Origin of the sequence: Peptoniphilus rachelemmaiella (genome assembly GCF_943169845.1) — a bacterium.
Taxonomy (GTDB): Bacteria; Bacillota; Clostridia; order Tissierellales; family Peptoniphilaceae; genus Aedoeadaptatus; species Aedoeadaptatus rachelemmaiella.
The window spans coordinates 1-57,671 of sequence record NZ_CALPBW010000007.1; the positions used below are offsets into that span (position 1 = coordinate 1).

41 protein-coding genes and 3 pseudogenes (1 of these 44 running past the window's edge) are annotated in these 57,671 nt (G+C 48.5%); 1 reads left to right on the forward strand and 43 read right to left on the reverse strand.

Annotated elements, in window-relative coordinates:
• Positions 1-226: 226 nt before the first annotated feature.
• From cydC to purF, 27 genes are all read right to left on the reverse strand, one after another.
• Positions 227-1,873, reverse strand: coding sequence for a thiol reductant ABC exporter subunit CydC (gene cydC / locus KO087_RS04090; protein ID WP_215508007.1), 1,647 nt, complete (start codon positions 1,871-1,873; stop codon positions 227-229).
• On the reverse strand, positions 1,866-3,602 hold the full coding sequence (locus KO087_RS04095) for an ABC transporter ATP-binding protein/permease (protein WP_215508010.1): 1,737 nt from the start codon (positions 3,600-3,602) through the stop codon (positions 1,866-1,868). Before KO087_RS04095 ends, cydC begins: the two co-directional genes overlap by 8 nt.
• 56 nt (positions 3,603-3,658) lie before the next feature.
• Positions 3,659-4,516, reverse strand: a complete 858-nt coding sequence (locus KO087_RS04100) for a stalk domain-containing protein (protein WP_215508011.1) — start codon at positions 4,514-4,516, stop codon at positions 3,659-3,661.
• An 11-nt stretch (positions 4,517-4,527) separates the two neighbouring features.
• Positions 4,528-6,840, reverse strand: coding sequence for an S-layer homology domain-containing protein (locus KO087_RS04105; RefSeq protein WP_215508012.1), 2,313 nt, complete (start codon positions 6,838-6,840; stop codon positions 4,528-4,530).
• The gene (locus tag KO087_RS04110) at positions 6,837-7,352 is read right to left on the reverse strand and encodes a flavodoxin family protein (protein WP_215508013.1); all 516 of its coding nucleotides are present in this window, start codon (positions 7,350-7,352) and stop codon (positions 6,837-6,839) included. The genes KO087_RS04105 and KO087_RS04110 overlap by 4 nt, the downstream gene beginning before the upstream one ends.
• A complete protein-coding gene (locus KO087_RS04115; protein WP_215508016.1) occupies positions 7,353-8,120 on the reverse strand; it encodes an ABC transporter ATP-binding protein in 768 nt (255 codons plus the stop codon).
• Entirely contained in the window at positions 8,110-9,126 is a 1,017-nt protein-coding gene (locus KO087_RS04120; RefSeq protein WP_215508019.1) for a FecCD family ABC transporter permease, read from the reverse strand. The genes KO087_RS04115 and KO087_RS04120 overlap by 11 nt, the downstream gene beginning before the upstream one ends.
• Positions 9,110-9,994: a heme ABC transporter substrate-binding protein IsdE gene (isdE, locus tag KO087_RS04125; protein ID WP_215508020.1), complete on the reverse strand. Its 885-nt coding sequence runs from the start codon at positions 9,992-9,994 to the stop codon at positions 9,110-9,112. The genes KO087_RS04120 and isdE overlap by 17 nt, the downstream gene beginning before the upstream one ends.
• A complete protein-coding gene (locus KO087_RS04130) occupies positions 9,966-10,943 on the reverse strand; it encodes a heme-binding Shp domain-containing protein (protein ID WP_215508021.1) in 978 nt (325 codons plus the stop codon). The genes isdE and KO087_RS04130 overlap by 29 nt, the downstream gene beginning before the upstream one ends.
• Positions 10,940-12,775: an NEAT domain-containing protein gene (locus tag KO087_RS04135; RefSeq protein ID WP_215508023.1), complete on the reverse strand. Its 1,836-nt coding sequence runs from the start codon at positions 12,773-12,775 to the stop codon at positions 10,940-10,942. Before KO087_RS04135 ends, KO087_RS04130 begins: the two co-directional genes overlap by 4 nt.
• Positions 12,776-12,794: 19 nt before the next feature.
• Positions 12,795-13,172 (reverse strand): YbaN family protein, encoded by a 378-nt coding sequence (locus KO087_RS04140; RefSeq protein ID WP_215508025.1) that lies wholly within the window; start codon positions 13,170-13,172, stop codon positions 12,795-12,797.
• A 16-nt stretch (positions 13,173-13,188) separates the two neighbouring features.
• The gene (locus KO087_RS04145; protein WP_215508026.1) at positions 13,189-14,022 is read right to left on the reverse strand and encodes a helix-turn-helix domain-containing protein; all 834 of its coding nucleotides are present in this window, start codon (positions 14,020-14,022) and stop codon (positions 13,189-13,191) included.
• Between the two features lie 136 nt (positions 14,023-14,158).
• Positions 14,159-20,449 (reverse strand): S8 family serine peptidase, encoded by a 6,291-nt coding sequence (locus tag KO087_RS04150; RefSeq protein WP_215508027.1) that lies wholly within the window; start codon positions 20,447-20,449, stop codon positions 14,159-14,161.
• Between the two features lie 36 nt (positions 20,450-20,485).
• A complete protein-coding gene (locus KO087_RS04155) occupies positions 20,486-26,989 on the reverse strand; it encodes an S-layer homology domain-containing protein (protein ID WP_215508028.1) in 6,504 nt (2,167 codons plus the stop codon).
• A gap of 286 nt (positions 26,990-27,275) precedes the next feature.
• Positions 27,276-27,992, reverse strand: coding sequence for a hypothetical protein (locus KO087_RS04160; RefSeq protein ID WP_215508030.1), 717 nt, complete (start codon positions 27,990-27,992; stop codon positions 27,276-27,278).
• Positions 27,993-28,129: 137 nt separating this feature from the next.
• Positions 28,130-28,828 (reverse strand): 50S ribosomal protein L1, encoded by a 699-nt coding sequence (gene rplA, locus KO087_RS04165; protein WP_215508032.1) that lies wholly within the window; start codon positions 28,826-28,828, stop codon positions 28,130-28,132.
• Between the two features lie 42 nt (positions 28,829-28,870).
• Entirely contained in the window at positions 28,871-29,296 is a 426-nt protein-coding gene (gene rplK, locus KO087_RS04170) for a 50S ribosomal protein L11 (RefSeq protein ID WP_215508035.1), read from the reverse strand.
• A gap of 58 nt (positions 29,297-29,354) precedes the next feature.
• On the reverse strand, positions 29,355-29,912 hold the full coding sequence (nusG, locus tag KO087_RS04175) for a transcription termination/antitermination protein NusG (protein WP_215508037.1): 558 nt from the start codon (positions 29,910-29,912) through the stop codon (positions 29,355-29,357).
• 19 nt (positions 29,913-29,931) lie between these two features.
• A complete protein-coding gene (secE, locus tag KO087_RS04180; RefSeq protein ID WP_215508039.1) occupies positions 29,932-30,153 on the reverse strand; it encodes a preprotein translocase subunit SecE in 222 nt (73 codons plus the stop codon).
• A gap of 11 nt (positions 30,154-30,164) precedes the next feature.
• Complete coding sequence (gene rpmG, locus KO087_RS04185; protein WP_215508040.1) at positions 30,165-30,314, reverse strand: 50S ribosomal protein L33; 150 nt, start codon at positions 30,312-30,314, stop codon at positions 30,165-30,167.
• Between the two features lie 132 nt (positions 30,315-30,446).
• Positions 30,447-31,010 carry a hemerythrin domain-containing protein gene (locus KO087_RS04190; protein WP_215508042.1) on the reverse strand — a complete coding sequence of 188 codons (564 nt, stop codon included), beginning with the start codon at positions 31,008-31,010 and terminating at the stop codon, positions 30,447-30,449.
• The gene (locus tag KO087_RS04195; protein ID WP_215508043.1) at positions 30,997-32,547 is read right to left on the reverse strand and encodes an NAD(P)/FAD-dependent oxidoreductase; all 1,551 of its coding nucleotides are present in this window, start codon (positions 32,545-32,547) and stop codon (positions 30,997-30,999) included. Before KO087_RS04195 ends, KO087_RS04190 begins: the two co-directional genes overlap by 14 nt.
• Before the next feature lie 114 nt (positions 32,548-32,661).
• A complete protein-coding gene (locus KO087_RS04200; RefSeq protein WP_215508044.1) occupies positions 32,662-37,605 on the reverse strand; it encodes a phosphoribosylformylglycinamidine synthase in 4,944 nt (1,647 codons plus the stop codon).
• Positions 37,606-37,614: 9 nt separating this feature from the next.
• Positions 37,615-39,141 carry a bifunctional phosphoribosylaminoimidazolecarboxamide formyltransferase/IMP cyclohydrolase gene (purH, locus tag KO087_RS04205; protein ID WP_215508046.1) on the reverse strand — a complete coding sequence of 509 codons (1,527 nt, stop codon included), beginning with the start codon at positions 39,139-39,141 and terminating at the stop codon, positions 37,615-37,617.
• Entirely contained in the window at positions 39,138-39,692 is a 555-nt protein-coding gene (gene purN / locus KO087_RS04210; RefSeq protein WP_215508048.1) for a phosphoribosylglycinamide formyltransferase, read from the reverse strand. Before purN ends, purH begins: the two co-directional genes overlap by 4 nt.
• A complete protein-coding gene (gene purM, locus KO087_RS04215) occupies positions 39,689-40,723 on the reverse strand; it encodes a phosphoribosylformylglycinamidine cyclo-ligase (RefSeq protein ID WP_215508049.1) in 1,035 nt (344 codons plus the stop codon). Before purM ends, purN begins: the two co-directional genes overlap by 4 nt.
• A gap of 8 nt (positions 40,724-40,731) precedes the next feature.
• Positions 40,732-42,078, reverse strand: a complete 1,347-nt coding sequence (purF, locus tag KO087_RS04220; protein ID WP_215508050.1) for an amidophosphoribosyltransferase — start codon at positions 42,076-42,078, stop codon at positions 40,732-40,734.
• Positions 42,079-42,504: 426 nt separating this feature from the next.
• Between purF and KO087_RS04225 the strand changes: the two genes are divergently transcribed.
• The gene (locus tag KO087_RS04225) at positions 42,505-43,335 is read left to right on the forward strand and encodes a patatin-like phospholipase family protein (protein WP_215508051.1); all 831 of its coding nucleotides are present in this window, start codon (positions 42,505-42,507) and stop codon (positions 43,333-43,335) included.
• Between the two features lie 177 nt (positions 43,336-43,512).
• Here the strand turns inward: KO087_RS04225 and KO087_RS04230 are convergent, their stop codons facing one another.
• From KO087_RS04230 to KO087_RS04290, 16 genes and pseudogenes are all read right to left on the reverse strand, one after another.
• Positions 43,513-43,674: an IS3 family transposase gene (locus KO087_RS04230; protein WP_148472162.1), complete on the reverse strand. Its 162-nt coding sequence runs from the start codon at positions 43,672-43,674 to the stop codon at positions 43,513-43,515.
• A 167-nt stretch (positions 43,675-43,841) separates the two neighbouring features.
• Positions 43,842-44,099, reverse strand: coding sequence for a hypothetical protein (locus KO087_RS04235; RefSeq protein ID WP_215508052.1), 258 nt, complete (start codon positions 44,097-44,099; stop codon positions 43,842-43,844).
• A gap of 20 nt (positions 44,100-44,119) precedes the next feature.
• A pseudogene (locus KO087_RS04240) lies at positions 44,120-44,338 on the reverse strand (hypothetical protein); the annotation flags it as partial.
• A gap of 6 nt (positions 44,339-44,344) precedes the next feature.
• A pseudogene (locus KO087_RS09625) lies at positions 44,345-44,491 on the reverse strand (sensor histidine kinase); the annotation flags it as partial.
• 16 nt (positions 44,492-44,507) lie between these two features.
• Positions 44,508-46,976, reverse strand: a complete 2,469-nt coding sequence (locus tag KO087_RS04245) for an ABC transporter permease (protein ID WP_215508054.1) — start codon at positions 46,974-46,976, stop codon at positions 44,508-44,510.
• The gene (locus KO087_RS04250; protein WP_215508055.1) at positions 46,969-47,649 is read right to left on the reverse strand and encodes an ABC transporter ATP-binding protein; all 681 of its coding nucleotides are present in this window, start codon (positions 47,647-47,649) and stop codon (positions 46,969-46,971) included. Before KO087_RS04250 ends, KO087_RS04245 begins: the two co-directional genes overlap by 8 nt.
• A gap of 47 nt (positions 47,650-47,696) precedes the next feature.
• Positions 47,697-48,557, reverse strand: a complete 861-nt coding sequence (locus KO087_RS04255; RefSeq protein ID WP_215508112.1) for a sensor histidine kinase — start codon at positions 48,555-48,557, stop codon at positions 47,697-47,699.
• A 3-nt stretch (positions 48,558-48,560) separates the two neighbouring features.
• Entirely contained in the window at positions 48,561-49,211 is a 651-nt protein-coding gene (locus tag KO087_RS04260) for a response regulator transcription factor (RefSeq protein WP_215508056.1), read from the reverse strand.
• A 126-nt stretch (positions 49,212-49,337) separates the two neighbouring features.
• Positions 49,338-49,517, reverse strand: coding sequence for an IS3 family transposase (locus tag KO087_RS09630; RefSeq protein ID WP_215508058.1), 180 nt, complete (start codon positions 49,515-49,517; stop codon positions 49,338-49,340).
• On the reverse strand, positions 49,493-49,681 hold the full coding sequence (locus tag KO087_RS04265; RefSeq protein ID WP_215508113.1) for a DDE-type integrase/transposase/recombinase: 189 nt from the start codon (positions 49,679-49,681) through the stop codon (positions 49,493-49,495). The genes KO087_RS09630 and KO087_RS04265 overlap by 25 nt, the downstream gene beginning before the upstream one ends.
• Positions 49,666-49,914 carry an IS3 family transposase gene (locus KO087_RS04270; RefSeq protein WP_215508059.1) on the reverse strand — a complete coding sequence of 83 codons (249 nt, stop codon included), beginning with the start codon at positions 49,912-49,914 and terminating at the stop codon, positions 49,666-49,668. Before KO087_RS04270 ends, KO087_RS04265 begins: the two co-directional genes overlap by 16 nt.
• A 21-nt stretch (positions 49,915-49,935) precedes the next feature.
• Positions 49,936-50,166 (reverse strand): hypothetical protein, encoded by a 231-nt coding sequence (locus KO087_RS04275; protein ID WP_251374910.1) that lies wholly within the window; start codon positions 50,164-50,166, stop codon positions 49,936-49,938.
• 15 nt (positions 50,167-50,181) lie between these two features.
• A pseudogene (locus KO087_RS09690) lies at positions 50,182-50,253 on the reverse strand (helix-turn-helix domain-containing protein); the annotation flags it as partial.
• A gap of 329 nt (positions 50,254-50,582) precedes the next feature.
• On the reverse strand, positions 50,583-51,212 hold the full coding sequence (locus KO087_RS04280; RefSeq protein ID WP_215508061.1) for a hypothetical protein: 630 nt from the start codon (positions 51,210-51,212) through the stop codon (positions 50,583-50,585).
• Positions 51,213-51,278: 66 nt separating this feature from the next.
• Positions 51,279-52,604, reverse strand: a complete 1,326-nt coding sequence (gene mgtE, locus KO087_RS04285) for a magnesium transporter (protein ID WP_215508062.1) — start codon at positions 52,602-52,604, stop codon at positions 51,279-51,281.
• 158 nt (positions 52,605-52,762) lie between these two features.
• Positions 52,763-57,671: the 3' portion of a S8 family serine peptidase gene (locus KO087_RS04290; RefSeq protein ID WP_215508063.1), read on the reverse strand. Its footprint extends 1,760 nt past the window's final position; the window shows 4,909 of its 6,669 coding nt (coding positions 1,761-6,669); its start codon lies off the right edge, out of view; the stop codon is at positions 52,763-52,765.

Genomic DNA, 57,671 nt, shown 5'->3' on the forward strand with positions numbered 1-57,671 from the left:
TTGCAATCAATGGTAATCAGGCGTCTTTCTTCTGAAACACCGGTGACCTCGACATCTTGGATTCCTAAAAGTAATGTGGTAATATTGTTTTGCACTTGTTTGCCCCCCTTTATTATTTTGTGGTGATATAATTTTAGGTGATAGGGAAAACAAGTGCTATCTTTTTGCATAAAAATATCCATTGAGGAGGTTACTCCCCAACGGATATTATAGAGCCTTTTTTAAATTACGAGACCCTGTCTGTCTCTAAGTGAATGATTCGATCCGCCACGGTTAAAGAGGAGGGGCGATGGCTCACCATGAGCACCGTCTTCTTCCCCGCCGTCTCTTTCAGAGACCGCAAAATCATGGCTTCATTTAAGCTGTCCAGATTTGAGGTCGGTTCATCCAAGAGCAAAAAGGGTGCGTCGTGCAAGAAAGCCCTGGCCAGGCCCAAGCGTTGCCGTTCCCCCGATGAGAGGCGGCTGCCCATTTCACCGATTTTCGTGTCGTAGCCCTTCGGGAGGGAAAGGACAAAATCGTGGACGGCGGCGCGGCGACAGGCCGCTTCCATTTCCTCGTCAGTCGCATCCAATCGGGCCAGACGCAGATTCGTGGCAATGGTGTCGTTAAACAAATAGGTTTCCTGGGTCATAAAACCTTCCTGCGCTCTTAAGGCGGCTGTTTCGATGTGGCGAATGTCTTCGCCGCCAATCTTCACGCAACCTTCATCCACGTCCCAAAAGCGCATGAGCAAGCGAAGAATCGTGGATTTTCCGGAACCGGATTTTCCCTGCAGGGCGAGGATTTCCCCTTTCTTCACATCCAGATTCATGCCACGTAGTATGGGAGCGCGGTCGTAGGAGAAATTCACGTCATCCAGCGCGGCGCCGGTGAAGTCTACGGAACGCCCTTTCTTTACTTCCTTTACTTTCGGTTGCTCGTCTAAAATATCCAAGACGCGATTGCCGGCGGCAAAGGTAGGCTGCAGGGTGTTGCCCAATGCGGCCAGAGCGAGCACGGGGCCGTAAGAGGAAAGAATGTATGCCACCGACGCAAGAAGCATGACGGGATCTTCCGTGCCCCTCAGATAAATCATGCCTGCCACCACCATCAGGCCCAGGTGCAAGAGACTTAATACCAAGCCCGTTGTGGCCATGCCGAAAGCCGTTTCGTCTTTCAATCGACCGTTGGCCTCGATGCTTTCTCGACTTATGGTTTTTAATTTCTTTAAATAGATATCTTCGAAGCGGTACTGCAAAATTTCTCTCAGACTACGCAGGCCGTCTAAGACAAAGCCGCTTAATTGACCGCTGGCATTTCGCGCATCGAGACCAAGGTTTTTATTTCGCTTGGAAAGATACAAAGGCAGTGCCACGCCGACGACGGTGTAGCCAAAGGCGGCATAGAGCGCCAAGAGCGGCTCCGCCTTCGCGAGAAAGACCACGGAGAGAAGGGAGAAAATAAGTGCAATGGCTGCCGGAGAAATGGTGTGGGCGTAAAAGACTTCCAGCAATTCAATATCGGAGGTAATCAATGTAATGAGATTGCCTTTATCTCTCCCCTCCAGTTTCGCCGGCGCCAATTCTCGCAAGGATGCAAACACCTTGCTCCGCAAAATGGCGAGAAGTTTAAAGGCGATGTGATGATTACACAACTGCTCACCATAGCGCAAAGGACCCCGAAGAAAGCCGCAAATCAGAATGGCCGCCACCAAAGACGGGGCAATCCACCCATCGAAATAGGCCGATGCCAAACCGTAGGCCGTTAAGGCGGAAATGGCCGTTGCCGAGAAAAAGCCCAACACGCCCAGGGTAATGGCCAGTGTCATAACCGGGGCCAGGGGCTTGACCATGCCCACGAGCCGCCCCATCACTTCCAATGGTTTACGCATAGACCTCACCTCCTCGGTACTGCTCAAGCTCCGCCTGTGTCTTCCACAGATCGCCATACATGCCGCCCTTTTCCAGCAATTCCTCGTGGCGGCCTTCTTCCACCAAGTGCCCCTGATTCAGAACCAAGAGCCGCCCGGCATCTTTCACATTGGCCAGACGATGGCTGATAAATAAAACCAAGCGGGTTTCGGCCAAGGCGCGAATTTCGCCCACGATTTTTTCTTCGCTTTCCACATCGATATTCGAGGTCACTTCGTCGAAGATATAAATAGGCGTGTCGTGTAAAAGGGCCATGGCGAGGCTAAGCCGCTGGCGTTGACCGCCTGAGAGATTGCTGCCGCCACTTTGAATCATCGTATCCAACCCCGCTTCCCCGGCGAAGTACTCTTTCAGGTTCACCCGATCCAAGCTGTCCCACATGGCTTCTTCCGACGCGCGAGGATTGGCCATGGCCAATAGCTCCCGTACACTTGCGCCCATTATATAGCTTTCGGCACCTAAGTAGGTCACGTTATCCAAAAGGCTTTTTTCTTTCGTTTGGGAAAGCTCCACATGGCTAAAGGCCAGAGATCCGGTGTAGCCCTTTAACTGCTTCGACAACACGGCGGCCAAAGTGGATTTCCCCGAGCCCGATGGCCCGACAATGCCCACAAGCTGCGGTCCCTTGATGTCGAAGGACAATTGATCCAGGGCTTTTTTCTCGCCGTCGTAAGACAGACTCAAGTTCTCCGCCGTCAATTCATCGGCAGCTGCCATGGACAATGTGCCGTCCTCTTCCTCTTCCAGGGCCAGAAGGTCAAACATTCTGTCCGCCGCCGCCATGCCGTTCATGGCGATGTGGAAAAAGGAGCCCAATTGACGCATGGGCAAAAAGTAATCCGCCGATAAGAGCAAGATAAACAGGGCGTCAAAAAAGTCCAACCGCCCGGCCATACAAGCCTTTAAGCAAACGACCAAGGCGATGGCTGCGCCGCCGTAGGCAACCAGGTCCATGACGATAATGGAGTTAAGCTGCATGGTTAAAACCCGCATGGTTTGCACGCGGAAGGATTCGGCGGATTTTTCCATTTGCCTGTGGCGATAAGGATCGGTGCCGTAGATCTTTAAGGTGGTAAGGCCCTGGAGGTTTTCTAAAAACTCGTCCCCGACATCGGTGTATTCCGTCCAGTATTTGGCGAAGGTTTTTTTTGCAAAAGTCTGAATCAAGGCGATAGCCAAGGGAATCAGGGGCACGCCGATTAAAAGCACAATGGCCACGGTCCACGACATGGAACCGATGACAAAAAACAGAAAAATCGGCGCGATCATACTGTAAAAAAACTGGGGCAAATAGGCGGAAAAATAAATTTCCAATTGGTCGATGCCTTCGCCGATAATCTGTACCGCCTCCGCCGAGCGCAATCGCTCTTTGTAGTACACGCCGAAGCCCATGAGCTTTTGAAAGAGACGTGTGCGCATTTTTTCTTTCACCGAAGCAGAGGCGCCATAAGCGAGGCGCACTTCTTTTTTCGCCACGACAAAGCGCAGGAGATAAATAATCAAACTGCCGGCTACGGCAAAGGACAAGGGCTTTTGCCAAGCACTTTCCGTAAAAAACAGGCGCAAGGCGTAGACCATAAGTCCCGTCGCCAAACTATTGAGAACCAAGAGCAGGAATTTCAGCCCAACGACCTTGGCGATGGCTTTTTTCGATTCGCTGAAATAGCGGAGTAATCGCTTATCGATCAATTCTATCCTCCTTTCCTTCGGAAAATAAAAGGGCCGGCGAAGGTGCCGGCTTCCTTCTATTTTTGAATAATGACTTGGCGATTGGCTCCGTTCCAGTCCACTTTGGCACCGGAAAGTTCGCCGATGGCGCGAATGGGCACCATGGTGCGGCCGTTTTGAATCATGGCGGCTACATCGATGGCTGTTTTCTTGCCGTCTGCACGGACAATGGTCTTCGATCCGATGACCAGCTTCATGCTGCTTGCGCCTTCGCCGACGGTAACCGTGCGGGTCTTTTGATCCCAGCCTACTTTCAGGCCCAGGGCTTCGGAGATAAAGCGTACGGGCACCATGGTGCGACCGTCTTTAATAAATGCCGGGCTGTCTGTTTTGACTTCCTTGCCGTTGACCAAAATGGTAATGGCGTTTTTGTTGGCTTTCGGTGCAGCGGGAGCCTTTTTCGATTCGGCGCCTTGAATCATTTTTGCTTGAGACCAATCGAAAACCAGGCGCGCCTTTTGTTCGCCGGCACCGGGGGTGCCACCTTGCATTTGATCCATGACATCCACCCATACAGCGACGTCTACGAGATTATCTTTTCCGCTTCGCACAAAGCTGAAGCTCTTCGTGTATTCCCCTTTGCCTGCGCCTTTGACCGCTTCTTCACGGCCCGGGGCGGTAACAAAGAGATTGGTTAAATTCCCTTCTTGATTCATAAAATTCAGGGGCTTGACATACACTTTATAGGTGAACTTGCCCCCTTCTTCCTTCACTTCCGCAACGGGAGAAAGGGCTTTGTTGGCCATGGATTCTTTTTCGGCTGTGGCGTGTTTTAATGCCACGGGGACTTCATAGGTTTTGCTCGATTCGGCGCGGGCCACATTAGGTGCCAGTAAGCATACAAGGGCCAGGGCCAGGGATAAGAATTTTTTCATCGTCGTTCTCCTTATTTCATATCTTTGGTATCAATGGTGTACAACACTTGTGCGGCTTGGGCGCGGCTGAAACTTTCCTTCGGTGCAAAATTGCCGTTGCCCATGCCGTTCAAGAGACCTTGGCGGGTCATCTTCTCGACAGAATCCTTCGCCCAGGAAGAAATCTTTGTTCCGTCATGGAACTGTCCTTTCGCTGCGGAGGCGTACGCTTTTTTCTCATGGCTCAGGAATTTATCTAAGATCACGGCCATTTCTTCGCGGGTGATGGTGCGGTTCGGCTCAAATTTGCCGCCGCCTGTGCCCTGAATCATGCCGGCAGATGCGGCCCAAGCCACATAGGGGGCGTAATACGCATCGCCCTTTACATCCTTAAAGGCTGTGGATGCGCCGGAAGGCGTGATGCCTGCTTTTCTTCCGAGAATCGTGACAAATTCTGCGCGGGTGATGGCGCGGTTCGGTGCGAAGCGGCCTTCCCCTTCTCCTTTAAAGTAGCCGCGGGCCACGCTGTGGGCGATGGCATTGAGGGCCCAGTGATCGGCGCCGATATCCTTGAATTGCGTCAAAACAGCGTTGCGTTCTGTTTCACTTTTCGCCTTGAGGGCTTCTTTTTTCTTTTCTTCAGCGGACTTCTGCTCTTCTTTTTTCTTGTCTTCCGTTTTTTGCTCTTCTACCTGTTTTTCAGGCGTCTTCACTTCACCATCTATGCGGCGCGTTTCTCTGGCGCTGTTCCAGTCAAATTGCAGATAGGCATCTTGTTCCCCTTTACCGGGGCCACCTTGAATTTTGTCCATGACATCCACCCATAGGGCGATTTTTTGGGATTGCACTTTGTCATTGAGCGTAAAGGACCAGAGGCCGTCGCCGTGATAGGATGCGCGGCGTTTCCCGCCGTCGTAGTAAAAGAGATTGGTCAGGCGGCCTTCCATATTGTTCATCTTCATGGGCTTAAATTGAACATAGTAGGTGTAGCGGCCGTTGTAGACATCCACGGTGGCAGAGGAGCTCAAGGCGGAAGATGCCATGGACTTGCCGCCACCGACTTTGGTCAATGCCACAGGGAGTTCGTAGCGCAGGGTTTGACCCTTTTTCTTTTCGTCCTTCTTGTCGAGGGGATTTTCATCCTTGGGCTTGTCTTTGTTTTCATCCTTGGGGACTTCCTTTTGTTTGAGTTCGCCGTGCCAGCTGTAAATGGCCGCTTCCAGTTCCCGAACGCGCCCTTTCGTCAGCTTGTCGCCTTCAATTTCTTTCTCCGCCGTTTGCAAAAGATCCTTTAATTCCTTTTGCGATTTTTCCGTATAGGAAGAGGGATCGACTTTTTTCTTTTGATCGATCAGTGCCTTCAAATTGCCTATATCCATCTTATCGGCAGGCTTGGAGTTTCCCATAAAGAGGGCAAAGGCTTCGCCTGCTTTTTTCAGATCTTCATCTTTTTTATCCGTAGCTTTTAATAGAGCGGCATTTTCATCGAGATTCTTTTTCAGTGCTCCTTTATCGGCAAGCTTTGTATCCTTTAACTCCGAGGCAACGGTTAAAAATCCTTCGTAAACTTTTTTAGCCGTATCGTCCATGCCCTTTGTTTTTTCACCGAGGGCGAGGAGGAAGTTCAGTTCACTAACTTTTAAAGTGAGGTCTTCTTCCTTGGCCGATGCATCTTGTAAAAGGGCATCTGCTGCACTTGCGGTGGCATTGAGTGCCATTGCTACGTCACCGTCCCAGCCGTTTTTGTCCTCGCCATTGGCTTTTTTAACGGCTTCGTCCAAGGCTTTTTTCGCCTTTTCAAGGGCCGTTTCTTCCTTGGGTTTTTGTCCGGGTGTTTCCGGCTCCTGCGATGCCTCGCCTTTTATTTCCTTGTACTTCGAAATTTCGAGGAAAGCTTCCTTTTCTTTTCCCTCCATGACAGTAATGGCAAATGCCAGCTTAATCGGATTCTCAGGTTTTGAATCAAGGGTAAAGGACCAGTCATTTCCCTTTTGTTGAGTCTCAGACTTAGTTCCATCCTTGTAGTAGTAAAACTTACCAATGAATTGACTGGATTCCGGTTTTATCGAAATGGTAAATGTCCACTTACCATCCTTTTCCACAGCCGTTATTTTCTCTATATGGTCCTGAGCCATGGATTTATTACCCGGGCTGTCAGCCCTCTTTAATTTCCAGTCCAAATCATAATGCTTTTCCTTTGCCGCAGCTTGTTCTCCGTCGGCAAAAGGTTGTGCGTAAATACCTTGGGGCATTTCCGGTGCCTTGGCCAATACATTAATCGGCGCCGCTAAAAAACCGGCACTCATCATGGCCGCCATGGCCAAACTTGTCGAACGAATTTTCATCGAATACCTCCTTTTTCCAATTGTTCTGTGAAATACATTGCCGCTTCCTTCAGCTCCTCTTCCGTCGCCTCTCTGGATTTTTCCGATGCCTCTTTCATTTGCTCCCTGGCATCCTTCGGCACAAAGACGAGCAAATCGATGCGGGCGGCCAATTTTTCGTCTACTTTCCCGGGACACAAATAGGTTCCCAAGCTTTCTTTCTTGTGATCGGCGAGGCATTTCTCGAGGCCTTCCATGGCCCGCGCCCCGTGTTCGGAATCGGGCATGGCGCCCATGGTTAAAAAGAGACCTGTTTTTTTCGGCGCGCGATCCAAGATTTTCATCACCGCCTTATCGGGCAAGGCGCGATCGCACCATCCGCCGAGAAGGCCGTAGTCGTAGGCCGACAGATCCGGCTTGTCCTTCAGATCCAAAAGGGTCAAATCCCGATTTTCTTTCAGCGCGTCGTAAAGATACTCCGCCATGCGCTTTGTGTTTCCCGTCTTCGACGAGTAGGCTATAAATCCTTTCATCTAATCCTCCTTGGGTTTTACAATGGACGCGCCGCCGACCTCGATCAATTCCAGCTCCGTGCCGTAGAGTTTGCTGATGACGCGACTGTTCAGCACCTCCTTGGGATCGCCTTGGTAGACGATTTTACCGTGGTACATGCCGATGACTTCGTGGGAATAATTAATGGCCTGCATAATATCGTGGAGCACCATGACGATGGTGGTGTTGCGCTCTTCGTTGATTTTTTTCACCAAACGCAATATTTCCAGCTGATACTTAATGTCCAAATAAGTGGTGGGCTCGTCCAGCAAAAGAATATCGGAGCATTGGGCCAAAGCCATGGCGATAAACACCCGCTGCTTTTGCCCGCCGGAGAGGGTTCTGATTTCTCTCTGCCCCAATTCCGTGATGCCGGTCATTTCCATGGCCCGTTCGATTTCTTCCATGTCCTCTGCGGAATATTTCTGCAGGGGTTTTAAGTAGGGATTTCTGCCGTAGGAAACGTAGTCTTTCACCTTTAAATCGCCGATGATGCGATTTTGTTGATGGACGATGCCAAGCTCGCGGGCATAGTCTTTCGGCGGATAGGAGAAAATATCTTTTCCGTGCAAAAGCACCCGGCCGCGGCTCGGCTTCATTTGGCGGCTCAGTATTTTCAATAGCGTGGATTTTCCCGAGCCGTTGGCCCCCATTAAGGTGGTAATGGCGCCGGGTGTCACTTTTAAATTGAGCTTGTTTAAAATCAAATGGCCCTTGGTATAGGCGTAGCTTAGGTTTTTAATCTCCATAGTTTTCGCCTCCCAGTTTCAACAATGCGATAAAGAAGGGCCCGCCGAAGACAGCCATGATCACCGCCGCCGGTATTTCGTAGGGATAGGCCGCGATGCGCCCCACCGTGTCCGACAGAAGCAAGACCAAACTGCCCAGGAGCATATTAAAGGGCAAGAGGTATTTGTGATCGCCGCCGACGAGAACCCGGCCGATGTGGGGCACGATCAGGCCCAAAAAGCCGATGACGCCCGCTACCGCCGTGGTGACGGAGGCTAAAATAATGGCGATTAACGCCACGATAAAGCGATCGCGATCCACGCGTACGCCCAGGGCGCGAGCGGTTTTGTCTTCCAGACTCAATAAATTCAACGAGCGGATGGTAAACAGCGCCGCCACTAAAAAGATAATGACGTAAAGGCAGAGAATGTGCACATCGCTCCAAGTTTTTTGCGCCACATTGCCTTCGATAATGGCCTGGGTGGCGCTTAAATTTCGCCCCATAACGGATTTAATGCCTTCGCCGATGCCGATAAAAGTCATGTTCAAGGCCACGCCCACGAGAATTAATCGCGTGGGCCGCACGCCGCCGTCCCATGCCAGGGTGTAGATCAAAAAGTAGGCGAAAAGACCGCCGGCGATGGAGAACAGAGGCGAGAAGCCCAAAAGGGCAGGCGACAGGGCCAGCACCATGGAGTTTACGAAGTTTGCCGCTGCAGAAATGCCGATGATCCCGGGATCCGTTAAGGGATTTTTCATCACCGCCTGCAAAAGGGTGCCCGATGTGGCCAGGGCCGCACCGGCTAAAATGGCGATAAAGACCCGCGGGAAGCGCAAATCGTAAATCCGCGCCACATCTCCGTCATAGGAGAAGAATAGACCGCGCAAAATTTGTCCCACGCCTAATTTTAATGAGCCCTCCGTCAGGGAGAAGAAAAAGACCACGACCAGGAGGACGGCGACGGCGGCGAAGGAAATCCATCGCCTGCGTACTTTTTGTTTTAATTCGTCAGTTCCCTTGTCCATAAAACACCTTTTCTAAATCTCCCAGTGCCTCTTTGTAGGAAAAATTGGCACTCATACCAAATATCTTCGTATTAAGGTCATACACTTTATTTTCTTTTACGGCTCGGAAATGTTTCCAGACGTCGTTGTTTTTAAATTCATCTTGAAACATTTGATGCACCTTGTCGGGCATGGCGTGTGCCGTTCTGAGAATAATGTCCGGATCTTTTTCCAGCATATCTTCCGTATTGACCGTTAAAAATTGCTGATCGTCATCGGGGTAGACATTCTCTCCCCCGGCCAGCTTCACTAAACTGCCTGCATAAGACTTGTCCGTCGCCACCACATAGGACCCGGGAAGGCCCATGAGAATCAACACTTTGGGCGCGGGCCCCTTGTTTCGCGATTTAAAGTCCTTCATGAACTCCTCGTAATCTTTTACGAGGGCCGCCGCTTCTTTCTCCCGATTTAAAAGACGGCCCATGTCCTCGATGGAGCGATACATCCCCGGCACATTGGATAAATTCAAAAAACCGAAGTGAATGCCCGCCGCCTTATACTTCGGCAAGAGGTCGGGCATAAGGCTCGCCGGAGAAAAGACGTAGTCCGGGTTCATGGATGCTATTTTTTCCATATCCGGATTCATGGCCATGCCGATGGTGGGCAAGTTGGCGTATCGCGCCGGCGGCGATTCCAATTGCGATTCCGCAATGGCGACGAGATCCACATCCAGCTTGTCCATGATGTCGGCACAAGCCGCCGATGTAGTGATGATGCGGGCGTGGTCGCCGTCGATGCGCTTTTCAGGTTTCGCCTTTTGATTGACACAGCCTGCCAGGAAAAAGAGAGCGAGGGCGACACTAAAAATCTTCAAAACTGAAGTCTTCATCGTCATCTTCCTCTCTTAATTCATTGAGCAGGCGCTTTTTCTGTGCCAAAACATAGAACAGGCCGCCGGCCGCCAGGGCGCCGCAAGTCACAAAGACCAAAATCGCCATCATGGATGCAAAAACAATCCGCGTCGCAGGCCCCCAAGGGGCTTTTTTCTTTGGCGTCTCGGTTTTGTCGCCTTTGGCAGCTTCGCCATTTTCAAGGGATTGTATCTCCGGCGAATCTTCCGTTAAAAGACCGTGTTCGTAACCGATGTCGCTTTCCGTATCGCCAAGGCCCGACGCGCCGCCGTGGGTGAGGGCATCTTTATCGGCACTCCCTCCTTCTTGGGGCGGACTCTTCGGCGAAGAAGCGGGGGTTTTTGATGCCGAAGCCGCCGGTGCCGCTGCGTCCACTTTTGTCTTGGCGGGCGCTCCGCTTTTCGCCGGTGCCGCTTTTTGAGGCGCCTGCTTTGGCGCCGCCGCGCCTTGGGACAAAACGAAATCCGTATTGCCCGGCGTCATGTTTCCCATGTCGCCGTAAAAAATTACTTCGCGGCCCATTGCGTCGATAAACAGACTCAGGCGAATCACGCATTCCTTCGCCGGCAGTTGAAAGCGAAAATCTTTCCATTCGCCGCCGCCTTGTGGCGAATCGTAGGATACATTGCTAAAGCCGCTTGCGCCGCGTTTTTCCGCGGCGATGCTTACTTTCGACACATTGTCCATCATGTGCAGGCGAATGGTTAACATCCGCTTGCCGCCCACTTCCTCGTAAAGGGCCTGGGGATCCAACACGCCTTCCGCCATGCCTTGGCCGATGCCTTCATTCTTTCCCGAATCTTCAATGGCCCCGGTGATCGGGTGGCGATAGGAAGCGTGCATGTCCACAATGGAAGGGCCTTCGGCAAAACTGATGTTAGGCACCAGAAGAAAGATCGCCAAAAGAAGAGACAATAGCTTTTTCATTGCGCTTCCCTCTCCCTTTCCGCTTCATAGATCACTTCGTCCATATACATGCGGTAATACTTTCTCGTCATGTACGCGCCGCCGCCTAATGCGGCGAAGATAACCGTCAAACAAAAAATAATCAGACCCGGCCTCTCTTTCTCTTGTAATTCTTCTTCGTTCACGGGCGCCTTGGGGATGGATTCCCGGTCCGCGATCCCCGTGCCTTCGTCATAGCTGCCTTCTTCGAAAGACGGCGCCTCCCCGTCCGCCGGCGTATCGTCAGGCGTCGACGGACTCACATTGGTGGGCTCACTCGTCGATGTTGTAGGCGATGAAGCGTTCAATGTTACAGGCTTCGTCCCCTGACTTTTCGGCGTCTTCACGGCCTTCACCTTCGCAGGCGGTTTAATCTTTAAGCCGCCGTTTGCGACGGGCTTTGCCGCGGTTTTCGCAGTTTTAATAAAGAAGGTGCCCAAGCTTTTTGTTTCAAAGTGAATGCTTCCCTCTTTTATTTTTGAGGTCAGTTTCTCTCCTTTTTCGTCGTAAATCTCCGCCACGGTACCTTGGAAGGGAATGGCTACCGCCACGGGCTTTTGCGGCGAAAGATTTGTTCCCAAGGCTTGTACCGATCCCTTGTAATCTTTCGGAATCCTTTCAATGGGCCTTCGACAAGAAAGGTTGTAAGCCTTTGTGCCCGCAGGAAGATTGAGCTTCCCGAGAGCGGTTTGAAGATCCCGCCCCACAAGACCGTTGGCGTAAAATTCAAATGCTTCGCCAAAGCCTCCTGCCGGCACGGAGAGCACCACGCCTTTGTCTGCATAGCTGTGGGCCTCTGTAAAAGACGGTGCCTTCGGCCCCACCTCCGCCCGATGGGCCAAGGTGTGCTCGTCGGCCTGGATTTTTTTTACGCTTTGAAAATCCAATTTCAAGCGGGCATTTAAAGGCTCGTCACCCATCGGCGCCACTTTCGGATCCACCTTCAGGCGAATCGTGTCTTTTTTCACATCCAGAGGCATGGCAAAGATACTCGGACGCGGCAATGGCTCTTTCTCCGGTTGCAGATCGTAGCAAAGAGGTCGTGCCGCGGAAAATCCGTCGTCGGTTTCGTAAAACACGCGGCTGAGTGATGCCTGTATATTCGAAACTTTCAAGGCCTTCGTCCCTAAAAACAAGGTTCCTTTGCCGTCTTTTACTAAAAGCTCCGCCTTGGGATCCAGAGCGCCGTTGCCCATGGACGGCTTGTCTTCCGTTTCGTGCCACAAAGCAACATCGAGGGAGTAGAGGCCGTCCTCTACATCTAAAGGCGACGACGTGGCTCCGGGCACATCAGAAGGCGGCGTTTTTTTCGCCGCAGGCTCCGCCTTTTCGCTGCCCTTATTTGGCCAGTCGACTTTTAAGCGGGCTTCCTGTTCGCCGAAGCCCATTTCTCCCATAACCGGCACGTAAAACTTCAAGTCGTAGATGGCGCGATTGGGATCCACGGAAAAGGTGACGCTCTTCGGATAAAGCTTGCCCTTCACCCGCGGGTCGCTGCCCTTTTTCGGGTCGTTGTAGCTATCGTAATCCTTGTAATAGTCCACCACCTGAACGCCACGACCATCTACGGTGACTTCGCCTAAATAGCCGCGGGCGCCCATAAAGTCTAAGGGCAAAAATTCCAAGGTGAGCAGGCGTTCATTGCCCTTTTCAATCCATTTCGCCTCCGGCTTTAATGCCTTTTGCGCCATGGAAGGGGCGTTTTCTGTTTTCTTTAACAGCATCACTTTCGCTGTGCCACCGCCCGCCCATGCGCCGCCGGGAATAAGTAAAACGGCGAGGACAAGCAGAAGTATGAATTTATATCGTTTCATGTCCCCATCCTTTGTGATCCTATTCCTCTGCAGTTGCCTCAGCTTGCGTGGGTATGCGCTTCAGGAAAATATAGTAGTGGAGCGCCAGTACGAAGACGATGGCCATGCGGGCGTGTTTCACGGGAATCACGAAAAAGCAAATGGCCAGAAGCAAAGTAATGAGTGCGAGCACTTTATACTTTTTCTCTTTCGTCATGCCCTTGCCTTCCAACAGGGGCGCCACATTGTTTTGATACAGAGGCAATTGGGTGAGCCATGTGTGAAATTTTTCCGAGCCCCGCGCAAAACATGCCGCCGCCAAAATCAGAAAGGGCGTGGTAGGCAGCACCGGCAAATACACGCCGATGAGGCCGATTCCCGTAAAGAGAAAGCCCAGAATCATAAATACTATTTTCAACTATCCGCTCCTTTAACTAACACTGTGCAAGATTTAAAACCAAAAGATAATTCGCCTCGGCCCGGTGGCCGGAAAAGTTCACCGCCGCATGGGAGCGGAACCAGGTGTAAGACAACAGGACGCCGCCACCTAAATAGGTCCACTCGCCGAAAACATCCAGAGGGATTTCCACTTGCCGATCCTTAAAGGGAATGGCATGGCTTTCGCCGTCTTTTTGGTAAACCAACTCTTTCACCGCACCGTGTTTCATATGCCCTTTGTGTTCTTTTTTCAGAGAACGGGTGGCAAACACCACATGGGGCGATGCGTCGATGACCAGATCCGCCTTGTGTTCAAAGACCTTGTTGGCCATGGAAGGGCGAATCGCCGCTTCATTTTCGTCGATGTGTTGTTGGAAAATAGTGAGATACACAGGATAAGTCTTCTTTTCCAAAATGTGAAGAAGAAATTCCCCGGGCACCTTCTGCCCCGGCTCCGGCAAATGTTCGAATAACTTCGATTTTTGCAACAGGAAGCAGGCGATGCAATCCTCTCCCTTGCCGATAAGCTGCGAGGAGAAGCTCGTGGCCCGATCTTCTTCAAGGCCGAAAATGCCTTGCATGGTTAGGGCAAGCAATTGCTTTTCCCGCTCCAATTTATCTTTAATCAACATGCCGATTTCGGTGACGTAGTAATCATTTTTTTGTTTGTATAAAATCCCGGCCTTAACCATTCGGTCCAGCATTTTCTTTGCATTGGGCCGAGAACACGCAAAGATTTGACTTAAGTCGATAATCGTGCGACTCGGGTGCTCTTCGGTAAAGCACAGTAGATATTTTTGTTGTTGTTCTGTTAAATGTAAATCCGTCATAGCGTCATCCTTCCAATGAAATTATTGATACGCTTTATCATTGCATACACATTTTCATTGTAAGTTTTTATTGCCCGGCATGCAATCATTTTTTAATCATGGAATGGGATGCGGAATCATCCGCACCCCTCCACAATTAATTGGCTGCCTTCTGAATTTCTTTATAAGCCCAGTGATTGGCGGGAACATCTTTAAATTGCATCGTGCCGGGTCGACCGACCACTTTAAAGGCACGGTTTACAATGACGATAAGTTCCGCACGGGTTACCGTGCGCTCGCCGCCAAAGGTGCCGTCGGGGTAGCCTTGAATGATCCCCGCATTTTGCACGGCGCCGACGTAGCCGTTGTACCAAGCGCCGCCTTTTACGTCGTTGAAGCGGGCGTTTTCTGCCTTCAGATTTAAGATGCGGGTCATGATGGCCGCAAGCTCCGCGCGGGTCATGCTTCCTTCCGGTTGCAGACTGCCGTCGTTATAGCCATTTAAAATGTTCAGGCCGTGGAGTCGAGCCACGCTATTTCCGTACCACTCTTTGCCGCTTACATCCTTCGGGAGACGATAGGCGTCGCTGTTTTGAATGAATTGATTCAAAATTTGAGCCACTTCCCCGCGGGTCACTTTCTTGTTCGGCTTAAAGCTGCCGTCGGGGAAGCCTTTTACATAAGCTTTTTCAGGCGCTTTCACCGTAAAGCTGTTTGCTTTTTGTTCCACATGCTTTGGTGCTTCCTTCTTCGCCTCAGGTTGTTTCGCCTCAGGCGCCGATCCTTGATGGCTCGGACGGTTAGAAGGTGCAGGCGATTCGCCTCTCGGCTCTTGGCGAGGCCAAGGGTTCGGCTTCGGCACGTCGGGTGTCGGCTCCGGCTTCGGCTTCGGCACGTCGGGTGTAGGCTCCGGCTTCGGTGTTTCCGTTACCAATTGATCCATGGCGTCGTAAACAGAGGTTACTGCTCGATCCATGGCCGATACATCGTTGCCTTCTAAAGCCGCCTTGGCCGAGTGAATGGCATCTTCAAGCTTGGCTTTCGATTCTGCCGTATAAGTTGCGGCGGCAAGTTTTCTTTCCGCTTTTTCAATGGCCTCTTTCAATGCCGTTTTTGCTTTTTCGAGGGCCTCGTCCACCTTCGGCGGTTTTTCTTCCGATTCTTCAACCTGCTTCATGTTGTCGATATCGTAGCTTAGCCGCATAACATCTTTATGGAAGTCGGGTGCGTTGCCCAGGACGTATTTCACTTTCACGAAATGTTCCCGACGAAGGTCTTTGCCCATGTCGATGGTGACAGAGGTTAAGTCTCCCATGGCATCGGTTACTTTGTTGATGACGGGCATGGCGTCCACTTTGCCCTCCATATCGGTAGAGGCAAAGAGAATGTCTTTCAAATGACCTTCCAGGTTCCCAATTTGAAGAACCTTACAATTGACAGTGACGCGGTAATTGATCTTGCCCTCTTTGTCCGTTGTCTTGACCACCTTCGCAGGGGATTTGAAGACGCCGGCGGCCATAGAATCTTGATCCTTGCTTGCGTGAAGTGCTCTAAAGGGAAGCTCGAAGATTTCTGTTTTCGCCGCTTCTTCTTGAGACGCTTTTTCCAGAAGAGCAATGGCTTCTTTTAAGGTCCTACGTCCGTATTTCAAACTATCTAAACTGGATTTTTCGTTATCGGCAATTCTCTGTACATAGGCGATGCGCTCTTGTAATTGCAGCCAGCTTTTAGGCGTATAATCGCTTTCTTTTAGCTCGCGCGCCGCTAAGAGCTCTTGCTTTAATGCTTCGCGCTCAGCTTCCCGCTCTTTCTTGCCCGTAATGGAGTGAAGCTTTGCCATGGCTTCTCGTAATTCCTGTGCCGCGCCGTTGACTTCCTCTTGTGAGGGGAAGGGGCGATCCATAAGCTCTTCCGCTGCTTCCACTGCCAATTCCAAGCGACGGAAGGATTCCGACGTAAAGTCGCTCCTATTGTATTGAGCGTCCTTGTAAGCCTTCAACGCTTCTTCCAGCACTTTTTTATCGACCAAAGCGGCGCCGTCTTTGCGCTTCAATCCGTCCAGGGCATCGTTAAGATCGTAAGTCGCATTATTGACCTTATCCTGATTCTTTTCCCCGTCGGGTTTTTGAAGGATGGCTTTCGCTTTCTCTAAAGCTTTTTGTACTTTTTGCCACGTCTTATCGGTGTAGTCTTCAGCCTTTAAAGCTTCCGCATGTTCAATGGCACGCTTTAATTTCGATTGATCGAAGCTAGATTCGCCTTTTTTGCGCAGCTTGCTGAGGCCTTCGTTTAAGTTGTTGTAAACTTTGTCCACGTCGTCTTGGCTTGCATTGTCGTTGGCTATGGTTTGTTCCGCCATGGGCAGGTAAAGGTCGATGTATTGCCAGTGACGTAGATCGTCCTTCGTTTCCATGGCGTATTCCGACTTATGAGCCAGGGCTTCCCGTGCCTTGGCGACTAATGCGCGAAGTTTATTCTTGTCGACGTAGTTGGGATCTTTTTCCTCAAGGGGCTTGAGGGTGACGGTCCAAGCACTGGCACTGGTATTGGCAGCCCATGTTTTGGAACGATCACTTAGTCCGTAATAGCCGTCTTCCATATCTTGGAGTTCTACATTGGAGGGAATGAAGTTAAGGCGTACTTTCTTTTCCTTTTGTCCCGGTGCAAATTCTATATTTTGCTCCGTTCGGTATACGTCTTTGCCGATTAACTTTAAGCGAAGAGCGCCGTCATAACCTTTTCGGTTTAAGCGAACGTTTATTTCTTTGCTTTCGACTTTGTTAACGTTGACGCTCTTCGTCAACAGTTTTTGACTGTCCACGGTGAAATCTTCGCCGCCGTCGACCATGGCGTAATAGTCTTTCTGAATGCCGCTTACATCGATGGTGTAATTGCCTAAGGGCAGCTTAATGGTTTGAAGACCGGGGTTGACAATGGTCGGTACATATTCTTGGCCTTCCACGTCTTTATTTTTTACCACGAGGGACACGTTCACCTTGTCGGGATTGTTCAAGCTAATGTGAACATCTGCCGTAGCGACGGATTCAAAGTGCACTTCCAGCTCTTTCACAAGCTCGTCTTCTCCGATTTCAAATTCCTGGGCTTTCTTGCCGATTAATTTGTAGTTTCCGTCTTTCACGTTAACCACGAGTAAATGCTTTCCGGGAGAAAGATTATTCGGGTCTTCGATTTTTCCGTCGGGACTTTGTACCGTCCAAGTAAAGGCTTCGCTGGGTACGGCTTCGCTTCCGGCCAAAGCCTTAATGCGCACGCTCCGTTCGTTGCCGGTGCGTTCGCCGCTTGCAAGAGGATAGTGTACATCGTTGCGGGCTTGGTCGTTGATTTCCACTTCGTAATCTTCGATCTTTATATTTTTTAAGTCGAAAACATATTTCCCGTTTTCCATCTTGGGCTCGATGGTGTCTTTGCCTTTTTTCAAGCGCACAGAAAGAATGCCGGAGCCGTTTTCGTCGATGGATTCGACGGTGTAGGTGCTCTTGTCGGCGTTAAAGTATGCCTTCGTCACGCGAGGATACACTCTGTCCATGGTGATGGGGAATTCCATCACTTGGCTGTCCGCGCCGATGGATTTTCCGGCAGCGGCAACTTTTACCGTCATGTAGTATTTTCCATCGGGAAGGGGCTTACCCGATAAATCGTTGCCGTTCCATTGCCAGTGGGGCTTGGTGGTCATCATATTATTGGCAAACATATTGCCCATTCTCGGATCCACGAAGAAGTTTTTCACGCCGTGATCTTCCGGGTTTTTGCTGTAATAAACTTGCTTGCCTTGATGATCTCTAATGGCGATTTCGACACCGCCGAAGTTTCTCAGGAAGGTCGCCATAAAGATGGCCTTGTCCGCTCTGCCGTCGCCGTTGGGCGAGAAGGCGATCTTTTCTTTATCGAAGACGGGATTGGCCTTCGTCGAGTTGGCTTGCGCACCTAATACGATAAGGTTTTTGTCGATTTCGCCGCCGATATTGGTGCCGTAGTAATCGTCTTCTCCGCCTTTGTCATAGTAGTAGGAGCGCTTCTTCGCCTTCACTAAATCGTAAAGGGGTGTCTCCGCTATTTCCAGCTTGTCGAAATTGCCGTGGAATCCGACGAAAGGAGCCGACAAATTCACGCCGCCTTGCTCTTCGCAGAAGACAAAACCTTCCAGGAAGAAGCCGTTGGGCATGGTTTGCTCTAGCTTATCCAAACCCGTTACGGGAAGTTCTACCGTTAATTCCAGGGATTGATGGGGTTCGACTGTGACGGTTTTCCTTTCGCTTTCGGAAATCTTTTGAGGACGCAAGACGATCTTGCCGCCTTCGACCTTGTCCGTATTTAACACGCCGTAGTAGGTGTAGGTCTTCGGTTTATCTGACAAATTGACGATTTTAAAGGGTACGGTGACCTTGTCGCCGCTTAAATTCTTGCCTAGATTGATGGAAGTTAAGCCGTGGGATCCTTCGATAAAGGCGGTGGTCGTAATGGCTTTATCCACTTGCATCAGGCCCGAGCCTTGTTGACGAGGCGAGGCATAGGCTCCGGAGTCCTTGTATTTGTAAGGTTGCGCCGTAGACATTAACAGTTTTTTAATGAGATCGTACTTCTTATCACCGTGAATATCAGAGAAATCTTTCTCTACCCGTTGTTTCACAAGGGCCACGCCGCCGGCGACGTGGGGTGCCGCCATGGAAGTACCGTCCATGACGCCGTATTGATTGTCGTTCAATGAAGAAAGAATGCCGCCACCCGGCGCCGCAATATCCGGCTTCAGATTGCCATTAGGCGTTAAACCCCAAGAGGAAAATTCCGAGGGTTGGCCGCCGTCTTCACTTATACTGTAAACATACTCGTCGTTAAAACGAATTTGTGCTTGGGGATTTCTTTCGATGATGCTCTTTAAATAAAGGCCGTCTTTCCTGTTAACAAAAGCGGCGGGAATGGTCGTCCCCGGCGCTTCCACTTGGATTAGAGGCATATCCGGCTCATTATCGTAAATAATAACGCCTGCATACCCCTTGTCCCGGGCATTGTTAATCTTATCTGTAAAAGAAAGGGGATCGCCGGCAACAGGGCCCGGCTCGCCACGCTCGATTAAAGCGTAGGTGTTCCCGTCTCCGTTTTCTTTAAAGTCCTCTGGCCGCCCGTAACCGCAATCTTTTAAGGAAACCCATTGATCCGTTACCTTGCCAATGGCCGTCGGTTGGAAACTTAACACGCGATCGTCGCCCTTAATTTGAATGCCCTTTTTGGCCACCTGCATATTTTGAATGGAGGCCACGGAAAGAGAATTGGGGCTGACGGAGGGGTCGGCCAACATACCGATGTCCGGATTTTCCGCTTTCGGCTTAGCATTTGAGCCGGGAGAGTAGCCGAAGAAGCCGTTGTTCCCCGCCGCAATAGCTACGAGAATCCCCGCTTGCTTTGCTTTTTCAAGGGCGCGCACGGTATTCGGGAAGACATAATCTTCCGTACCGGCAGGGGAGCCGATGCTGATGTTCATGGAATCCACGCCCAATTTAATGGCATCGTCAATGGCCTTGGTATAAATTTCCGCCGAAGTGCCGTTGCCGAACATGCCGCCGCCGAAAACGCGCATAAAGACGATTTGTGCTTCCGGCGCCACCCCTTGAATTTTATTACTGTTCCCTGCCACAATGCCCGAAACGTGCATGCCGTGGCTCATGGGATCAAATTCTTTAATGGAAGTGGATTTGTTGGCGTAGTTGTAGCCGAAGGGGATCTTCGAGCTGAAGTACTCGCCGCGGGCGATGTCCAAGTCGCTGATCAACTTCTTCACTTCGCCTTGACTTTTGATGCGACCGCTATTTGGATCGCTGAGCTTCATGGCTTCGTGGTAAGGATCCACGCCGGAGTCGATGACGGCGATGACGCTGCCTTTTCCGGCGTAGCTTTTTTTCCACGCCTTGTTTGCTTCCACCATATTATTGGACGAGGTGTCCGTCTTTCCGAAGGAGCGGGGCATGATGGATTTTTTCGGCGCCTTAAACTGTTGGGAAATTTCCACAGAGGCGACGTCCGCCATTTTTTCAATGACGGGAATTTCTTTCCGCTGTACTTTCAAGGCGACGCCGGTGTAGGCCACGTCGTAGGTTTCAACCACTTCGTAAGGAATCTTGGCCGCCTTTAAGCTATTGTAAAAAGTTTCCCGCGCCGCACGAGCATAGGCCACTTGGGCGCGAATATTTTCTCTTGTGTTTAAATCTTCGGCATCCACCGACGGTAATCCCGTTCTTTTTTCTCGCTTGCGCTCCTTTAGCGCCACGAGCAAGGTGATTTTTTCCGATGGATCTTTATCGCCAAAGGAGGCAGCTTTGGCCGCCCCATTGGGGGCGGCTGCAAAGCTGGGACTTATCATTGCTGTAAAGAGCATTAAGAAACTTAATACCACAGGTATGACAAATCGTCTGATAGAAACTCCTTGTTTACTCATTGGATGAGCATCCTCTCTTTCTTGCTTTTTTCACATTTAGTTGGCGGCTTTTTGAATGTCTTCGTAAGCCCAGTGGTTTTCCGGCAAATCGCTGAACGCCTTGCGGGATTCCTTCTTGGGAATATTGAATGCACGGTTAATCATGGCGATAATTTCCGCACGGGTAATGACGCGGTCTCCGCCAAAGGATCCGTCTTCGTAGCCGACGACGATGCCCGCTTCTTTAAGGGCACCGGCATAGCCTGCATACCATGCGTTTGCGGGAACATCTTTAAATCCGCCTTGTTTCGGTTGAAGGCCTTTTAATCTGGCGATCATGGTAACCGCTTGTGCCCTGGTGACACCTTCATCAGGACGGTAATTGCCGTCGCCGTAGCCGGTGATTATACCTGCATTGATTAAGGTTTTAAAGCTGTCGAAATACCAATCCGTGGGGCGAATGTCTGCGAGGGCTTTTTGTAAATCGCCGCTGACATTTACAAAACGTGCCAGCATGGTGGCGATTTCCGAGCGAACCACTTTTTGATTCGGTTTAAAGCTTCCGTCGGGATAGCCTTTGACGAAGGCTTCTTTCGGCACATTCAGCGTAAAGTTCGCCTTGGTTTCCGTCACCTTCGGTTTTTCAACCGGTTTACTTTCCTGAGGTTTCGACGGAGCGGATTGAGAATTTCCGCCGGGTCTGTGCCCGCTCCAACCGGAAGAGGAACCGCTCGGCCTGTTTTTCTTATCTTGTGAAGGCTTCGGTTGAGGTTTCGGTTGAGGCGTCGGCTGCGGTGTCGGTTGCGGTGTCGGCTTTTGTACTTCTTTTAAGCCTGCCACCGCTTTTTCTAAATCGGCTTTTGCCGTGTTCATGGCATCGGCATCGTTACCTTTTAATGCTTTTTTGGCAGCGGTCAATTGTTCGCTTACCGCTTTCTTCGTTGCGTCGGTGTAATCTTTGCCGTCTTTCAGCTTCGCTTCTGCCGCTTCGATGGCTTTGGTTAAAGCCGCTTTCGCTTTTTTAAGCTTGGCATCTTCTCCGCTAACTGCCGGTTTTTCCTCCAGGGCTTTTACGGCATTTTCCAATGCAGCTTTCGCCGTGTTCATGGCATCGGCATCGTTACCTTTTAATGCTTTTTTGGCAGCGGTCAATTGTTCGCTTACCGCTTTCTTCGTTGCGTCGGTGTAATCTTTGCCGTCTTTCAGCTTCGCTTCTGCCGCCGCGATGGCTTTGGTTAAAGCATCTTTCGCTTCTTTAAGCTTGGCGTCTTCTCCACTAACTGCCGGTTTTTCCTCCAGGGCTTTTACGGCATTTTCCAATGCAGCTTTCGCCGTGTTCATGGCATCGGCATCGTTACCTTTTAATGCTTTTTTGGCAGCGGTCAATTGTTCGCTTACCGCTTTCTTCGTTGCGTCGGTGTAATCTTTGCCGTCTTTCAGCTTCGCTTCTGCCGCTTCAATGGCTGCCCTTAACGCGTCCTTTGCCTTGGCAAGGTCCTCATCAACAGCCGTTTCAGGGGTTTTGAAGTCTACGGAGTAGCTAAATTCCGTTACGAAAGTACTCTTCGTAAGCATCAGGCGACGGGTTAATTTATAATTTGCACCGGGATCCAATGCGGCTTCAATGACAGGGTTTAAGCTGTCTACCGGATCGATTTCCGATTCCACATCGTTGTGGCCCTTGTTCTTTACAAAACCGTTATAGACGACAGTGGCCTTGTCGCCGTCGATCTTTTCAATGATATTTTGAATCTTCCAGTCCCAGCCGGTTTTATCCAAGACTTGTGCAATGCCTAATCGGTCGTTGCCCGTGACAATGCCGTACTTCTTGTAAATGGTGTTTTCCACAAAGGCTTTGTATTCGTCGGGGCTCTTGAAGAATTTCCAATCGTTAATATCTCCAATATTCCAGTAGAACATTTGAAGGAGATCCAAATCTTGGCTTACCTTTACCTTGCCATCCGCATAGTTCACTTGTGCGTTGATGGCGCTGCGTTGGGGTTGGTAAAAGTTGTCGTGGGTGTCTTTAATGGTAACGCCCGCTTTTTTAATGGTAGCCAATTCGGCGTCCGTTAAGGTGGACTTCAAATAGTTGCAGGATACATCGAATTTGTTGAACCGTACCCGTTGACCGCTTGCCTTTTCCGCAATTTTATCGAAGGGAATGGCTTTTAAGAGATTGCCCTTGACGACTAAATTCGGATTTTTCGTGGCGTATTCATTGGCGTTGTCCGCCATGCGGAGCCACAAGCTCTCCGGCAAGGATTCAATTTCGTTGTTTTCCAAATCGAGAATGACCAGTCGGCTTAATTGATCCATGGCCTTGGGAAGCGCCTTCAGCTTGTTGTTGTTGGCTCGAAGTTCTTCCAGAGCTTTGTACTTGCCGAATGCTTCCGGCAAGGACCTTAGTTCATTGCCGTTGACATTAATGATTCTCAACCGTTTATACTTGTCTGCCAAAACGCCGTCCAGGCTGGTTAACTTGTTTTCGGAAGCATAGAAGGTTTCCAAACGACTTGCACCTTTCAAGAAGCCTTCAGGTAATTTTTCAATGCCGTTGTTAGACAAGTCGATCTCTCTGATTTTTGTATTTTTCGCCAGTAAGTCCTTGTCTAAGTCTGTCAGCTTATTCCCTGACATCCATAGAGTGGAGAGGTCTTCGTTTTTGTCGAAAATGCCCTTAGGAAGGGTCTTGATCTTGTTGCCGTAAATATTAATATGGGTAAGGCCCGTCATCTTGTCGAAAAGCCCTTCGGGGATTTCGGTAATGTCGTTGCTTGAAAGCTCGATGCCCGCAACGCCGGGGCCGAGATCCTTCAGCATGGAAATATCCGGTGTCTTGGCAATTTTTTCTCCGGAAAGATCCAAGCGGCCGGTGGCCTTATACAATTCGTCAGGGGTAAGCTTGCCGTCATTGTTCGAGTCCTTTACCCCGGCTGCTAACAACTTCAAGGTAAGATTCTCATCGTTTCTCTTCTTTTGCGCTTCGGGATCCGTGGGATCGTCGTAGCCTTTAAAGCCTTTTTTAATGGGGGGGTTAAAGTGGAGGTCGGCCTTACGATAATTTTCAAAATGACCGATTTGATCGGCGCTTCCTCCCATGATTTTTACAAGAACAGCGAGCTTTTGAATTTGATGCAAATCCTTCACTTCGCAAGTATAGATGGCTTGATCTTGTTTTAAACCCTCGGTGGTTTTTTCGCCGGACTTAAATTGACCGTCGATCTTCATACCTAAGTCCAGTATTTGATCCGCCAGTTTACCTGCCCTCAAGGACAACATCATTTTGCCGTCCTTCACGACAAGCTTGGCACGATTGCCGATAATGCCGCTTACCATGGGAAGCTCTTTGGTTTTCCCTTCTTCAGTAGGCGTGAAATGAATGGTGTATTCGCCGTTGGGAAGCTTGTCCGTTAAATCGAAATTGTCGGTCTTGGCAGGTGTATCGCCGGCTTTTCTGTTTTCCCATTCGCTTCCGTCGGAGAAGACCACTTTAATGTGGGGGTTTTCTCCCGCAGCCACGACTGCATTCAAGAGTGCTTCTCCGCCGCCTTCATAGGTGGCGACTTCAAAATTATCCGTTACCATCGTCCAATATACAGTGACATTTTCAATGGCTTCGCCGCCGTTGACGAAGAACTTCGCTTCTTTAATTGCATCTGCAAATGCTTTTTGCCCGTCACGGTCGTCGGATTTCATATTCTTCAGACTGATCTTTAGGGCGTCGGAGCCTGCATAATTTTTTTCCGCCTTCACGTCCTTGATTTGGAAGCGCTCGTTAAGCTTCCTCGTATCCCCCGGCTCTTCTTTTACGCCGGAGGTGACAAAGTAGTAGCTGAATTTTTCCGCTTCAAAGACGATCTTATCGCCTTGGATCTTCACGTCTTTTACAAGCTCGGGTGCCGCTGCGCCCTCTTTATCGAAGTGGTAAACCTTCACGCTGTCTTTATCGTGTTTCCCAAGGGGAAGGCTTACTGCCACCTTGCGATTCGGTTGTTGTTTCGCATTGTTAAGCAGGAAGCTGATGTCAAAGGCCGTGACAGTCTTGGCTTTTTCGGCAACAGCTTTTACTGCCACATTGTCTTTTACAAATTGATCGCCTGCGACATCCGTAACCTTCAGTTCAACGCCCTCTTTAAAGGCACCCTTGGGGTATACAACGGATACCTTCGCAGCGTCGTCGGTTTTTTTGATCATCTTGTCGCTTGTAATGGCGTAAGTGGTAAAGGTGTTGGTGGAGTAGGTGATAAAGTTGCCTTCCACTTTGGGCTCTACTTTGTAGGTTCCCGTATACATTTGTTCGTCGTCTTCGTCGTAATTAGCATAGGCTTGGTATAAACCGACGCTTGTTTTGTTGTGTTCGCCCACGGGGAAGAAAAGCTTCACATTCTTAATGGTGCCTTGCTTTACTCCGTTCTTTACGAAGGACACGTCGTAGGCGGTAAAGTTCCCTGCTTTGTCGATTTCCTTGTCCGCGTTTTTATAGGTTTCAAAGAATTTCGCTTTTTCGACTTTTTCTACTTTAAGTTCCGTTCCCTCTTCAAAGACATCGGACATGTATTCCGCTTTCACACCTGTGGCAGCGTCCATTTTGGTGACGAGCTTGGGCGTTTCCGGTTGCGGTTTCGGTGCATTGGGATCTTCCACCGGCGTAATGGTCACGGTCTTGGTCGCCGTGGTGTTGTCGTTGTAGGTAATTTCCACTTTGATTTCGCTCTTGCCGTAAAGGGCTTTGGCGATTTCTTCGTCGTTGGAAATGTAGTGATCGGTAACCATACTAAAACCAAAGGTCGATTTGTCGTATGCTTTTCCGTTGATCTTAATGGTCTTAATTTCGTTACCTACTTCTTTCGCCTTTTGAGCCGAACCGAAATCCAATTCTAATTGAGGCGAGGATCCATTGATTTTAAAGATAATGTTTTGAATGGGGTATTCGTCTTTCTTTCCGGTTTCAGGGGCCGGCGTTTCGTGTCCGCTTTCGTTGGGCTTGTTGTCCCATACGGAGCCGTCGGAGAAGGTAACCACAATATGGGGATCATTGCCCGCTTCTTTTATTGCCTTACCAAGTGCCGGTCCTCCGTAGGGCGAGAAGCTAAATGCTTCAAAACATTCCTCCAAGCCGCGAGAAATACTACCTTGGACATTGGTGATTTTTTCGCCGCCATTGACTTGGAAACTGGCGTCCTTCATGGCATTTTCCAATGCCGTACTTTCCGCCATATCTGATTTAGGCGGAAGGTTTTTAAAGAAAATTTTCGGCTGACTGTAGTCGTAATTACCGGTATAGTTTTTAGTGAAGCCGATGCGTTCGATTTGGAAGCGCTTAGCCAATGTGTTTTCATTGCCCGGTTCCGGTTTTTGATTTTTGTCTTGCTCGGCGATGTATTTCTTTACATCGAATTTAATTTCTTTCGGCGCTACATAGCCCGCTTGGGTGTAGGTAATGGTGTTGCCGTCTTTAAAGCCGATGACGATTTTGTGGGCCTTGTTGTCTAAAAGCTTTAAGCCCGTCATGGCAAATTCAAGCTTCCCGTTAAACAGCGTAAGATCTCTCGTGTCTTTCTTTGCATCGATGAAAAAGTTGGTCCACTCCGGTCTTAAATCATTGCCTCCGTTATCGTCGACGAGAATGTAGCGAATGTTTTGGAAGTATTTTTCGTGCCATTTTTCCCTCGGGATATCGCTGGAAAGGGTTAGGGCATTGCCTAATTTTTCGGGCGTGCCCACGCCGTCGATCTCTAAACCTTCTGCCATGCCCCCGGTGTTCACTTGGCTGAGTTTTTCATTGGGGGTAGGTTCATTGTTCTTATCGACATAACCTTCTTCCCTCATCACGACTTCCGAGCTGTCCTTCATGATGATTTTAAATTCATGGGCGGTGTTCGCGGCGAAGTTCTCTACAATGGCCTTCCCGTCTTTCATCTTATCCCATGTGCAGAAAATTCCGTTATACCACAGGAGATTGGGGAAATTGTCGCTTCCTATGCGGTTCAGCGTCTTTCCGTCGATGACGACCTTCTCCACATTGTTTTTTAATAAGTAATTTAACGCGCCGCCGTTGTCGGAATCATATTTGTATGACAATCGAACGCCGACATAGGTTCCTTTAGGGTCTGTGCTGGATTGTCCTGTTTCGATCGATGTGATCGTCAGGCCATCTGCCATTTTCTTTATCTTTTCGTTTTTGATCACGCCTTTATAAAAGGTATAACCTTGCGCCGTGATCTCAATGGGATTTTCCGGCAGAACGAGGACATGATTGTCGATGATAATCTTTTCTTCGTCTTCATCGAAAACAAATCTATAATTCTTTTCCCCGGTTGTGCTTCCCTCTTTGTAATAATACTGCCCATTTAACTTAATGGATTCAATGCTTTGCATCCAATCACGCTGCGCTTGGCTGGGCTCGGCGCCGGCAAATCCTATTTTTAAAGCACCTGCCGATGTATCGAAGACGATGCCCTGAGGCACTTCCTTCGCCCCATTGGCGTGGACACTCCTTACAGGAAAACTTGTCAGCAACATACAAAAAGCCAACAAGAGTGCGATATGTCGTTTCATTTATATTCCTCCTTCTGTCTATGGTTAAATAAGAGCCAACTGATCGTTACTATCATTATGTTAATTAAGCCGGTAGACTTTTTCAATGGATTCGGTATAATTTTTTGCGTTACCCTTGGTTAACGGAGAGGGAGTGATATCTCCTCTCATCATCCTTTTATTCCCATGATTTCAAGGTTTTGCCCACCGTAAACAGGGGGTTATTTTAATTTCAATTTTTACTTTTCAGCGGCACAAAAAAAAAGCACCTCCGTAGAGATGCTTTCGCTCTTTGTCATAAATTTTTTTACATTTTCACCGAGGTCAAGACGGACATGATGCCGTCGATGGCGTAGGAGCGGCGGCTCGGCACCTCGCCTTGTTTTCGCGGTTCTTTTTCCTTCACCGTGGCCACCAAATAATTTCCGTCTTTCGCGCCCAAGAGGAGCTGGTCTTTTTGCGGAAAGTCTTTGGGGTTTTCTTCGATGGTGCCTAAGATTTCGCCGGTTGCTTTAAACTTAAAGGCGATGCTGCCCTTTCCCTTCACCACTTCCACCCCTTCGATGCCGTCTTCTGGCCAATCCCAGGTGATGGCGGGACCAGTGAGGGTTTCTTTTTGCGTGATGTCACTGTAGGCCAGGTCCTTTCTGTCGAAGGTGCCCAGGACGAGAAGGTGCTTCTCTTCGTCATAGTAGACGATTTTTTTCTGCGATTCGAAGACCGTTTCCATGTTCACGTAGCGCTTATCGCCTTGGCGGATGACGGTGTCTTTTTGAATGGGAATTTGAATGATCTTCTCCTGCGTCGTTTTAAAAGACACATTGTCCTCGTCTTTCACGGGCAGGTAGCATGCCTTTTCCATGACCACGTCTTCGTCGATGAATGCCTTGCCGTCTTTTACGATGTAGTCCGACGGGTCCAGTAGCTGTCCGCAAAAAATCACCTGATCCACCGTTCGCGACGCCGGCGCCGTACAGCCTACCAAAAAAAGCAAGAACAGCGCGGCGAATAATCCTTTTTTCATTTCATCTCCCCCTTTTTTCTCATTATAGCAAAGGGTGCCGAAGAAAAAGAGTCGGCAAATCGAAGCTTTTCCTAAGATTCCATGCTTTGTTTGCAAAAGAAAAACGCCCGCCGAAGCGAGCGCCATCTTTTATTTTGTTAATCCATTAATTTAGAGCCGTTTACGCGGATCCCGGGGCCCATAGTGGAAGCCACGGTGACGGAGCGCAAGTAGCGACCTTTCGCTGCTGCCGGTTTCGAACGAATAATGGCAGACATTAAGGTTTTGAAGTTTTCGGTCAACTTTTCGGTGCCGAAGGATTTCTTGCCGATGGGTACGTTGATGATGGCCGCTTTGTCGACGCGGTATTCAACTTTACCTGCTTTGATTTCTTGCACAGCTTGCGCTACTTCAAAGGTAACGGTGCCGGCTTTCGGGTTCGGCATGAGGCCCTTGGGACCTAAAACACGGCCGATACGACCGACGACGCCCATCATGTCGGGTGTTGCCACGACGACATCGAATTCGAACCAGTTTTCGTCTTGGATCTTCTTCATGAGCTCTTCGCCACCGACGTAATCTGCGCCGGCTTCTTCGGCTTCTTTTGCCTTGTCGCCCTTAGCGAAGACCAAGATGCGTTCCGTACGACCGGTGCCGTGGGGCAGGACGACGGTGCCGCGAACTTGTTGGTCGGCGTGACGGGGGTCGACGCCGAGGCGAACGGCGAGCTCGATGGTTTCATCGAAATTAGCGACGGCGGTCTTTTGTACCAATTCAATGGCTTCGTTCACATCGTAAAGATTGGAACGATCGACGAGTTTAAGACTGTCTTGATATTTTTTACCTCTCTTAGGCATGTTTAACCTCCTTGTGGTTCAAACGAAATGGAATTTCTCCCACTAACCTTCTACTTCGACGCCCATGCTGCGTGCCGTACCGGCGATCATGCGCATGGCCGCTTCGACATCGGCTGCGTTTAAGTCGGGCATTTTCGTTTCGGCGATTTGGCGGCATTGATCTTTGGTGATCTTGGCCACTTTGGTCTTGTTGGGCTCGCCGCTTGCTTTGTCGATGCCTGCCGCTTTTTTAATTAAGACGGCTGCCGGCGGGGTCTTGGTAATAAAGGTAAAGGAACGATCTTGGTAGACGGTCATGACAACCGGAATGATCATACCGGCTTGGTCTTGCGTCTTGGCGTTAAATGCTTTGGTAAATTCCATAATGTTAACGCCGTGGGGCCCGAGGGCGGTACCGACCGGCGGTGCCGGCGTTGCCTTGCCTGCGGGGATTTGTAATTTAACGATTGCTATGACTTTCTTTGCCATAGTACACCTCCTAATGTGGTTTTGCGGGGTTTCCCTCCCACTCTTAATGTGCTTACGTTTATGCCTCGGTTAATTGGTTGACGTCCAATTCCACCAAGGTGTCGCGGCCGAACATGGAAATGGTGACTTTCACCTTTCGATTTTCCTCGTCCAGCTCTTTGACAATGCCGACGAAATCTTCGAAGGGTCCCGTCAGGACTTTGACGCGATCGCCCACGACATAAGTATCCGACAGGGCTTCTTTTTTCGTCACGCCTAAGTGCTTGACCTCTTCATCGGAAAGAGGAATGGGTTTACTCCCCGGGCCGACGAAGCCGGTGACGCCTCTGGTATTTCTGACGACGTACCAGGATTTATCGTTCATAATCATCTTTACCAGGACGTAGGAAGGGAACATTTTGCGTTCCTTTAATTTCTTTACGCCGTCTTTTTCTTCGACGTAATCTTCCATGGGAACCTGGACATCAAAGATCATATCGCCGAGATCCTGATTTTTCACCATGGATTCCATATTGTCTTTGACTTTGTTTTCGTGGCCGGAATAGGTATGGATCACATACCAATGGGCTTCTTCCTGACCGGCTTCGCCCCGGTTGCGATTTAAATCATCTGTCAATTGAAATCCTCCATACCGCTTATACGCCGAAAATCAGGCCCATAATATGGCTAAAGACAAAGTCTACGGCATAAATAAACAGGGCGGTTACGATGCTGACGAAGATAACGATTAAGCTATATTGGAATAATTGTTTTTTCGTCGGCCATACGACCCGCTTAAATTCCCTTCTGACACCGCGAAAATATCTCGTTAAGGATTGTTTTTCCTCAACTTTCGGGGTAGTGGTTTTTTGCGCCATCGTATCTCTCCTTACTTCGTCTCCTTATGAACCGTATGGGTCTTGCAGAATTTGCAATATTTCTTCATTTCCATACGTTCAGGCGTATTTTTCTTGTTCTTGTACGTGACATAGTTTCTTTGCTTGCACTCTGTGCATTCTAATGTGACGCGATCTGCCATCACACACCTCCTCTGGCTAAATTAATGGAAATAAACTCAATAAAAAAGGGCTTGTATCAAGCCGCTTTTTCCAGTTTTCCGGATTTGGTTTACGGAGTAATCCTATCAAATATCCGGCTTCCTGTCAATTGTTTAGGCGTTTTTATTTTCTAAAAGCCCTTCCCAACGGTCCAATTCCTTCAGGTATTTTTCCCTGCGATGGGCATGTTCCGTTTCGAATGCTTTCGTCTCCCGGTCCACGGCTTCCAATCGCTCGGCGCTTAAATTTCTCTCGGCGAAGGGATAGACCACGGCGTTTTCCCGCTCGGCGTGGGCCTCGAGCAAAAAGGCGTAGTTGTACATAAGGCCGAAGACATCGAGGAGATGCTCATCCGTCGGTTCTTTTTCCCACACTTGGCGCGCTTCGTCTAAATTTCTGACGATGTTTCGCGCCTGATCGTGTTCGGCAAACATGCCTTGGCGCACGATTTTTTCCGCCACGTCACCTAAATCCGACAGCATGTAGCGAAAGAGAATGTCTTCTTCCTTGCCGTGGTGATGGGCGTCGGAGTAGTTTCGAATAAATTCGATCATGGGAAGCACTTCGTCTTGAAATAATACTTCCCCTTCCAATGCCTTGATTAAATAGCGGCGAATGATCCCGGTAAAGCGCAGGATCTGTTCGTGTTCGTTCATGAGTACATCAATTCCGTACATGGTCTTTCTCCTTTTCGATGATTTTTTCCGCCACCCGCATGCCGTCCATGGCGGAGGATACGATGCCGCCGGCGTAGCCCGCCCCTTCCCCGGCGGGGTAAAGATTTTCGTGGCTTATGGACTCCAGTGTACTTAAATCCCTCGTGATTCGCACCGGCGAGGAGGAGCGGGTCTCCGGAGCCGTGAGCATTGCCTTGTCGAGAAGGGCCGGGAAGCGGCGACCCATGTCCTTAAGCCCCTCGGTCAAGGCCCGGTCCAGCGCTTCGGGATAAATGGTGTGCAGATCCGCCTCGAAGGTGCCGGGCTTGTAGGTGGGCTCTACACCGCCTGTTTCTTCGCCGTAAAGGTAGCTGCTCACGCTTTCAACGGGCGCCTTGTAGCTGTTTGTCATAGCGAAGACCTTCTGCTCGATCTCCCGTTGAAATGCCACGCCGGCGAGAACGCCTTCGCCGTAGGTGGTGTGATCGATGGTGACGAGAACGGCGGCGTTGGCATTTTTCCCGTCGCGGGCCTTGTAGCTCATGCCGTTGGTTACGACGCCGCCTGCCTCCGATGCGGCGGCCACCACCTTGCCCCCGGGGCACATGCAGAAGGTGTAGACGCCCTTCTCTTCCACCTTGGCGGTGAGGCTGTAATCGGCGGCGGGGAGGAAGCGGTGATTGTCCCCGTACTGGCTCTTGTCGATGGCGGCCTGTGGCTCTTCGATGCGAAAGCCCACGGCAAAGGGCTTCTGCTCCATGGCCACACCTTTTTCGTGAAGCATGTAAAAGCTGTCCCGCGCCGAGTGGCCCAAGGCCAGCACCACGTACTTGGAGCGAAAATCCCCTTTGTTTGTACTCAGGCTGTAGCCGTCATTTTCCTTGACCAGAGATGTTAGCCTCGTGCGGAAATGGATCTCCGCCCCCATGGCCTCGAGTTCGCCTCTTAAGAGAACCAAAACTTTTCGCAGGGCATCGGTGCCCACGTGGGGCTTTTTCTTGTAGAGAATGCTTTCATCTTCCGCCAGGCGACTGAACAACGCGAGCACTGTGCGGCCACGGGGATCTTTGGAGCGGCTGGTAAGTTTGCCGTCGGAGAAGGTGCCTGCGCCGCCTTCGCCGAACTGCACATTGCTCTCGGGATCCAGCTTCCCCGTCTCCCAAAAAGCTTCCACTTTTTTTACGCGGTCTTCCACGCCGTCGCCACGCTCCAGAAGGATCGGCGCCATGCCCCGCTTGGCGAGAACCCAGGCGCAGAAAAGCCCCGCCGGTCCCGCGCCGACGACGACGGGCTTCTCCGTGGATTGAATGGGCGACAAATCGTAGGGCATCTCCTTCACGGGAAGGATTTGTTTGTTTTTACGCACCTTTTTATCCGTCGTAACGTCCACGGCGGCGATGAAGCGCATGGTGCGCCCCTTTCTGGCGTCGATGGATTCCCGGTGGCGGCTCCATGTGTAGTCCCCCGGCTTTAATCCGGTGATTTTTTCGATTTCGGCCTCGTAGGCCTCGGGTTTCGAGTCGATGGGCCGATGTAAATTGTTGATTCGATAGTTCATGGGCTCAATTATCCTTTGTCTTTTTCAAAAGGTCAAGTTCAGTGTAGGGTATTTTCCGAAAAAAATCCGTAACCTATGTAACGAAAAAGCCTTCCCGCAGGAAGGCCTTTCCCATTATTTATTTTTCTTTCCCAGAATATAGTCCACGCCTGCTTGAATCACCGGCATGATCGTCACATTCGGAATGTTTTTATAGAGATTGTCTTCCACCCGTTCGATGTGGCCCATCTTTCCTAAGATGTGGCCGTCGGGACTGATGAGCCCTTCCATATTGAACTCACTGCCGTTGGGATTGTCCACATAGGTGAAGGCCACTTGATTGTTTTCAACCAATGCCTTGGCCTGTTCCTCGGAAAGAACGAGGCGGCCTTCCCCGTGACTAATGGGCACTTCGTATTCGTCGCCGGGATTCAAGTACATGAGCCAGGGCGAATCGTTGGTCATGACTTGGGTGGTGACCATGCGGGCCACGTGGCGGGAATTGTCGTTGAAGGTGAGGGTGGGCGATGTAGCTTCTTGCACCCGGGCTTCGCCGTAGGGCAGGTAGCCGGATTTAATCAAGGCTTGGAAGCCGTTGCAGATGCCGAGCACAAGGCCTTTCTTTTCCTTCACCAAGTGATCCACAGCGGATTTCACGACCTCGGTGCGAAGAATGTTGGCGATGAATTTCGCCGAGCCGTCCGGTTCGTCGCTAAAGCTGAAGCCGCCGGGAATGGCGAAGATGTCCGCTTCTTTAATCTTTGCGGCCAGTTCCGAGATGCTCTTCACCGTTTCTTCCGCCGTTTGATTCTTGAAGATAAAGACTTCCGCATCGGCGCCGGCCTTGGTAAATACATCTTTTGTGTCGTATTCACTGTTGGTCCCCGGGAAGCAGGCGATGAGCACGCGGCAGCTGTCTTTTGTAGAAGCATTTCCCGTGCGGGTACTTGCGATTTGTACCGTGGCCAGGGCTTTCTTTTGATCGTGGACTTCCGGCGGGAAGACTTTGTCGAGCCCCGTGGTGTAAGCTTTCTTAATGGCTTCTTCGTCGAGTGTTTCGCCGTTTACCACATAGCCGGATTCTGTGAGGCTGCCCACGGCTCTCACGCCGTCGAAGGCTTCTTTGTATTCCACGATAATGTCGCCGTAGCGAGCGTTGTAAAGGTCGTCTAATTGGACGTCGAAGCCGAGATCGTTGCCTAGGGCGGAGATAATCATCCCCGGCAAGGTGCCCTTGTGGGTAATGGCGGCGGCGGAAAGAATATTGCCGGAGGCCATTTCTTTTTTCAGCACCTTCGCCGATGCTTTGAAGGCCTCGATGTCGATTCTGCCGTCTTTCGTGCGCACAGCTTCTACGATGCCCAGCTTGTTTCCTGCCGCCGTAAAGGCATTGCCGATGACATCTTTCGCCGCCATGGGGGCAATGGCGAAGGAGATCAAGGTCGGCGGTACGTCTTTGTCGCGGAAGGTGCCGCTCATGGAGTCTTTTCCGCCGATGGGAGGAATTTTAAAATCCATGCAGGCGTCGAAGGCGCCTAAAAGGGCCTTTAAGGGCTTTTGCCAACGGGTTTCGTCTTCGGCGAGTTTTTCGAAATACTCTTGGAAGGTGAAGTACATGTCGCAGATTTCAGCGCCGGTGGCCACGAGTTTTGCCACGGATTCAACGACGGCATAGTAGGCGCCAAGGTATTGATTTTCCGAAAGGAACTCGGGATTGGCGCCGTAGCTCATGACGCTGGCCGTTTGGCTCTTCTTGCCTTCTACGGGAATGAGGCCCGCCATGGCTTGGGTGGGGGTGAGCTGCAGCTTGCCGCCTAAGGGCATGAGCACCGTGCCGCGGCCCACGCTGTTGTCAAATTTTTCGATTAAATTCTTTTGGCTTACCACATTTAAATCCGCCATGGGTTTTAAAATGTCTTTCGCCGTGAGGGAATCGTAGCGATTCAAATAGCCGCAGGCGGGATCTTTTTCCACCTTCACCTTTTGGCTGCGGTCTACACCGGCGGTGTCGATAAAGGCGCGGTCCAAGTCCACGATGCACTTGTCTTCGTAGTAGAGGCGCATGGCGGCTTCTTCAGTAACTTCCGCTACCACGGTCATTTCAAGATTTTCTTCCCGGCTCATCGCTTCAAAGAGGGGCAGGTCTTCTTTTTCGATGACCACGGCCATACGCTCTTGGGATTCGGAAATGGCGATTTCTTTCGGCTTGAGGCCCGCGTATTTCAAGGGCACTTTGTCCAATTGCACCCGGATCCCCGGTGCCAATTCGCCGATGGCAACGGAGACGCCGCCGGCACCGAAGTCGTTGCAACGCTTAATGCGGGAGGCGATTTCCGGGCGGCGGAACAGGCGCAGGAGCTTCCGCTCTTGGGGGGCGTTGCCCTTTTGCACTTCCGCACCGGCCGTAGCCAAGGAGGCCGCCGTGTGTTTTTTACTGCTTCCCGTGGCGCCGCCGATGCCGTCGCGGCCCGTTCTGCCGCCCATTAAGAGGATCAAATCCCCGGGCTTCGGTTCGCCGCGCCATACATGGCTTTCAGGTGCGGCACCGACCACGGCGCCCACTTCCATGCGCTTGGCCATGTAGCCGTCGTGGTAAAGCTCTTCTACGAGGCCGGCGGGAATGCCGATTTGATTGCCGTAGGAAGCGTAGCCGTTGGCGGCTTCCGTGGTGATTTTCTTTTGGGGCAGCTTGCTTTCCCAGGTGTCTTCAATGGGCATGGTGGGATCGCCGCTTCCCGTAAGGCGCATGGCCTGATAAACATAGGCTCTGCCGGAGAGGGGGTCGCGAATGCAGCCGCCCAAGCAGGTGGAGGCGCCACCGTAGGGTTCGATTTCCGTCGGGTGGTTGTGGGTTTCGTTTTTGAACATGAGAAGGTAGGGAATGGTCTCTTCCTTTCCTGTGCGGAGGTCTTCCGCCACCACGTCCTCGCGAATGGAGCAGGCGTTGATTTCTTCCGACTCTTCCATGTTGGTCTTCACGCCTTCGGCCTTTAAGTGTTTCGCCACCAACGTGCCGAGATCCATGAGGCTTACGGGCTTCTTGCGGTTTAATGCTTCCCGCGTTTTCATGTAGCGATCGTAGGCGGCGGTGATTTTTTCATCTACGCCTTCGTCGAATTCAATTTCAAGGGCCGTGTTAAAGGTGGTGTGGCGGCAGTGGTCGGACCAATAGGTGTCCAAAATCGCCAGTTCCGTTTCGTTAATGTCCCGGCCCACGTCTTTAAAGTGGTCTTGAATAAAGGCGAAGTCTTCGAAGCTCATGGCCAGATCCATGGATTCGAAGCGGCGTTTCAATTCCCCTTCGTCCCAGGAAATAAAGCCTTCGATGACGGCGTTGTCCGTATTTTTTTCCGATTCTTTTTTAATGGTGGTGGGTACGCCGAAGAGGTTTCCGATTTTTTGATCCACAGGGTTCACCAAGTGTTTCACGATGGCGGCGTAGTCGTCCGCGTCGATGTCACCGATAAAATCGTAGACCGTGGCGCAGGAAGCTTCCAGGTGGGTGTGGCCGAAAATGGCCGTGGCCGTATCCAAGACGCCGGCTTGACGCTGATCGTATTGACCCGGTTGGTATTCCACCACGAGGCCGTGATCCATGTCCGCTTGCAACTTGAAGGCGTCGGCGTCGGCGAAAACCACATCGCTTGGCGCTTCGGAAAGCACTTCTTTTGTCAGGCGACGGACTTCTTCTTCAGTCAACCCTTCCAAATCGTAGCGGGCGTAGATCTTCACGTCATCCAGGTGAATGCCCAGCTCTTCGTTTAATTGGGCGGCGAGACCCTTGGCCGCGTTGTCGAAGCCCGGTTTTCTGCCCACGTAAACGCGGCTGATCATGGGGCCGATGTCTCGGCGAATTTGTTTATGTTCGAATTGAATGGCATCCGCGCCGGCATAAGCTTTGGCAATGGCTTCTTCGAAGGTATCCGCCGTGGCGGTGACGGTGAGCACGCGACCGCCGTTGGTGACGAGCTTGCCGTCTTTAATTTTCGTGCCGGCGTGGAAGACGGTAACGTCGTTTAAATCTTCGGGAATGGTAATTTCCACGCCCTTTTCTGACGACTCGGGATAGCCGCCGCTGGCGAGAGTCAAGGACACGACTTTCTTGTCGTTTTCTTTCACGGACACTTTGTCCAGCTCGCCTTTAGCCGTGGCCATCATAATGTCCAAAAGATCGCCGTCGAGGCGTTCTAAAACCGATTGAGTTTCAGGGTCGCCGAAGCGGCAATTGTATTCGAGAATTTCCGGGCCGGCATCGGTGATCATAATGCCCATGAAAATCAGGCCACGGAAATCCATGCCGTCTTTTTTCAGGCCCGCCATAAAGGGGCGCACCAATTTTTCGTCGATGGCATCCAAGAGGGGCAAGGCTTCCACATTGGGGGCGTAGCTGCCCATGCCACCGGTGTTCGGTCCCCGGCCCCCTTCGTAAATGGATTTGTGGTCCTTGGCTGTGGAGAGGGGCACGATGGTTTTGCCGTCGCAGAAAGCCAGAAGGCTCATTTCAAAGCCCTCAAGGAATTCTTCCACGACGACGCGGTCGGTGTGGAAGCGGTCTTTGTCATAGACGTCGATTAAAAATGCCTCGATCTCCCCTTCCGAATAGGCGATGACCACGCCTTTGCCCGCGGCCAGGCCGTCGGCTTTTAAGACGCAGACGCCTTTTTCAGCGAGAAGTTTCATGGCGCCTTGGCGCACCGCATCCCGATTCGTGGATTCGAAATAGGCCGCCGTGGGAATGTGGTGGCGAACGCAAAATTCCTTCGTAAAGAGCTTGGAGCCTTCCAGCTGCGCCGCTTCTTTTCTCGGGCCGAAAATCACAAGGCCCGCCTCTTCGAAGACATCGGCGATGCCTTCAACCAAGGGCGCTTCAGGGCCGACGACGGTTAAATCCACGGCCTCATCTTTGGCAAATTTCAACAGGCCTTGAATATCATCGGCGGAAATGGCGATATTTTCGCCCACATCTTCCGTGCCGCCGTTGCCCGGTGCAAAGTAAATTTTTTCTACCGCTTTGTTTTTGGCGATGGCATGGCCGATTGCGTGTTCGCGACCGCCGCCGCCGACAATTAGTACCTTCACAATGCCTCCTTAATGTTTAAAGTGACGGACGCCGGTAAATACCATGGACAGTCCTTTTTCGTTACAAGCTTTGACGGAATCCTCGTCGCGAATGGAGCCGCCCGGTTGAATAATGGCGCTGACGCCCTTTTCTGCCGCCGCCTTGACGCAGTCGTCGAAGGGGAAGAAAGCGTCGCTGGCCAAGACGGAGCCTGTGAAGTCGCGATCGGGATTGTGGTTAAAGATATTTTCAAGGGCCCAGATGCGGCTGGTTTCGCCGCCGCCCACGCCAAGGGTCATGCCGTCTTTAATGAGGACCACGGCGTTGGAGCGCACGTATTTTACCACCTTCATGCCGAAGAGGAGGTCCCGCTTTTCAGCTTCCGTCGGCGCCTTGTCCGTGACCACTTTGTAGTCTTCCGCCGCGTCGAGATCCGTGTCTTGTACCAAGACCTTGCCGCTTGCGAAGCGCATTTCTTTTTTCATGGCACCTGCCGCGTAATCCACTTGAATCACCCGCAGATTCTTCTTTTGCTTAAAGACTTCCAGGGCCTCCTCGGTAAAATCTTTTGCCGCAACCACTTCCAGGAAGATCTTCACCATTTCTTCGGCACAGGCCTTGTCTACCGTGGTATTTAAAGCCACGATGCCGCCGAAAATGGAGAGGCTGTCCGCTTCAAACATTTTCTTGTAGGCATCCACAGCCGATTCGCCTAAGGCCACGCCGCAGGGGGTGGCGTGTTTTAAGCCGACACAGATAATGCCGTCTTTTTCTTCGTCGAATTCCCCGGCCAAATTCACCGCCGTGTTAAAGTCGTTGAGATTATTGTAGGAAAGCTCCTTGCCTTGGAACTGTTTCATGTGGCTGAAATAGCTGTTGACCATGGGATCGGAATAGACGGCGGCCTTTTGATGGGGGTTTTCCCCGTAGCGCAGATCCCCGTCTTTTTTCAGGCCGATGGTCAAGAGATCGTCATCTTCACCCGTCACTTCCTTGAAGTAGCGGGCGATCATGGAATCGTAGTAAGCGGTTTTGCTGAAGGCCTTCATGGCCAGCTTCCGGCGGAAGGCGAGGTCGTCTTTTCCTTCTTTTAATACGGCGAGCACATCATCGTAGTCGGCGGGATCCGTGACGATGAGCACGTCTTTGTGGTTTTTCGCCGCAGAGCGCACCATGGAGGGGCCGCCGATGTCGATGTTTTCGATCATGTCGGCTTCCGATTTCTTTTGTTTGTAGCTTTCTTCGAAGGCGTAAAGATTGACGCAGACCAAGTCGATGTTGCCGATGCCGTGTTCCTTCACCGTATCCACGTGGCTCTTTTCGTCCCGTTTATAGAGAATGCCGCCGTGTACCTTCGGATGCAGGGTCTTTACCCGACCGTCCAGCATTTCGGGAAAGCCTGTGTAGGCGTCAATGGGCGTGACGTCGACGCCGCCTTCGGCGATGGTTTTCAAGGTGCCGCCGGTGGACAACAGGGTGAAGCCCAAATCCACCAGGCCCTTGGCGAAGCTTACAATATTTGTCTTATCCGTGACGGACAACAGTGCGTATTTCATAGGATGCCCTCCTCGCATAATCGAATGGCTGTTTTAAGTAATTGATGCTCCAAAACGAGCACCGTTTGTTGAATGGCTTCCGGCGACGATAATTTTTCGATGTCTACGGAAGATTGAAGCAAGATGGCGCCGCCGTCGACGGTTTCGGTGACGTAGTGCACCGTAGCACCGCTTCGTTTTTCCCCGTGGGCGAACACGGCTTCGTGGACGTGCATGCCATACATGCCCTTGCCGCCGTATTTCGGCAGAAGGGCCGGATGGATGTTAATGATGCGCCCGGCGTAGCGCGTCAATAGCTCCTTGCCGAGGATTTTTAAATAGCCGGCGAGGACGATAAAGTCGATCTGATTCTCTTCCAAGACGGCCATGAGGTCCCCGTCTTCTTCAACGAAAGTGGCCTTTCCCGCCTCCTTCGCCCGCACGAGGCCATAGGCGTCGCGGCGATTGGAGACGACCAGGGCGATGTGTGATTTGAAAAATCCTTCGGCTTCCGCATCTAAGAGGGACTGTAAATTGGTCCCGGAGCCGGAGATCATGACGGCGATTTTCATTTCAGCACGGTCTTGCCTTCGCCCTTGGTGATTTCGCCGATCACCGTGGCTTTTTCGTCGGTCTTTTCATTTAAATAGGCCAGGGCTTTTTCCGCGTCGTCTTTGGACACGATAAGGACCATGCCGATGCCCATATTAAAGGAGCGATAGAGCTCTTCTTCGGCGATGGCGCCGGTGTTTTCGATGAAGGTAAAGAGATCGCCCTTGTCCCAGCTGCCCTTTTCGATGGTGCAGTTTAAGTCGTCGGACAAGATGCGGGGAATGTTTTCGATAAATCCGCCGCCGGTAATATTTGAGACGCCCTTCACTTCCACTTCCTCCATCAGGCCCAAAACGGGTTTCACATAGAGGCGGGTGGGGCGAAGAAGCACTTCGCCGACGGTGCCTTCAAGGCCTTCCACCGTACTGTTAATGTCCAGCTTTAAGTGATCGAAGAAGAGCTTCCGCGCCAGGCTGTAGCCGTTGGAATGGAGGCCGCTGGATGCGAGGCCGATGACCACATCCCCCTCCTTCACTTTGCTTCCGTCGATGATTTTATTTTTATCGCAAAGACCCACGGCAAAGCCGGCCAGGTCGTATTCGTCTTCCGAATACATCCCCGGCATTTCCGCCGTTTCGCCGCCGATTAAAGCGCAGCCCGATTGGCGACATCCTTCGGCCACACCTTCCACGATCTTTTGCATTTTTTCAGCGGAGACGCGGCCCGTGGCCACGTAATCCAAAAAGAACAGGGGCTTCGCGCCTTGGCAGATCAAGTCGTTCACGCTCATGGCCACGAGATCGATGCCCACGGTGTCGTGAATGTCCATCATTTGTGCCACCATAAGCTTTGTGCCTACGCCGTCGGTGGCGCCTAAAAGCACCGGGTGTTCCATGTCCTTGGCGGCGGAAAGATCATAGCCGCCACTGAACAAACCGATGTCGCCTAATACATTCTTGTCGTAAGTGGATGCGACGGCTTTTTTCATGAGTTCGACGGCACGATTGCCTTCGGTAATGTCGACGCCGGCGTCTTTGTACGATAAAGTCATAATGCCTCCTAAATAACCGTAGGGTCTACCGGGTAGTCCCCGTTAAAACAAGCGATGCAGTAATTGTCTACGCTCTTCTTTCCTGCGCGGGCCAGGCCGTCCATGGAGATAAAGGCCAGGGAGTCGGCGCCGATGTTTTCTTCGATTTCCTTAATGCTTTGGTTGGCGGCGATTAAATGCTTCCTGTTCGGCGTGTCGATGCCGTAGTAGCAGGAATATTTTACCGGCGGCGAGGTGATGCGCATATGCACTTCCTTGGCACCGGCCTCCCGCAAGCGGTGAATTAAATTGCGGCTCGTGGTGCCGCGCACAATGGAGTCGTCCAACAAGACGATGGATTTGCCCTTTACCACGTCGCCTAAGGGATTGAGCTTAAGTTTTACCGCCATGTCCCGTTCTTTTTGGGTGGGCTTAATAAAGGTGCGGCCCATGTAGCGGTTCTTTACCAGGCCTTCGCCGTAGGGAATCTTTGCCGCTTGGGCATAGCCAATGGCGGAAGGAATGCCGCTGTCCGGCACGGGCACGACGAGATCCACATCACAGGGCGCTTCTTCCCACAAAATTTCGCCGCAGCGTCTTCTGAAGGTGTAGGCGTTAATGTCGTCCAGAGTGGCGTCGTTTCTCGCGAAGTAGACGTATTCGAAAATGCAGTTTTTCGGCGTATCTTCCGATTCGTAATGATCGGAATGGATGCCCGTTTCGTCGATGACGAGAATTTCCCCGGCGGCGATGTCTCTGGTCATTTGGCCGCCGATAATTTCAATGGCGGCATTTTCGCTGGCCACGATGACATCGTCTTTGTCTCGGCCTAAAACCAAGGGGCGGAAGCCATTGGGATCCCTAAAGGCCACGACCTTGCCCTTGAGCAGCGCCGTTACCGAATAAGCGCCCTTAATGACGCCCATGGTCTTTTTAATGGCGGCCACAATGTCGCCGTCGTAGTAGCGGGTAATTAAGTACAAAATTACTTCCGTGTCGTTGGTGGTTTGAAACATCATCCCTTCTTCTTCCAGCCGTTCACGAAGCACTTGGTAGTTCACCAAATTGCCGTCGTTGGCGATGGCGATGGTTTCCCCGCCGATAAAACCCATAATGGGTTGAATATTGTAATCGTGGGAACCTTCCGCCGTGGAATAGCGCACATGGCCGATGCCGATGTGTCCCGCCAGATCCCGTAAGCTTTCTTCCGTGTAGGCGTCGATGACCAAACCCATGGCCCGCTTTCTCAAAATCTCTTCCCCATTGTCGATGGCCATACCCGTAGCTTCTTGTCCCCGGTGTTGCAGCGAATTCATTCCGTAAAAAAGACTGGTTGCTACATTCGATTTGCTATAAATTCCAATTACTCCACACATAGTTTGTGTTTGATCCTTTCTATCTAACGATACCTTCTTCGTTCGTGCAACTTTGTTTTTCTAAAAGGATACTTTTTCATCGGCTTCCCTAATGAAGCCACGCACAAAACCTCCCATAAAATGAAAAAAAGAGATACGGGTGCCGTACCTCTTTACATGCCTACACTGAGGGCGTAGCTTGGCCATTTTTTAACGCAAGAAAAAATAAGCTCGCGAAAAGCCAAGTGCTTTAAATGCAATTGAATGAATTCAAAACGGATCAACCCCACGCCCCCCTTTGTCGAAATTATTGTACCATATTTTTTTAGGCGGAACAATCGGCCGGGAAAAAATACGGGACGTGTCGGGAAAATCCATCTTGTCAGTTTCGATCAATCGTGAAATAATGAAAACAAAACAAGATTTCGTCAACGAAAAGAGGGATACATGCTTGGAATAATTGATGTAGGCGGCGGCATGCGCGACGTGTTCGGCGCCGGCGTATTGGACTATTGTTTGGATCATTGCATTCAATTCGACTACTGCCTCGGCGTCTCAGCCGGTGCCAGCAATTTAATCGGCTACTTGGCACAGCAGCCGGGCCGCTCCAAAACCTTTTACACGGACTACGCCTTTCGCGACGACTACATGGGCGTGAAGCACTACAAGGAAACCGGGGATTTCATTAATCTGGATTACATCTACGGCACCCTTTCCAATCACGACGGGGAATACCCCCTGGATCTGGATCAGGTAAAGGCCTCTTCCGCGCAATTTGTCATCGTGGCCACCGATGCCTTCACAGGCGAGGCCACCTATTTTACAAAAGACGATTTGGCCCAAGACCGCTACGGCGCCATCGCCGCCTCGGCCTGCGTGCCGGTGGTCAATCGCCCCTTGGCGTTTCAGGGCGGCCACTACGTCGACGGCGGCGTCTCCGATCCCATTCCCATCGAGAAGGCGCAAGCCGACGGCGTGACAAAGACGGTGGTCATTTTGACGCGGCCAAAGGATTACTTCAGGCGCCCGCGGCGGGATCTCTACTTCGTCCTGCGCCTCCGAAGAAAATATCCCGCCCTGGCCCGGGCCCTTTCCAAGCGGGCCGAAACCTACAACCGTCAGCTGCGCCGCATTTTAGCCGACGACAACACCCTCGTCATCGCCCCCCAATCCACCCTTCACATGAAGACCTTGAAATTGGATCTGAAGAAAATGAACATCCTCTACGACGAGGGCTATAAAAAAGGCGCACAAATCGAAAAATGGCTTGCCCGCTGATCCGGCACCGATAAACAATTCCATTTCCGACAAAAAAAGACCCGCGATAGAGTGACCCCATAAAGTTGGACTTAATCGAGCAAGCGAAATGCTTGCTCGATTTTGTTTTACATAATATTCGTTATATGCAGATTGCATCCGTTCACGGTATTGCTTTGGACTCAAGCCTCCTAACTTTTATTTGATTCGATCGTTGTTGTAATAGTGGATAAAGTTTTTAATAGCCCGGACGAGTTCTCTCCGGCTCTGGTAGATGTGACCGTCGTAGATTTCTCTTTTCAGTACACTGAAGAAGTTCTCCATGGGTGCGTTGTCGTAGCAGTTGCCTTTTCTCGACATGGCTTGAGTGGTCAGTATGGAAAAATTTAAATTTTTAGGAAGCCTCGTATGTGAGAATATGTTAATCAATAAGCATCTTATTATTTAATATATCATTCTGGAGCAAAGAAAAAACAGCCCTCAAAAGAGCTGTTTAGATTGTTATTTTCTTGTTTTAGTCGCATTACTTATATTAGATGACCTACAAACATTGCTATAGGCAGTAATAAGATTAACATAATATTCAATACTATAAATAATCCGTCCTTTTCCCTTACCCCAAATATTAAACCTATTAGTCCAATAATTGGGCAGATAAACATGGATGTGAGTCCAGTTGGTCTTAGACTTGTATAGCTTTCAAAGATGTCTATTGGCAGTAGGTAGGAAATCGCAAAAATCGTGAGTCCAAGTAGAAATAATTTTTTACTGATATTTTTCTTCATACTATTCTCTTTCTTTGAAATTATATTGTTCGAATTAAATCTGTAGTCGGTCTGTTTAAAATTCTCTTTAAAGAAAAATGATAGATGATTAGATTAATACCATAGACGACTAATGAAAATCCTAAGAAACTTTTATAGTCATAATATTTTATTAAAGTACTCATTCTTAAATTAGAAGCGATTATCGACATTATAAACATAACTCCTAAACTTGTTATAATAGAAATTGTAACCGACTTTTCAAAGTAAAATTTAATTTTAAAAATCGCACCATCTTTTCCATTTTTTACAGATATATCTCCATTGTCTGCCTCAACAATTGATTTTGCCATGACAAGTCCTATGCCAAAGCCCTTAGAGTCAGGACTTTTGTAAAATCTTACTAATATTCTTACTCATAAGTCCCTCCTAGTCAAATCCTCTTATCAAATCAATGGGATCGATCTTTAAAATATTTTGTAAAGTTGTCTTGTAAATTAAAATATTTATACCATAAATCAAAATCCCAAAAGCAAAGAAATATTTATATTCAAAATAAGACAACAAAATTTTCATATCCAATGTTGGAGATATTTTTGCAATTACAAATAAAGCAGCAAAACTTACTATTAAAACTATTGCCAGTGATTTAATTTCTTCTAATATAAAATCTCTTGTATATTTGTTTTTCAGTTCTTCCTCATCTATTCCACAAGACACTAAAGATCCAATTTCTTTTTTCCTTGCCATTAAACTTAAATTAATAGAAGAATATCCATTAGTTATATTTAAAATAAAAATTATGCTTGCAATAAAAATTATCATAAGTCCAAAAGTTTTTACGTCTTTCATGCGATTTGCTTCTACATCTTTGCTTGTAGTTAAATTATAAGTTTCATTGTAGGCAATGGAAGAATCTAATCTCTCTTTAACTTCATTCTTTATATCGTCTAACTTATTTTCATCAACTTTCATTGAGAGTTCGTAGGTGTTTCTTCTCAAGTCATTGTTGTTTTTTAAATAAAATTTATTCCATTCTTCTAAAAGTTTAAAGTATGTGTCAAAGTCAACATATAAATTCACATAAAAAGGTAGTCTTCTTTGCCTAAAGTCCTTTGTGTTATCAATTAACCTATCTACTTTGATTGAATAATTGTAATTTTTCTCTTCTGTTATAGAGTAATTTAAAATACCCATATTTTTAAAATATTTTGTTGTTTCTGATCCATCAATTGGTGCATTTGGATTTACTTGGACCTTATTTAATAGCAAAACTTCTCCCTTTTTACCTCCTATTTTTTCAAAAGTTTGATCATCTAAAGCAGTTATAAATCCATCGAGATAAAAATCTTCGCCATTATCATAATATTTACGCATTTTTCCATCTAAATCAAGAGACCTAAACTCATCTGAATAATTTTGCTCCTTACTAAGAGAAATATATTTTTCAGTTGAAAGAAAGGCTCTGTCATTTTCTGTAGTCTTCATTATATCCTTTAAGACATTTGGAACTTCAGCTTCATTTGAATGAATTGATATATTAATATTCGTATTGTAAGTGTAAGTATTTTTCACCCTATTGTACTTTGCCATAGAGAAAACTATCAAAAAAATTGATACAATTATCATTCCAATTGCAGAAATATATCTCTGAGAGGAAATAGTTTTTAAATTATTTATCTTTAATTCCTTCCAAATATTTTTATTCTTCTTTAGTTTTATATTTTTGTCATTAAAATTGCCCTTTATACCATCAATTATATTTACCTTTGCGATTTTTTTAGCTGGAGCAAGTATTGCTATTAAAATTATAAAAAAGCAAATTAACAAAACTACAAGTGAAAGCCTTGGCGAAAATTCTATATACTTGTACTTTTCCTCTTCCTCTACAATCCTTTGAATACCAAGATTGAGGAGGTTGATTCCTCCATATCCGAAAACATGTCCCATAACTATTGGTAGAAGCGAAATTTTTAATCCATCTTTTAAAAGCAATTTATAAATTTGGTAATCTGTTGAACCAATGGACTTGTACATTGAAATTTCTCTTATCTTTCTTAGACCCCAAACTGTAAAAATATTTTTTACAAAAAATATAAAAATAAGTATTGTAGCAAATATTAAAATAGAGTCTACAATCACCTGCCTATTTTGTTGTAAAAGACTTCCATCAACATTATAGTAATCTTTCATTATTTCGCTAAATTCTAGTTCTACTTTATCTTTATTCAAGGCAGATGCAATTTCTTTTTCTAAATTATCTTTATTACTATAGGCTTTTCTAAAATTATCAAATCTTACAAAGCTATTAGTCTTTGCATCCTTTCCAATGACAGTAGAAGCATAAAAAATCTTCATATTCTCATTGTAAAGATTTCTTGTGATACCACTTATTACATATTCTTTGCTATTTTTTCTTGCAAATTCTTCATCCTTAGTAACACTTGAAACTGGCTTTATAATTTTTCCATCAACTAATCTATTCCCAAATTCTACTTTTACCTTATCGCCAATTTTTAAATTTTCTTTTTCTGCAAGACTTTTAGGTATGGTAATTTCGTTATCTTTTGTAGCAAAACTTCCCTCTTTTAACATATTATCTTCTAACATCTTGGTAAAAGCTTGGTCTGTATAATTTATCACTAAGACATTTTGAGATAGCTTGGCAGAATCATTTTCTACTGCAACTTCTCCCACTTCTTTAATGTTTTTTATTTCTTTTAATTTACTTGAGTCACCAGAAACTGTATCAGGCATAATTTTAGCATCATAAATTGATCTGTTCCTAAAATATTCATAATCAAACTTATTATTTACATATCCAAAGTAAACACTAAATGTAAAGAAAATTGCAGTTATAAAAAGTGAAAGTGAGATTGAGAGATTCTTCTTATTCATTATCCTCATCTCCCACTATTTTCCCATCGACAATTGTTATTACCCTTTCTGCCTCTAGGGCTATAGACTCATCATGGGTGATTACTATAATTGTCTGTTTTAAAGTCCTGTTAAAATATTTTAAAATTTCAATTATTTCTCTCGAATTTTCTCTGTCTAGGTTTCCCGTTGGTTCATCGGCGAGTACAAGAGACGGAGAATAGATAAGACTCCTTGCTATGGCAACCCTTTGTTGCTGGCCTCCTGATAGTTCACTTGGAAAAGAGTTAAGTTTACTTTCTATACCCAATTTTTTAACTATATCTGAAAATTCATCTTGATTTGTTTTTCTTTTATCTAGTTTTAGTGGAAGTTCTATATTATGACGAACTGTTAAATTTGGAATCAAATTATAAAACTGGTAAATTAGTCCAACTTTTCTTCTTCTAAAGTAGGCTAATTCCTTGGAAGAATACTTTGATATGTCGTTACCATCTATATAAATCTTGCCATCATCTGGACTATCCACTCCTCCTATGATATGTAAAAGTGTTGATTTGCCAGACCCACTTGGTCCAACAATGGCCACAAATTCGCCTCTTCCAATTTCAAGGTTGACACCATCTAAAGCAATAACTTTGGAGTTTCCTACTCCATATTCTTTTCTTAAATTTTCTACTTTTAATATTTCCATACTTGCCTCCTTTTTATCAAAGAAAGCTTATTAAAGTAAAGTGATTTTTAGGTGACATTGTAAAATTTTATTTCAAATCTTGCTCCACTTCCAGTATTTGAAACAGAAATTTCCCCGTTGTTTTTTTCGACAATTGTCTTTGCCATGGCAAGGCCTATTCCAAAGCCATTTGAGTCGGGAGTTTTATAAAAGCGTTTAAAGATTTTTTTCATATTCTCTTTTTCTACCCCTCCGCCATTGTCTTCAATGATTAAGCTCGTATAGAGTGGATTTTTATAAGATGAAATTATGATTTCATCACAAGTCGGTCTACTATCAGCATTTTTCATAATATTGATCAGAGCTTCTGCCAGCCAATAAAAATCTCCACAAATACTATTTTCCTTTAAACTTTTCTCTATTTCTACATTGGTAAATCTATTTAAGTCCAAACTGTCCATAGCATAATCCACTAATTCATCTAAACGAATTTCTTCTTTTTTCATAAGATCTTTGTTGGCATCAAGGCTAGATAGTTTGAGTAAAATATCTGATAGAGAGTTTAATCTAAGGGTTTGTCTTTTTAAAATCTCTATGTCATCATTGTCCGGAAAGTTCATCTCCAAATTTTCTATGGAAAAAAGCATAGATGTAATGGGAGTTTTGATTTGATGGGCGATATCTTCTAGGTATTCGATTTGCTTTTCGCTATTTTTTCTACTTGTCTCTTTGGCTTCTACTATTTCTATAAAAAGCTTATAAATTTTATCTTCCAAAATTGAAAAATCATCTTGCTTCATAGGAATTTTGTAGTCCTGATTTTTCATATTTTCTACCAGATCTATAAGCTCATTTATTCTATTTTTCTTTCTTGATTCTAAAAAATAATAAAGAAGTCCCAGACTTATTATCCAAAATACATATATCATCATCTAATCCATCCTATATCCAATTCCTCTAACAGTAGAAATAACTCCCCTATCAAGCTTTTCTCTGATTCTCTTAATAGTTGATGTGAGGGTATTATCATTTACAAATTTATCCCTATCTTCCCAAAACATTTCTAACAGTTGACTTCTGGTATAAACTCGGTGAGGATTTTTAATAAATAAGACTAGGATTTCATACTCAAGTGGAGTTAGCTCTATTTGCTTACCTTTAAAATAAACTTTTGAATCATTTAAATCTATTTTTATATCCTTGTAAGTAATTATTTTGTCTTGACTTAGAGGTATTGTTCTTAAAACCGCATCAATTCTTGCCCTTAATATTGCAAGGGAAAATGGTTTAGTTAAATAGTCGTCTGCTCCTTGATCTAGAGATTCAATTATAAAATCTTCATCATTTCTTACAGTTGTTACAATAACTCTTATGTCCTTATCTTTTAATCTTTCTATCAAATGTTGACCGTCTTTATCTGGTAGATTTATATCAAGTAGTGCCACATCCATGTCTACATTCATCTTATAGGTCGCCTCATAAAAAGATGATGCAACCTTTACTTCATAACCATTAGTAACTAAATACTTTTCCATTTGTAAGGCAATTTCTTTATTATCTTCTATAATCAAAACACTCTTCATTCTAACCCTCTCATGTATCAACTTTTATATTAAAAACAGACCCTTCACGGTAGAGTGACCCCATAAAGTTGGACTTAATCGAGTAAGCATTTCGCTTGCTCGATTTTGTTTTACATAACATTCGTTCTATGCAGATTGCATCTGTTCACGGTATTGCTTCGGACTCAATCCTCCTAACTTTTCTTTGATTCGATCGTTGTTGTAGTAGTGGATAAAACGTTCGATGGAACGCACGAGTTCTTGTCGGCTCCGGTAGATGTGACCGTCGTAGATTTCTCTTCTCAGTACACTGAAGAAGTTTTCCATGGGTGCGTTGTGCCTTTTCTCGACATGCTTTGAAAGATGAGATGTTTTTTTAACATGGCTTGATAGGCGGTCATTTGGTAACCCCAACCGCGATCGGAGTGGAAGGTGCGGCGGTAGGGGCAGGTGTCGGTGCGCTTGATAGCTTCTTCTAAACCTTGCAGCATGGTGACGCCGTTGGGTTGATCGAAAGGATGTAGCTGATGATTTCAAGATTATACAGGTCCATGACCTGAACCAGTCGTTGAATTTTCTTTTTGCTCACCACCCCTCCCCGGTTCTTCAGCTCCAGATGGATCCTTCGATAGCCATAGTCTTTGTGTTCGCACCGAATAGCCAAAACTTCGTCTCTTAAGGCTTGATCCTTATCTGCTTCGCTCCGCTTTTTCTGCCCGTACATAAATGAGGGCAAGAATCTTTCTTAGTTGGAATTGTTCTCGGAGTTTGGCGACGATCCTCGCCTTTTTTTCATTGCTTCTTCCCTCTCCAAACTCCTTAACTGTTCCCAGAACTTCTTTTGAATGGTGGGTTTCCGGTTTTCCACTTCTAATTTTTTGATGCGGTTTTTCAATGCCTCCCGTGTGGATACATCAAGAGGCGCCTCCTTTGTTAGAGACTTCGATGCTTGATTGCGGTCATCTTTCTTCGTCACAGGTCTCCCTCGCTTGTGTGGTCGCAGACCCTCAATGCCCTTCTCTCGGTACTGTTTTCGCCAGTTCACAATCATGGATGGATTCAGCCGAGTTCAAGGGCAAGTTGGCTATAGCTGCATTCGCTCGTTTCGTAACGTGTGATGGCTTCTAACTTAAACTCTACACTGTACTCACGATTATTTCTAGAGCGTATTAACCCTTCATCGCCAAAATGTCTGTAATTATTCACCCATAGTCTAAGAACAGATTTTCAATTTGGTATTTCATTGCCAAGTCACGGTAACTTGACTTCCCGGACAAGTATTCCTCGACAATTTCCTTCTTCAATTCATAACTGTATTTTGTCATTAAAAGACCCCCAAAGGTTGGATTTCTTGGTCCAACTTTTGGGGGTCAGTTCACGAAGGACCTTTTTTTATTCCGGTTCCACCGGCGCATTTAATGTTTCGTTTTCGAAAAAGTCCGTGCCGTCTTCCACATTGCCTTGGAAGGCGCCGAAGGTGGAGATGTAGTTTTCTCCGTCGATCGTGTAATGGACTTCCACCTGCAGGTATTCCAGAAAGTCTTTTTCGTATTGGCGGCCGTAGCGCTTGGTGGTGTAGCTGTAGCCCAAGTCCCCTTCGTCCTTTACTTCGTCGGTGATAATCCGCGTCTTCTGAGGATCGTCATCGTCCGATGCGTGGGCGATGATTTTAATGCTTATCTTTTTAGGCTTTACGGGCTTTTCATTTTTCTCGAATTGGAAAAAGATCCGGGGCTTTTTATTTAATTTGATACAGGGGATGTCGCCTTCGATCTTTCCGTGGATTGTATCCCGCACCTTCGCCAATTGATTTTCCGTAAAAGCAAGATAGTCTTTTTCTTTAAAGGTGCGGACAATGGGCTTGCGCTCGTCCCATGCCACGACAGCATCCATGCGCACGCCGCCCACCGTTTCATTGCGCCGAAAGTCCGGCGTCGGCGACAAGGCATAAGACAAAAAGGCCGCAAAAGCCACCCCCGCCACAAAGAGAATCCCCAAGGCGATCAAAACTTTCTTTCTCATAGCCCACCTCCTTTCCCTTTATATACCCTTTTCGCCGCAATAAAAAACCGGCCCGAGGCCGGCATTTTACAGATTGATTAAGTGGATGGCCACTTCGAAGTAAATTAAGAGAGCGAAGGTGTCCACCAAGGTGGTGATGATGGGCCCTGCCATAACCGTCGGGTCCACGTGGACTTTGTCAGCAATCAAGGGCAGGATGCCGCCGATGATTTTCGACAAGGTCACCGTTAAAAGCAGAGTCGCCGATACGGTAAGGCTGATGGATAGATCGTGGTCGCCTAAAATGGTCATGCGAACAAAGTTTACCGCCACCAAAATGGTGCCGGTAATGAGGCCCACCTTCAGCTCTTTGCTCATGACGGAGAAAATATTTCTGAAGTGAACTTTCCCCGTGTAAAGGGCGCGGATCACCGTGGTGGAGGACTGGGTGCCGGCATTTCCGCCGGAGTCCATGAGCATGGGAATGTAGGCGGCGAGGGCCACGCTGGATGCCAGCAAGGACTCGTAGCGCTGAATAATAAAGCCCGTCATGGTGGCGGTAATGAGGCAGATAATGAGCCAAGTGGTGCGGTCTTTGGCGATGGCAAAACTGGAACGTTCCAAATAATCTTCGTCGGAGGTGTCCTGTACCCCGTGGATGTTGGACAAGTCCTCTTCGTACTCTTCGTGCATAATGTCGATGGCATCTTCCAAGGGAACCGTCCCGATGAGGCGCCCCTCGGAATCCGTGACGGGAATTTCCGACAAGTCGTAGCGGTAGGCGAGCTTCGCGACGATTTCCTGGTCGTCCGTAGCCAGGACGGTGCGAGGCAGAGGCCTGAGTATGTCCTCCACGGGCTGATCCATGTTGCGGAGCACATCGGCTAAAAAGACGTAGCCCAAAAGCACCAGGGAATCGTCGGTAACCCAAATTTGCTCCAGCTTGTCCCCATCCAAGGTGGATGCCATGACCCGCTGATAGATGTGCTCCATGCCGGAAGAAGCCTTGGCGGAGACAAACTCCACGGTCATAATGGCGCCGACGCTGTCTTCCGGATAGCCTAATAATTTATTGACGATGACCCGACGGTCGCCGGTGACGAATTCGTCCATAAGCCGGCGCACCATGTTGGCGGGCAGCTCCTGCAAGGTATCCACCAACTCGTCTTCGTCAAGCTCCTGAATCAGGGTTCGTATGGCATCGTCGGTGTAGCTGTCGATTAATAGACGCTTCGTCTCCCCGTCGAGCTCCGCGAAAGTATCTGCCGCCTTGTCCTTGTCCAAAAGCTTCAGCCACAAAGCCACGGACACGGGATCCATGTCCTGAAGGCGATCCGCCAAGTCCACCGGGTCCATTTGATTAATTTCTAATTTTAAGGATTTAATTGCATCCACGTCGTAATTACGCGTCATCTCATCCCCCTTTCTAAACAAAAAGGATCGAGCGCACTCAATCCTTTTTCTTTGTTTCTAATGAATAGCCAGATTATATCATAGGCCATGGAAAGAAGATAGTTTTCGCATATTTGCACAAAAAAGACAGACCGGTCTTTCCGATCTGCCTTTTGATTTTAGTGGCCGAATTGATAGATGACTTTTGCCAGTTGCGCGCGGGTGAAGTTTCCTTTCGGAGCGAAAGTTTTGTCTTCGTTTCCTTGTAGGATTTCGTAGCGGCTCATGTGCATGACCGCTTCTTGTGCCCACGAGGGAATGGTGTCAAAGTCGGTGTATTTCGGCACTTGTTTTGTTTCTTTCAATTGAATTTTTAAGGTGTTGGTGTATCGGTAGAGGATGGTCGCCATTTCGGCGCGATCCAGTGTTTTGTTCGGTGCAAAGCGATTGTCGCCTACGCCCAGGACGATTTTGTTTTCTGCTGCCCACGCGATGTAGGGGGCGGTGAAATCGCCTGCGTTCACGTCTTTGAATGGCGCAAATTGATATTTGCTTGTGTCCACGTTGGCGTAGCGTGCCAGGACGGTGACAAATTGTGCCCGTGTAACGGGGAGATCGGGCTTGAAGACGATGTCGCCTGCAATGTTGCTGAAGTAGCCTTTTGCCAAGGCGTCTCGTATAACGGCTTCCGCCCAGTGGCCGGTGAAATCGTCTTTAATTTGCGATGCTTGGTTTCCATTGGCAGAATCTTGGGAAGCAGATCCGCGGTTCGGTGTAGAGGGGAACCAATTATGACTCGATCCGCCACGGCCGGGCTTGGTGCCGGGATTGGGCTTGGTTCCGGGATCAGGCTTCGTTCCGGGATCGGGTTTCGTTCCGGGAGCGGGCTTCGTTCCGGGATCGGGGTTGCTTTCCGTGTCTTTCCATTGTGCCGTAATGGTCATATCGTCCTTAATGGTGACTTCTGTGCCGGGTTTCGTCAATGTGCCCGATACGAGCCAGCCGGCAAATTCCTTTCCTGCCGGTGCTTTAAAGCCGTTTTCCGGCAAGATAATGCTAGAGCCTTTTTCTACATCCTTGGATTGTGCCGTACCTTGTCCGCCTGCTCCTTCGAAGTTTACAGTTATTTTTTCTATAGGTTTGGCGTTTTTGAATACGGCGGTAATCTCGAGATCTTTTGTTGCATCAAGGACTTCGCCCGGTTGACGCAAGCCTTTAAGGTCTTCGCTTGTCGCTGCCCGTGTGCTGCCACTTGTCGCTGCACGTGTGCTGCCCTGTGATCTCGATACGCCATACATAAAGGCGTTGGCTTCTTTTACGCGCCATCCTGCAAAGACTTTGCCTTTCGGCGCCGTCAAAGTGCATTCCGGCAAGACGAAGTCTTCCCCTTGGACGACTGTAATGGGCGCCATGGTGCCTTCGCCACCATGGAATTGAATGGTGACCTTTGCGTTTGGCTTTTCCATAAGTTTGTCATCATCAGGATCGAAGCTCATAATTTTCACTGTCGTATTCCGCGCGTAGTCTTTTGCCACGACTTTGATTTCATAAGGAGCGTAGCCGTAATTTTCTAAGTCCGTGCCGGCGATATAGGGTTTGCCGTTAATGAAAATTTCTTTTTCTTGGATTTTTCCTTCTTTTTTACCTGTCCGTTCATCCGTAACGTTCACGTAAAGCTTTTTGTTGTTGCCATAGGGGATGGCCTGTGCATTGTCTTTGACTTCTTTTGTAATGGTAACCTCGGGTTTTACATCGTCTAAATAGATATAGTATTGGGTGGTGAGGGCACGTTGAATGATGTTGCCTTCGCTGTCTTTAATGTCGCCGGGCATGCCGTTTCCGGAGTAGTCTTTTGCCGCCCAATCCAGGCGATCGCCGTCTTCAAAGGGGACCTTCACTTCAAAGGGTCGGCTGTTGTCGCCCTTTAGATCGCCGTAGATCAAGTATTCGTCGACGATGCTTTCGTTAATACGCAGGTGCCAGTTAAAGCCGCCTTTATCGCCGACGACGCCTTTCATCACCAAGGGGCTCTTGCGAACGTAAAGTTTGCTGTCAGCAGTGGGGTTGAAGAAGTTTTTATCCATATCCAATTGCACGGCGTCTTTATCGAAGTAAACGCATTTGCCTTTTTCGGAAATGAGATTTTTCTCATTCAGTTCCACCTTGCCGTCCTTTGTAATCGCTTTACCATCTTTATCTAAGGCGATTTTGTAAACCTTGTAGTTTATGTGGTTAAAGCCTTGGAGAATATTGAAGCGGACATTTTCGTCTTTTCCAAAGTCCTCGCCCGGTTCGCAACGGGATGCGTCGCAGTAATATACGTCGGAGCTTAAGGGCTTTAAGCCGTTTTTGCCCGGGTTGAAGGCTGTGATCTTTACGGCGTAGCCTTTGTAGATCTTCAGTTCTTCCCGCATTTTAAAGACGGTGTTGCCGTTAACGTCTTTATCGGCGAAGACTTTGCTGTTTAAATCGCCGTTACTAAGTTCTTCAATACCGCCGACCTTGGATTCGACGGGGTGAAATGCTTTTTCGTCTTTTTTCTTCGTTTTGGGCATTCTAAAGAAAATGGGTTTGCTGTCGCCCTGTTGATCGACGACGAAGAGTTTAATATCCCGTTCGTAGTTGGTTCCCTTATCGTTATTGACATCGTCTTTGTTGCCGTAGAAATCGAAGGAAAGGGTATTCGCCTTGTCGTCGTAATTGAAGGTCATGACTTCGGCTCGTTTGCCGATTTTTATCATGGACGCCGATTGGTAATAAAGCTTGGCTTTTTTCGATACATTTTTCAGCGTACCGGATACGCGGAAGCCGCCGTCTTCATCGGGGGTGATTTTGCCGACATAGCCTTTCTTGTTCAGACCCTCCATGGTTTCCTTGGTGTATTCCATAGGATCTCCATTTTCATAGAAGAGGGGGTTGCCGTCGGCGTCCAGTTTGTTGTTGTAGTCGCCGTAATCGGTGTAGGGCTCTTCTTCGCCGCTAATAAAGTTGTATTTGTTATAGGTCTTGGGTTTCGGCATCTTCCGTAAATCGGAATCTTCTAATTTTCCTGTAGTGGAATGTGCTTTGTCCAAGACGATTTCAGGTGTGCCTTCGACTTTTTTGTCGTCTTCTTGTTTTTCTTCTTCCGGTTTGTTTTCAGGGGGTGCGGCAGTCTTTAGTTTGCTGCCGTCGATGGCGTACTTGTCATCTGCCGTGTAAGTCCCATCGTCCTTATTTGCCTTTGCGTTTACTTCGTATTTCAGCTTACCGTCGGTAAGGTTTTTGTCGAATTTCACGCGGAAGGTGTCGGAGAAGTTGGTGGCGCCGTCGAGGGCCGCCAATTCCAGGGTTTTGCCTAGAAGATCGCTGTTGGCGCCTTTAATGACGTAGCGCGTTTCCCCGGTCTTTTCGTCGTAGCCTTTGTTGAGAACTTTTAGGCTCGGCTCTTTAATTAAGTCGCCGTCTTCATCCACAAAGGATGCGCCTAAGAACCAAAGTTTGTTGGAAACTTCTTTAAAGGCTTCGGGATGTTGTTTTTGATCGTAATTAAACCACGTCTTCGATTTGTCCGGGTTTTGGTGATAGGTATCCTTCGCCACAACCTTAATTTCATCGGGATTTGAACAATCAATGGACAAAATCTTCGGCGCCGTATTGTCAACCTTTACGGGAACATAGGACACTTGATAAGAGTAATCCGGCGTGAGGCGGTATTGGAATTTGTAGAAGTATTGGCCTTCGGCAAGAGGGGTTAGGCCGGGTTCAATGTATTCTCCATTTAACTGCATTGCTTTCGGCGAATACACTTGGCCGTCCCATTGCATTTCGGGGAATACTTTCATCTTGGATTTTTTTAAGCCCTTTGCCGTGTTGCTCTTACAGTTTAAAATACCTTTTATAAATTGTTGTACGGAAAGGACTTTAAGGTTCCGTTGGCCCTCTTCTTTCTGTTGGTTGACGATGGCCACCTTCGCATCGTAGGCGGAGCGTAAAATAAGGGGGGTCGGCGTTACCATTTTATCGGTGGTGTAGTCCTTGATAATTTGACTGTCGCCTGAGGTTTGTTGCGAAAAATCCTTGCTGTTATTCAAGGAGAAAAAGGCGGGATCTTGTTCAAAGTTCGGGTTGCCGTCTTCGGTGTTTTGAATAACGCCTGCCGGGTTAAAGAGGTCGATTCCGTGTTCGCCGCCGCGTCCGCGGTTCATGGTGCCGGGGCGTTTTAAGTTACCTTCGTCGTCGTAACCGACGATGCCTTTGGATTTGGAGCCTTCTTCCCACGCCCATTTGTCGATAATGGTTTCTTTGTTCCAGTCTCCTGCAAAGCCCATGACCGGCATGGAAAGGGAAGGTTGTGCGTTTTCGTTTTTGCTGTCGGCGGCTTCTTTGGATTCAAAGCTCAAGAAGCTTTCCACAAATTGATCTTTCGCACTGCCAGTTTCCATTTTCGCCGCCAAATTGTAGCTGCTGTGGGCGGGGACGGTTATGGTTTCGGCGGCAAGATTCAGGCGGGCGCCTTCGACTTTTTTCGGGTGAATTTCCGCTACGATTTTTTGTCCGTCTTGGCTCTTTTCGTCTTTGTATTCTTCGTCCAGTTTTTTCACCGGCGTTTCCCCGTCGGTGGTGACCGGACTTGCGGACACGTTAAATGTCAAGTCACGATCGGAAATATTGCACAGGGTGACGGTGAAATCTTTCGATCCGTCTTTAATTTCTCTGAGGGATGCGGAGCCGTAATCGTTGGATTGGCCGTCGCCGCCTTTGGCTTTTACGGATACGATGACATTGTTTTTCAATGCTTTTTCCACGTCGATAATGCCTGCCCCTTGTTGACGCGGCGATGCGAAAAGCGTTTGATTTTGTTCATCTTTCGTCGTCGGGTCTTTCATGGGGCGCGCCGTATTTTGAAGCATGATCTTCGTCAAGGATACGAGGTCGATACCCGATCCTTTAATGAGAGGATCTTTTTCAATTTGTTTTAAGCGCGGGCGAATCAATACGGTAGATGCCGATACCACGGGGGTCGCCATGGAGGTACCGCTCATGTATTGATAGGTGCTTACGCCGTTAATGACATTCAGTGTGGAGTAAATGTTTTTACCGGGAGCG

Coding starts and splice junctions, on each gene's coding strand:
- cydC (WP_215508007.1), bottom strand. CDS start 1,873: ATGCGTAAACCATTGGAAGTGATGGGGCGGCTCGTGGGCATGGTCAAG.
- KO087_RS04100 (WP_215508011.1), bottom strand. CDS start 4,516: ATGAAAAAATTCTTATCCCTGGCCCTGGCCCTTGTATGCTTACTGGCA.
- KO087_RS04105 (WP_215508012.1), bottom strand. CDS start 6,840: ATGAAAATTCGTTCGACAAGTTTGGCCATGGCGGCCATGATGAGTGCC.
- KO087_RS04110 (WP_215508013.1), bottom strand. CDS start 7,352: ATGAAAGGATTTATAGCCTACTCGTCGAAGACGGGAAACACAAAGCGC.
- KO087_RS04115 (WP_215508016.1), bottom strand. CDS start 8,120: ATGGAGATTAAAAACCTAAGCTACGCCTATACCAAGGGCCATTTGATT.
- KO087_RS04120 (WP_215508019.1), bottom strand. CDS start 9,126: ATGGACAAGGGAACTGACGAATTAAAACAAAAAGTACGCAGGCGATGG.
- isdE (WP_215508020.1), bottom strand. CDS start 9,994: ATGAAGACTTCAGTTTTGAAGATTTTTAGTGTCGCCCTCGCTCTCTTT.
- KO087_RS04130 (WP_215508021.1), bottom strand. CDS start 10,943: ATGAAAAAGCTATTGTCTCTTCTTTTGGCGATCTTTCTTCTGGTGCCT.
- KO087_RS04135 (WP_215508023.1), bottom strand. CDS start 12,775: ATGAAACGATATAAATTCATACTTCTGCTTGTCCTCGCCGTTTTACTT.
- KO087_RS04145 (WP_215508026.1), bottom strand. CDS start 14,022: ATGACGGATTTACATTTAACAGAACAACAACAAAAATATCTACTGTGC.
- KO087_RS04150 (WP_215508027.1), bottom strand. CDS start 20,449: ATGAGTAAACAAGGAGTTTCTATCAGACGATTTGTCATACCTGTGGTA.
- KO087_RS04155 (WP_215508028.1), bottom strand. CDS start 26,989: ATGAAACGACATATCGCACTCTTGTTGGCTTTTTGTATGTTGCTGACA.
- KO087_RS04160 (WP_215508030.1), bottom strand. CDS start 27,992: ATGAAAAAAGGATTATTCGCCGCGCTGTTCTTGCTTTTTTTGGTAGGC.
- rplA (WP_215508032.1), bottom strand. CDS start 28,828: ATGCCTAAGAGAGGTAAAAAATATCAAGACAGTCTTAAACTCGTCGAT.
- rplK (WP_215508035.1), bottom strand. CDS start 29,296: ATGGCAAAGAAAGTCATAGCAATCGTTAAATTACAAATCCCCGCAGGC.
- secE (WP_215508039.1), bottom strand. CDS start 30,153: ATGGCGCAAAAAACCACTACCCCGAAAGTTGAGGAAAAACAATCCTTA.
- rpmG (WP_215508040.1), bottom strand. CDS start 30,314: ATGGCAGATCGCGTCACATTAGAATGCACAGAGTGCAAGCAAAGAAAC.
- KO087_RS04190 (WP_215508042.1), bottom strand. CDS start 31,010: ATGTACGGAATTGATGTACTCATGAACGAACACGAACAGATCCTGCGC.
- KO087_RS04195 (WP_215508043.1), bottom strand. CDS start 32,547: ATGAACTATCGAATCAACAATTTACATCGGCCCATCGACTCGAAACCC.
- purH (WP_215508046.1), bottom strand. CDS start 39,141: ATGAAATACGCACTGTTGTCCGTCACGGATAAGACAAATATTGTAAGC.
- purN (WP_215508048.1), bottom strand. CDS start 39,692: ATGAAAATCGCCGTCATGATCTCCGGCTCCGGGACCAATTTACAGTCC.
- purM (WP_215508049.1), bottom strand. CDS start 40,723: ATGACTTTATCGTACAAAGACGCCGGCGTCGACATTACCGAAGGCAAT.
- purF (WP_215508050.1), bottom strand. CDS start 42,078: ATGTGTGGAGTAATTGGAATTTATAGCAAATCGAATGTAGCAACCAGT.
- KO087_RS04225 (WP_215508051.1), top strand. CDS start 42,505: ATGCTTGGAATAATTGATGTAGGCGGCGGCATGCGCGACGTGTTCGGC.
- KO087_RS04230 (WP_148472162.1), bottom strand. CDS start 43,674: ATGTCGAGAAAAGGCAACTGCTACGACAACGCACCCATGGAGAACTTC.
- KO087_RS04235 (WP_215508052.1), bottom strand. CDS start 44,099: ATGAAGAAAAATATCAGTAAAAAATTATTTCTACTTGGACTCACGATT.
- KO087_RS04245 (WP_215508054.1), bottom strand. CDS start 46,976: ATGAATAAGAAGAATCTCTCAATCTCACTTTCACTTTTTATAACTGCA.
- KO087_RS04250 (WP_215508055.1), bottom strand. CDS start 47,649: ATGGAAATATTAAAAGTAGAAAATTTAAGAAAAGAATATGGAGTAGGA.
- KO087_RS04255 (WP_215508112.1), bottom strand. CDS start 48,557: ATGATATATGTATTTTGGATAATAAGTCTGGGACTTCTTTATTATTTT.
- KO087_RS04260 (WP_215508056.1), bottom strand. CDS start 49,211: ATGAAGAGTGTTTTGATTATAGAAGATAATAAAGAAATTGCCTTACAA.
- KO087_RS09630 (WP_215508058.1), bottom strand. CDS start 49,517: ATGGAAAACTTCTTCAGTGTACTGAGAAGAGAAATCTACGACGGTCAC.
- KO087_RS04265 (WP_215508113.1), bottom strand. CDS start 49,681: ATGCTGCAAGGTTTAGAAGAAGCTATCAAGCGCACCGACACCTGCCCC.
- KO087_RS04270 (WP_215508059.1), bottom strand. CDS start 49,914: ATGTACGGGCAGAAAAAGCGGAGCGAAGCAGATAAGGATCAAGCCTTA.
- KO087_RS04280 (WP_215508061.1), bottom strand. CDS start 51,212: ATGAGAAAGAAAGTTTTGATCGCCTTGGGGATTCTCTTTGTGGCGGGG.
- mgtE (WP_215508062.1), bottom strand. CDS start 52,604: ATGACGCGTAATTACGACGTGGATGCAATTAAATCCTTAAAATTAGAA.